58 protein-coding genes (2 of these 58 running past the window's edge) are annotated in these 55,546 nt (G+C 51.1%); 31 read left to right on the top strand and 27 right to left on the bottom strand.

From position 1 onward, the window contains the following. The 6 genes from DZC79_RS09870 to DZC79_RS09845 form a co-directional block, all read left to right on the top strand. Window positions 1–1,027: the 3' portion of a SusD/RagB family nutrient-binding outer membrane lipoprotein gene (locus DZC79_RS09870; protein ID WP_118951387.1), read on the top strand. The gene continues 596 nt to the left of window position 1, outside the view; only the last 1,027 of its 1,623 coding nucleotides appear in the window; the start codon falls outside the window, past its left edge; its stop codon occupies window positions 1,025–1,027. Between the two features lie 32 nt (window positions 1,028–1,059). Continuing rightward, complete coding sequence (locus tag DZC79_RS21175; protein ID WP_157977046.1) at window positions 1,060–1,698, top strand: DUF5011/hyalin repeat domain-containing protein; 639 nt, start codon at window positions 1,060–1,062, stop codon at window positions 1,696–1,698. A gap of 326 nt (window positions 1,699–2,024) precedes the next feature. Next, the gene (locus tag DZC79_RS09860) at window positions 2,025–5,090 is read left to right on the top strand and encodes a SusC/RagA family TonB-linked outer membrane protein (RefSeq protein WP_118951385.1); all 3,066 of its coding nucleotides are present in this window, start codon (window positions 2,025–2,027) and stop codon (window positions 5,088–5,090) included. Between the two features lie 13 nt (window positions 5,091–5,103). After that, the gene (locus DZC79_RS09855; protein ID WP_198666839.1) at window positions 5,104–6,564 is read left to right on the top strand and encodes a RagB/SusD family nutrient uptake outer membrane protein; all 1,461 of its coding nucleotides are present in this window, start codon (window positions 5,104–5,106) and stop codon (window positions 6,562–6,564) included. Window positions 6,565–6,582: 18 nt separating this feature from the next. Continuing rightward, window positions 6,583–6,804 (top strand): hypothetical protein, encoded by a 222-nt coding sequence (locus tag DZC79_RS09850; protein WP_157977045.1) that lies wholly within the window; start codon window positions 6,583–6,585, stop codon window positions 6,802–6,804. A 131-nt stretch (window positions 6,805–6,935) separates the two neighbouring features. After that, window positions 6,936–8,033 (top strand): ABC transporter permease, encoded by a 1,098-nt coding sequence (locus tag DZC79_RS09845; protein WP_118951382.1) that lies wholly within the window; start codon window positions 6,936–6,938, stop codon window positions 8,031–8,033. A gap of 113 nt (window positions 8,034–8,146) precedes the next feature. Here DZC79_RS09845 and queA read toward each other — a convergent pair whose 3' ends face one another. Further along, window positions 8,147–9,196, bottom strand: coding sequence for a tRNA preQ1(34) S-adenosylmethionine ribosyltransferase-isomerase QueA (gene queA / locus DZC79_RS09840; RefSeq protein ID WP_118951381.1), 1,050 nt, complete (start codon window positions 9,194–9,196; stop codon window positions 8,147–8,149). 451 nt (window positions 9,197–9,647) lie between these two features. Here queA and DZC79_RS09830 point away from each other — a divergent pair, with 451 nt between their 5' ends. From DZC79_RS09830 to DZC79_RS09820, 3 genes are all read left to right on the top strand, one after another. After that, on the top strand, window positions 9,648–10,691 hold the full coding sequence (locus DZC79_RS09830) for a glycosyltransferase family 2 protein (RefSeq protein WP_118951379.1): 1,044 nt from the start codon (window positions 9,648–9,650) through the stop codon (window positions 10,689–10,691). A gap of 92 nt (window positions 10,692–10,783) precedes the next feature. Then, window positions 10,784–11,893, top strand: a complete 1,110-nt coding sequence (gene mnmA, locus DZC79_RS09825) for a tRNA 2-thiouridine(34) synthase MnmA (RefSeq protein WP_118951378.1) — start codon at window positions 10,784–10,786, stop codon at window positions 11,891–11,893. Between the two features lie 126 nt (window positions 11,894–12,019). Beyond that, on the top strand, window positions 12,020–12,766 hold the full coding sequence (locus DZC79_RS09820) for a hypothetical protein (RefSeq protein WP_157977044.1): 747 nt from the start codon (window positions 12,020–12,022) through the stop codon (window positions 12,764–12,766). A gap of 51 nt (window positions 12,767–12,817) precedes the next feature. Here DZC79_RS09820 and DZC79_RS09815 read toward each other — a convergent pair whose 3' ends face one another. Both DZC79_RS09815 and tsaD read right to left on the bottom strand, forming a co-directional pair. Next, window positions 12,818–13,552: a tRNA1(Val) (adenine(37)-N6)-methyltransferase gene (locus tag DZC79_RS09815; RefSeq protein WP_118951376.1), complete on the bottom strand. Its 735-nt coding sequence runs from the start codon at window positions 13,550–13,552 to the stop codon at window positions 12,818–12,820. After that, window positions 13,553–14,569 (bottom strand): tRNA (adenosine(37)-N6)-threonylcarbamoyltransferase complex transferase subunit TsaD, encoded by a 1,017-nt coding sequence (tsaD, locus tag DZC79_RS09810; RefSeq protein ID WP_118951375.1) that lies wholly within the window; start codon window positions 14,567–14,569, stop codon window positions 13,553–13,555. Between the two features lie 102 nt (window positions 14,570–14,671). On the opposite strand from tsaD, the gene rpsU reads away from it, so the two are divergent. From rpsU to DZC79_RS09790, 4 genes are all read left to right on the top strand, one after another. Further along, window positions 14,672–14,869, top strand: coding sequence for a 30S ribosomal protein S21 (gene rpsU, locus DZC79_RS09805; RefSeq protein WP_118951374.1), 198 nt, complete (start codon window positions 14,672–14,674; stop codon window positions 14,867–14,869). Window positions 14,870–15,020: 151 nt separating this feature from the next. Then, a complete protein-coding gene (locus tag DZC79_RS09800; protein ID WP_232831804.1) occupies window positions 15,021–15,914 on the top strand; it encodes a tyrosine-type recombinase/integrase in 894 nt (297 codons plus the stop codon). A 106-nt stretch (window positions 15,915–16,020) separates the two neighbouring features. Further along, entirely contained in the window at window positions 16,021–16,320 is a 300-nt protein-coding gene (hpf, locus tag DZC79_RS09795; RefSeq protein WP_118951373.1) for a ribosome hibernation-promoting factor, HPF/YfiA family, read from the top strand. Window positions 16,321–16,390: 70 nt separating this feature from the next. Continuing rightward, complete coding sequence (locus DZC79_RS09790; RefSeq protein ID WP_118951504.1) at window positions 16,391–17,122, top strand: SAM-dependent methyltransferase; 732 nt, start codon at window positions 16,391–16,393, stop codon at window positions 17,120–17,122. Window positions 17,123–17,143: 21 nt separating this feature from the next. Here DZC79_RS09790 and DZC79_RS09785 read toward each other — a convergent pair whose 3' ends face one another. Then, window positions 17,144–18,196 (bottom strand): flavin reductase family protein, encoded by a 1,053-nt coding sequence (locus tag DZC79_RS09785; protein WP_118951372.1) that lies wholly within the window; start codon window positions 18,194–18,196, stop codon window positions 17,144–17,146. Between the two features lie 108 nt (window positions 18,197–18,304). Between DZC79_RS09785 and DZC79_RS09780 the strand changes: the two genes are divergently transcribed. Further along, window positions 18,305–19,663: a M20/M25/M40 family metallo-hydrolase gene (locus DZC79_RS09780; RefSeq protein WP_118951371.1), complete on the top strand. Its 1,359-nt coding sequence runs from the start codon at window positions 18,305–18,307 to the stop codon at window positions 19,661–19,663. An 11-nt stretch (window positions 19,664–19,674) separates the two neighbouring features. Here the strand turns inward: DZC79_RS09780 and DZC79_RS09775 are convergent, their stop codons facing one another. The 11 genes from DZC79_RS09775 to thrS all read right to left on the bottom strand — a co-directional run bounded on the left by DZC79_RS09775 (window position 19,675) and on the right by thrS (window position 29,870). Beyond that, window positions 19,675–20,895: a hypothetical protein gene (locus DZC79_RS09775; protein WP_118951370.1), complete on the bottom strand. Its 1,221-nt coding sequence runs from the start codon at window positions 20,893–20,895 to the stop codon at window positions 19,675–19,677. A 76-nt stretch (window positions 20,896–20,971) separates the two neighbouring features. Beyond that, the gene (locus DZC79_RS09770; RefSeq protein ID WP_118951369.1) at window positions 20,972–21,934 is read right to left on the bottom strand and encodes a FecR family protein; all 963 of its coding nucleotides are present in this window, start codon (window positions 21,932–21,934) and stop codon (window positions 20,972–20,974) included. Then, window positions 21,931–22,470 carry an RNA polymerase sigma-70 factor gene (locus tag DZC79_RS09765; RefSeq protein ID WP_232831812.1) on the bottom strand — a complete coding sequence of 180 codons (540 nt, stop codon included), beginning with the start codon at window positions 22,468–22,470 and terminating at the stop codon, window positions 21,931–21,933. Before DZC79_RS09765 ends, DZC79_RS09770 begins: the two co-directional genes overlap by 4 nt. 160 nt (window positions 22,471–22,630) lie before the next feature. Further along, a complete protein-coding gene (locus DZC79_RS09760; protein ID WP_118951367.1) occupies window positions 22,631–23,245 on the bottom strand; it encodes a redoxin family protein in 615 nt (204 codons plus the stop codon). A gap of 74 nt (window positions 23,246–23,319) precedes the next feature. Continuing rightward, the gene (locus DZC79_RS09755; RefSeq protein WP_157977042.1) at window positions 23,320–24,267 is read right to left on the bottom strand and encodes a YihY/virulence factor BrkB family protein; all 948 of its coding nucleotides are present in this window, start codon (window positions 24,265–24,267) and stop codon (window positions 23,320–23,322) included. Between the two features lie 44 nt (window positions 24,268–24,311). Next, window positions 24,312–25,058 carry an ABC transporter ATP-binding protein gene (locus tag DZC79_RS09750; protein ID WP_118951365.1) on the bottom strand — a complete coding sequence of 249 codons (747 nt, stop codon included), beginning with the start codon at window positions 25,056–25,058 and terminating at the stop codon, window positions 24,312–24,314. 187 nt (window positions 25,059–25,245) lie between these two features. After that, on the bottom strand, window positions 25,246–25,644 hold the full coding sequence (locus tag DZC79_RS09745) for a gliding motility-associated C-terminal domain-containing protein (protein WP_118951364.1): 399 nt from the start codon (window positions 25,642–25,644) through the stop codon (window positions 25,246–25,248). Between the two features lie 110 nt (window positions 25,645–25,754). Beyond that, window positions 25,755–26,396, bottom strand: a complete 642-nt coding sequence (gene rsmG, locus DZC79_RS09740) for a 16S rRNA (guanine(527)-N(7))-methyltransferase RsmG (RefSeq protein WP_232831803.1) — start codon at window positions 26,394–26,396, stop codon at window positions 25,755–25,757. Further along, window positions 26,369–27,541 (bottom strand): glycosyltransferase, encoded by a 1,173-nt coding sequence (locus DZC79_RS09735; RefSeq protein ID WP_118951363.1) that lies wholly within the window; start codon window positions 27,539–27,541, stop codon window positions 26,369–26,371. Before DZC79_RS09735 ends, rsmG begins: the two co-directional genes overlap by 28 nt. Before the next feature lie 59 nt (window positions 27,542–27,600). After that, complete coding sequence (locus DZC79_RS09730) at window positions 27,601–27,855, bottom strand: DUF6922 domain-containing protein (protein WP_118951362.1); 255 nt, start codon at window positions 27,853–27,855, stop codon at window positions 27,601–27,603. Between the two features lie 77 nt (window positions 27,856–27,932). Next, window positions 27,933–29,870, bottom strand: coding sequence for a threonine--tRNA ligase (gene thrS / locus DZC79_RS09725; RefSeq protein ID WP_118951361.1), 1,938 nt, complete (start codon window positions 29,868–29,870; stop codon window positions 27,933–27,935). A 147-nt stretch (window positions 29,871–30,017) separates the two neighbouring features. Here thrS and DZC79_RS09720 point away from each other — a divergent pair, with 147 nt between their 5' ends. The 9 genes from DZC79_RS09720 to DZC79_RS09680 all read left to right on the top strand — a co-directional run bounded on the left by DZC79_RS09720 (window position 30,018) and on the right by DZC79_RS09680 (window position 36,815). Further along, window positions 30,018–30,581, top strand: coding sequence for a hypothetical protein (locus DZC79_RS09720; RefSeq protein ID WP_118951360.1), 564 nt, complete (start codon window positions 30,018–30,020; stop codon window positions 30,579–30,581). Between the two features lie 102 nt (window positions 30,582–30,683). Beyond that, window positions 30,684–31,604 carry a phosphoribosylaminoimidazolesuccinocarboxamide synthase gene (locus DZC79_RS09715; RefSeq protein ID WP_118951359.1) on the top strand — a complete coding sequence of 307 codons (921 nt, stop codon included), beginning with the start codon at window positions 30,684–30,686 and terminating at the stop codon, window positions 31,602–31,604. A gap of 40 nt (window positions 31,605–31,644) precedes the next feature. Next, the gene (locus DZC79_RS21845; protein ID WP_118951358.1) at window positions 31,645–31,902 is read left to right on the top strand and encodes a four helix bundle protein; all 258 of its coding nucleotides are present in this window, start codon (window positions 31,645–31,647) and stop codon (window positions 31,900–31,902) included. A gap of 270 nt (window positions 31,903–32,172) precedes the next feature. After that, window positions 32,173–32,676, top strand: coding sequence for an asparaginase domain-containing protein (locus DZC79_RS09705; protein ID WP_118951357.1), 504 nt, complete (start codon window positions 32,173–32,175; stop codon window positions 32,674–32,676). A gap of 31 nt (window positions 32,677–32,707) precedes the next feature. Continuing rightward, window positions 32,708–33,202 (top strand): YkgJ family cysteine cluster protein, encoded by a 495-nt coding sequence (locus DZC79_RS09700; RefSeq protein WP_118951356.1) that lies wholly within the window; start codon window positions 32,708–32,710, stop codon window positions 33,200–33,202. A gap of 217 nt (window positions 33,203–33,419) precedes the next feature. Then, window positions 33,420–34,445, top strand: coding sequence for a DHH family phosphoesterase (locus DZC79_RS09695; RefSeq protein ID WP_118951355.1), 1,026 nt, complete (start codon window positions 33,420–33,422; stop codon window positions 34,443–34,445). Between the two features lie 28 nt (window positions 34,446–34,473). Further along, entirely contained in the window at window positions 34,474–35,439 is a 966-nt protein-coding gene (locus DZC79_RS09690) for an FKBP-type peptidyl-prolyl cis-trans isomerase (protein WP_118951354.1), read from the top strand. Window positions 35,440–35,522: 83 nt separating this feature from the next. Then, a complete protein-coding gene (locus tag DZC79_RS09685; RefSeq protein WP_118951353.1) occupies window positions 35,523–36,503 on the top strand; it encodes an FKBP-type peptidyl-prolyl cis-trans isomerase in 981 nt (326 codons plus the stop codon). A gap of 66 nt (window positions 36,504–36,569) precedes the next feature. After that, window positions 36,570–36,815 carry a hypothetical protein gene (locus DZC79_RS09680; RefSeq protein WP_118951352.1) on the top strand — a complete coding sequence of 82 codons (246 nt, stop codon included), beginning with the start codon at window positions 36,570–36,572 and terminating at the stop codon, window positions 36,813–36,815. A 220-nt stretch (window positions 36,816–37,035) separates the two neighbouring features. On the opposite strand, the gene DZC79_RS09675 is transcribed toward DZC79_RS09680, so the two are convergent. Continuing rightward, window positions 37,036–37,641, bottom strand: a complete 606-nt coding sequence (locus tag DZC79_RS09675) for an SGNH/GDSL hydrolase family protein (RefSeq protein ID WP_118951351.1) — start codon at window positions 37,639–37,641, stop codon at window positions 37,036–37,038. Window positions 37,642–37,699: 58 nt separating this feature from the next. Beyond that, window positions 37,700–39,073: an NAD-dependent succinate-semialdehyde dehydrogenase gene (locus DZC79_RS09670; RefSeq protein ID WP_118951350.1), complete on the bottom strand. Its 1,374-nt coding sequence runs from the start codon at window positions 39,071–39,073 to the stop codon at window positions 37,700–37,702. A gap of 191 nt (window positions 39,074–39,264) precedes the next feature. Here DZC79_RS09670 and DZC79_RS09665 point away from each other — a divergent pair, with 191 nt between their 5' ends. Together DZC79_RS09665 and DZC79_RS09660 are read left to right on the top strand one after the other, a co-directional pair. After that, complete coding sequence (locus DZC79_RS09665) at window positions 39,265–39,579, top strand: DUF6686 family protein (RefSeq protein WP_118951349.1); 315 nt, start codon at window positions 39,265–39,267, stop codon at window positions 39,577–39,579. A 61-nt stretch (window positions 39,580–39,640) separates the two neighbouring features. Continuing rightward, entirely contained in the window at window positions 39,641–42,265 is a 2,625-nt protein-coding gene (locus tag DZC79_RS09660) for a transglutaminase-like domain-containing protein (protein WP_118951348.1), read from the top strand. A gap of 180 nt (window positions 42,266–42,445) precedes the next feature. Here DZC79_RS09660 and DZC79_RS09655 read toward each other — a convergent pair whose 3' ends face one another. Beyond that, window positions 42,446–43,618 carry a serine hydrolase domain-containing protein gene (locus DZC79_RS09655; protein WP_118951347.1) on the bottom strand — a complete coding sequence of 391 codons (1,173 nt, stop codon included), beginning with the start codon at window positions 43,616–43,618 and terminating at the stop codon, window positions 42,446–42,448. Continuing rightward, complete coding sequence (locus tag DZC79_RS09650) at window positions 43,608–44,237, bottom strand: hypothetical protein (RefSeq protein ID WP_118951346.1); 630 nt, start codon at window positions 44,235–44,237, stop codon at window positions 43,608–43,610. The genes DZC79_RS09655 and DZC79_RS09650 overlap by 11 nt, the downstream gene beginning before the upstream one ends. Window positions 44,238–44,374: 137 nt before the next feature. Here DZC79_RS09650 and DZC79_RS09645 point away from each other — a divergent pair, with 137 nt between their 5' ends. Genes DZC79_RS09645 through DZC79_RS09635 form a run of 3 tightly spaced genes read left to right on the top strand, consistent with a single transcriptional unit; the run spans window position 44,375 to window position 46,247 of the window. Continuing rightward, window positions 44,375–45,049 (top strand): protein-L-isoaspartate(D-aspartate) O-methyltransferase, encoded by a 675-nt coding sequence (locus tag DZC79_RS09645; protein WP_118951345.1) that lies wholly within the window; start codon window positions 44,375–44,377, stop codon window positions 45,047–45,049. Window positions 45,050–45,056: 7 nt separating this feature from the next. Continuing rightward, window positions 45,057–45,596 (top strand): TlpA family protein disulfide reductase, encoded by a 540-nt coding sequence (locus DZC79_RS09640; RefSeq protein WP_118951344.1) that lies wholly within the window; start codon window positions 45,057–45,059, stop codon window positions 45,594–45,596. Between the two features lie 6 nt (window positions 45,597–45,602). After that, a complete protein-coding gene (locus DZC79_RS09635; protein WP_118951343.1) occupies window positions 45,603–46,247 on the top strand; it encodes an ATP-binding cassette domain-containing protein in 645 nt (214 codons plus the stop codon). Between the two features lie 56 nt (window positions 46,248–46,303). Here the strand turns inward: DZC79_RS09635 and DZC79_RS09630 are convergent, their stop codons facing one another. From DZC79_RS09630 to DZC79_RS09615, 4 genes are all read right to left on the bottom strand, one after another. Further along, window positions 46,304–47,035: a LytR/AlgR family response regulator transcription factor gene (locus DZC79_RS09630; protein ID WP_232831801.1), complete on the bottom strand. Its 732-nt coding sequence runs from the start codon at window positions 47,033–47,035 to the stop codon at window positions 46,304–46,306. Further along, the gene (locus tag DZC79_RS09625; protein WP_118951341.1) at window positions 47,032–48,144 is read right to left on the bottom strand and encodes a sensor histidine kinase; all 1,113 of its coding nucleotides are present in this window, start codon (window positions 48,142–48,144) and stop codon (window positions 47,032–47,034) included. Before DZC79_RS09625 ends, DZC79_RS09630 begins: the two co-directional genes overlap by 4 nt. Before the next feature lie 54 nt (window positions 48,145–48,198). Then, window positions 48,199–48,930, bottom strand: a complete 732-nt coding sequence (locus DZC79_RS09620) for a LiaF transmembrane domain-containing protein (protein WP_157977041.1) — start codon at window positions 48,928–48,930, stop codon at window positions 48,199–48,201. A 197-nt stretch (window positions 48,931–49,127) separates the two neighbouring features. Then, window positions 49,128–50,105 (bottom strand): GDP-mannose 4,6-dehydratase, encoded by a 978-nt coding sequence (locus DZC79_RS09615; protein ID WP_118951339.1) that lies wholly within the window; start codon window positions 50,103–50,105, stop codon window positions 49,128–49,130. A gap of 25 nt (window positions 50,106–50,130) precedes the next feature. On the opposite strand from DZC79_RS09615, the gene DZC79_RS09610 reads away from it, so the two are divergent. Beyond that, on the top strand, window positions 50,131–51,294 hold the full coding sequence (locus DZC79_RS09610; protein ID WP_118951338.1) for a glycosyltransferase: 1,164 nt from the start codon (window positions 50,131–50,133) through the stop codon (window positions 51,292–51,294). 3 nt (window positions 51,295–51,297) lie between these two features. Here the strand turns inward: DZC79_RS09610 and DZC79_RS09605 are convergent, their stop codons facing one another. From DZC79_RS09605 to DZC79_RS09595, 3 genes are read right to left on the bottom strand one after another with little or no spacing between them, the layout of a single operon-like run. Next, the gene (locus DZC79_RS09605) at window positions 51,298–51,996 is read right to left on the bottom strand and encodes a YjjG family noncanonical pyrimidine nucleotidase (RefSeq protein WP_118951337.1); all 699 of its coding nucleotides are present in this window, start codon (window positions 51,994–51,996) and stop codon (window positions 51,298–51,300) included. Window positions 51,997–52,007: 11 nt separating this feature from the next. Beyond that, window positions 52,008–52,313 carry a DUF4286 family protein gene (locus DZC79_RS09600; RefSeq protein ID WP_118951336.1) on the bottom strand — a complete coding sequence of 102 codons (306 nt, stop codon included), beginning with the start codon at window positions 52,311–52,313 and terminating at the stop codon, window positions 52,008–52,010. A gap of 25 nt (window positions 52,314–52,338) precedes the next feature. After that, the gene (locus DZC79_RS09595) at window positions 52,339–52,743 is read right to left on the bottom strand and encodes a DoxX family protein (protein WP_118951335.1); all 405 of its coding nucleotides are present in this window, start codon (window positions 52,741–52,743) and stop codon (window positions 52,339–52,341) included. 108 nt (window positions 52,744–52,851) lie between these two features. Between DZC79_RS09595 and DZC79_RS09590 the strand changes: the two genes are divergently transcribed. After that, window positions 52,852–53,511 (top strand): DUF2461 domain-containing protein, encoded by a 660-nt coding sequence (locus tag DZC79_RS09590; protein ID WP_118951334.1) that lies wholly within the window; start codon window positions 52,852–52,854, stop codon window positions 53,509–53,511. Between the two features lie 64 nt (window positions 53,512–53,575). On the opposite strand, the gene DZC79_RS09585 is transcribed toward DZC79_RS09590, so the two are convergent. Next, a complete protein-coding gene (locus DZC79_RS09585) occupies window positions 53,576–54,271 on the bottom strand; it encodes an outer membrane beta-barrel protein (protein ID WP_157977040.1) in 696 nt (231 codons plus the stop codon). Between the two features lie 198 nt (window positions 54,272–54,469). On the opposite strand from DZC79_RS09585, the gene lon reads away from it, so the two are divergent. After that, window positions 54,470–55,546, top strand: the 5' portion of a protein-coding gene (gene lon, locus DZC79_RS09580) for an endopeptidase La (RefSeq protein ID WP_118951502.1). The gene runs 1,338 nt beyond the window's last position; only the first 1,077 of its 2,415 coding nucleotides appear in the window; its start codon is at window positions 54,470–54,472; the stop codon falls past the right edge of the window.

Raw genomic sequence — 55,546 nt, 5'->3', positions numbered from 1 at the left:
GGATGCCTGGATGAAATTTGGCAATACGCTGCTGCTGCGAGTGTACATGCGTCTTTCTGAACGTGCGCCTGCAATGGCCCAGGCCGGCATTGCCGAACTGTATGCCAATGGCGTCGGCTTTATTGAAGAAGGTGGTACTGCCAAAATCGCTTATTCCAGCGATCCCGGCAACTATAACCCCATGTATTCCGAGATCAACAATGCGGTGATCGCGAACCGGCTGAACATTATCGCCAGCTCTACAGCTATGGATAGCTTCCTGGCCAACAACGATCCCAGGGTAGCTGCCTTCTATTTTGCCAATGGCGCCTTTAAAGGCAACAAGCAGGGCGCTTATGAAGGCGCTTCCGGTACTTTCTCTATGCCCGGTTCTGCTGTAGGTGGTAATATTACAGACGTAGACGGATCAGCGGCAGCCCCTGTGATCTTCCTGTCCGACTATGAAAGCCTGTTCCTCCAGGCTGAGGCTGCAGTAAGGGGTTGGGGTACCGGTAATGATGCCGAACTGTTCCAGCGTGCTGTTGCGGCTAACTTTACTGCGTATGGTGCAGCCATAATGGACGCCGTGGGATCTGTATTTTCGCCGGTAATAGCGGACTCCGTATCTACACCCACCGGCGGCTTCCCCGTCAATATTCCCTTTTCGCTGAACTATGCCATCACCACTTATCTTGAAGGCGATGGTTCTATCCTCAACGAGGGTGATTATTTCCTGGAGGGCGAGCCTGTTTCCATTACGCCGCCATCCAACTGGGGTAGCTATCCCACAGGTGGTTCTAACGCTGATAAACTGAAGTATATCAGCACTCAGAAATGGTTCTCTATGTGTGGTAACCAAAGCATAGAAGCCTGGACAGAGTGGAGAAGAACTGGTTATCCTAATTTCTTCGTCGTTTCTGTAGCCTCCAGGATTGCACCTGGCGCTTTCCCCCGCCGGTTCCTTTACCCTGACAGAGAAGCGACAAACAACCTGAATTTCCCGGGACAGTCGGCGATCACCAAATCCGTATGGTGGGATATGCATTAACAACCGGTATTAAATCCAAAACGTAACTAATTATGAAACGAATAATTCTGTTTTCAATAGCTCTGGCAGCGCTTCTCACCGGCTGTAAAAAGAGAGACTCCTATGATGTCTCTACGGTTGAAACCGTTTCCTACCCATCATTTACCTTTACGGGGAGCAGGTTTGTCAGTATCCCGACAGGTGGCACAGTTCCCCCGATCTCTGTTACTGCCTACGACTCTTTCTACAATGAGTCCTGTACTGTTACTGTTGGCGAAAGCACAGTAGACAATACAACGCCCGGTTTGTATACTCAGGAGTTTGTGGCGAAAAACAGCCGGGGCTTCAAGGCTTCTACTATCGCTTATGTAGCTGTTACCGATATCGATGCCAGCCAGGATCTGTCCGGCGTCTACAAATGCGTGGGCCGTAATGGTCTTGCCCATGTAACCGAGCTGGCTAACGGCCTTTACGAAACTGATAATGTAGGTGGTAACCCCACTGGTCCTGTTGCGGTTTATTTTGTTCAGGTAGACGATACAACGCTTATCTTCCCCTCGCAGCCCACTACTGCCGGTGATATGAGCTTTGATAACGTAGCGTTTGATCCTACTCCGCCGGCTACCTACCAGTACAGTGTAATTAATCCTACCTACGGTGCCGCGCCCCGCGTGTTCGTAAAGCAGGAGTAAGGATTTTCTTATCTGAGTAAAATACTTTTAAGCTATAGGGTTGTCCAACACATGGACAACCCTATTTATTGTTAGTGTAGAGTGTTTTTTATGATTAAAATGCATATTTTTTGTATTTCGAACAATAAAATGCATTCAAAAGCTTAGTTAGGTAGCAGTATCTTTTACACATTATGGCGTCGCAGTTATAGCGGCGCCATTTTTTTTGTGAATTATTGCATTTTTATGCAAAAGATGTTGTTTTGAATTTTTAATGCTTTATATTACATTTAATATCCTAAAATATTCATTTTTTATTTCAAACTGATCATTAAAGTTCAACGCTTATGAACAAAAAGTTGCTGCTTACTTTGAGCTTGCTGTTGATTTCAGGTTTGCATTTTGCTATGGCGCAGGGTATTTCCGTAAAAGGGCAGGTACTCGATGAGCACAGTGAAGGTATTCCTGGGGCAAGCGTACAAGTAAAAGGAGAAAAAACAGGCACCATCACGGATGCAGATGGAAATTTTGAAATTGAAGTTTCAGCTGATAATGCGATGCTGATCATTAATGCCCTCGGCTTCACGCAGCAGGAAGTGCCTGCCGGCAATGGAGGGGCTGTAAAAGTAAACATGAAGGCAGGGGGTGAGCAGGCCTTAGAGGAAACTGTAGTCGTCGGCTACGGATCAGAAACACGCAAAACGCTCATTGGCGGCAGTTCGATAATTAAGGAGAAAGCATTTAAAGATATCCCTATGGGTAACTTTACGAACATGCTTCAGGGTAAAGCAACCGGTGTGCAGATTACCGGGCAAAACGGTGCGCCCGGCGCACCTGCCTACATCCGTATACGTGGTGTCGGTTCTATTACGGCAGGGCAGGAGCCGTTGATCGTTATTGATGGCGTACCGGCTACACTGGAGGCCTATTCCGCTTTGAACCCCAACGATATTGCCGATGTTTCTGTGCTGAAGGACGCTTCGACCACGGCTATCTACGGCTCCAGGGGCAGCAACGGTGTTATTATGGTTTCCACTAAAAAAGGAGGGCGGAAAAACGCTCCTCCGCAGATTGCCTATGGCTTTCAGTATGGCTTCAGAAGCAAGACACCGGACAACTATAAGATGATGAATTTTGGGGAGAAGCTGGGATATGAGCGGGCACTTGGCTATACAAACAATTACCTGAAGCCGCTGCTTACCGCCGATGGTCTGACGAGCATTGAAGAGGCACCCGATCCCGGTAAATACTGGAATCAGCTCAAGCCTTATGAGACCAACTGGCTGGATAAGATATTGCGTACCGGGCGGCTGTCTCAGCACGACCTGAGCGTTTCGGGCAGCTCGGAAAGAATCGATTATTTTCTTTCGCTGCAAAGTTATAGCGATGATGGTATCAGCCTGGCTTCAAGTTTCAAAAGGAAGACGGGATACATGAGTGTGGATTATAAGGCTACCGACTGGTTGAAAATAGGGCAAAGCATAAGGATAACCAATACGGCAACGAATAACCTGAGGGATATCTATAATGCTCAGAATCCCTTCTCGGCCATGTATCTGTACAATCCCTATGAATCACCCTACGACTTTACGGCCGGGGGCAACAATAAGAACGGGTACAATCTCACATCCCAGGGGTTTAATGTAATAGAGGCCCTGATGAACAATCCGGCTTCCGCCAACACTATCTATGGCTTGTCGGCTACTTATCTGGAGCTTACACCAGTGAAATGCCTTACCGTGAGAACTCAATTGGGCCTGCAATATTCGGCGCTAAGCAGCGAGTCCTTTGTCAGGCCGGGTTCTATACTCGATATGTATACCGGTTCTGCTGCGACACCAGGTACCAAAACGGATGCAGGTAACTCCCGTTTTAATTACGTATGGACCAATACGGCGGAGTACAAAAGAACTTTCGCTCAGGTGCATACGATGAAAATACTGGTGGGTACAGAATTTACGAAAGAAAAGCTCAAGACCTACAGCCTGCGCTCAGTAGGCTATCCTTTTAACCCGGATCTGAACACACAGGATAACGGTGCTACGCCCAACGGCACAACGACCAGCAAAGCTGGCTGGACTTTGTTCTCCATGTTTGCCCGCGCCGAATATAACTACGCCGGTAAGTATCTTGCCAATGTTTCCATTCGCAGAGACGGCTCTTCCCGCTTCGGTAAAGACAGCCGCTACGGTAATTTCGTTTCCGGAGGTCTGGCATGGAACCTTACCGAAGAGGATTTTCTTAAAGAATATTCCCGCGCAGTGAATAATCTGAAACTCTGGGGATCTGTGGGTACTTCCGGTAATTATCAGATCGGTAACTATGATGCCTTGCCGCTATACCGTTCCGGCGGCTACAACGGGCAGGTCAGTTTCTTTCCCAACCCTGCCGGGCCCGGCAATGCCAATCTGACCTGGGAGAAAAATACGGTCTATTCAGTAGGTCTGGATTTCGGGTTCTTTGGCAATCGTATCAGCGGCAGTGTGGACTATTACAACCGGTACACCCATGCCCTGCTGCTGGACCGTCCGCTCTCCGCTACCACCGGTTATACCTCCCAGCTCTCCAATATAGGGAGCATGCGTAACAGTGGCGTGGAGCTGTCGCTGAATCTCGATGTGGTGCGGTTGGCGGATGTTACCTGGTCTGTTGGTGGTAATATTACCTTGAATAAAAACCGGATCGTGAAGCTGGTGGATGGTAAAGATATTCCCAACGGCAATACCGGTAATACCTACTTTTCTGTGGATAAACCCCTGGATGTCTATTATATGCAGCGGTATGCCGGCGTCGATCCCGAGAATGGCAATGAGCTGTGGTATAAGTCGGACGGTGTAACAACAACCAGTAACTACAGCGAGGCAGGCCGGTTTATCCTGGATAACAAATCGCCCGATCCTAAATATTACGGCGGATTCAACACCGCTTTAGCTTATAAAGGAATACAACTGAGCGTCGACTTCTATTATTCAGGAGGCAATTATGTTTATAATGGCGTATGGCGGCAGGCAATGTCTCCTGAAAATGTCGCAGCCAACATGGCGTCCGATGCGCTGGATTATTGGACGCCTCAAAATAAAGGAGCATCGAATCCCCGTCCCGATTACAACATACCCTCTTACGCCAGCGACCGCTGGCTGCAAAAGGGCAATTTTATCCGGTTGCGGAATGTAACCTTGTCTTATAACCTTCCCTCTTCGCTGATCAGTAAAGTGAAGATGCAGTCGCTAAAGATCTATGTACAGGGTCAGAACCTGTGGTATTCAGCGCCCGGTTTCAAGGGCGATCCGGAAGTCGGTATTGGCAGCACAGAATCTATACCGGCCGGGGCAGTCGTAAGGCCGGGTGCTTTGTCGCTGTATAGCTATCCTACCTCACGGACGATAACTTTTGGTGTTAATGTCGTTTTTTAAAATGAAACTGATTATGAAAACAAGCATAAAAATAGTCGGCGCCTTTATCGCGATTGGCATGCTGGCATGCTCCTGCAACAAGCAGTTTGAGCAGAATCCTTCCAATGCCGTACCTGGTGGTGGGGCATTCAATACCGTTAAGGATTTCAACGTAGCCTGCCTCGGTATGTATTATGAGATGACCCATACAGAATACTATCTTGCCGGGAGCGATGACCCTGTATCCTGGATATCGACTATGGACCTTATGGCGGATAACCTCATCTCACAACAGACCGGCCGCGGCTCTCAGCGCAGTTTCGGCAACTGGCAGTATAATGCATCCAACACAACTGGAATGTTTGCCGATGCGTACAGCATTATCAGGGCAGCCAACAGTATATTGGAAAATATCGGAAACGTCGGCGACGCACCCGAGCGCGCCAATTTTGAAGGCGAGGCGCTTACTGTAAGAGCAATGGTCCATTTCGACCTGCTGCGGATCTATTCCAGGCCGGTAAGTGGCCCGCAGGCGGCTCCCAACGGGTTAGGCGTTCCTTATGTAACCACCACCGATATCAATGATGCTCCAGGCCGCGGTACCGTTAAGGATGCCTATGATAAGGTTGTAGCGGATCTGGTCAGGGCTGTCGATCTGATCAACGCCAGCAATGGAAGCGGCCGGTTGAATAAAGCTGCTACCTATGCGCTGCTTTCAAGAGTATATCTTTATGGCGGAGAATGGCAGAAATGTGTTGATGCCTCTTCAGCTTGCCTGGCTATAAAAAATGATCCCGGCTCTATAACCACCTTCCCGGGCATATGGACCGACCAGTCTGAAGCAGGCGTTATTTTTAAGCTGATGATCAAAACCCAGGACAGGTTAGGTGGTCAACCGATCCTTATAGGAAATGGTTACAGCCAGTCTATTTCAGGCTCGATCAAATCGGAGTGGGTGGCCGCACATTCCCTGGCCCTGATGTATGACACCCTCAAAGACGTTCGGGCCAAAGCTTATCTTGTCAACGCCACTTTCGGCGGACAGAAATATAGAGCCATTGCCAAACATCTCGGCCGTCCCGGTGGTACGCCGCGCATGGTGGACCTAAAATACCTCAGGGTTGCCGAAGTGATCCTGAACCGGGCAGAAGCCTACACACAGCTCAACAGCGATGCAACTGCCCTGGAGGACCTGGACCTGTTGCGGAAAAACCGTTATACACCATTCACCGCCGGGGCGGAGACCGGTGAAGCACTGAAAAAGGCAATCGCAAAAGAGCGCAGGCTGGAAATGGCTTTCGAAGGAGACCGTTGGTTTGATCTGAAAAGAAAAGGGCTGCCTGTAGCAAGAGACCAATTCGGCGACTATGCCGACGGAACAGGTACTCCTTATTTTGTAAAAGACCTTCCAGCGGGAGACCCGCGGTGGCAGCTGCCGCTAGGGCAGAGGTATATCAATGCCAATGCGAACCTGGAGCAAAACCCCGGCTATTAATACTTAAAACGAATTATTATGAACAGAACATCATTATTGGTATTATGCTGCTTGCTGGGAATATTACTGGTTTCTTCCTGCAAAAAGGACTATACCTGTACCTGTACCGTTGAGCGTACCAAGTATATATATGAATATCCCAACCAAATGAAAAGTGAAGCCAAAGAATCCTGCGATCAGCAGGACGCTGCCGCAAGAATGACCGATCCGAACGGCAATTGTACCTTGGCGAAGGACTAGGCCGCCGCTCCCGGATTTTTCCCGGACTTTGGCGCTTTCCGCCGGCTTTAAAAAAACTGCAGGAACCATACCTGCAGTTTTTTATTTACAGCAAAGCGTTACAGTATATCTTTGCACCTTATTCACCTGCAATGCTACAGTCCTACAGTCAGTTCCGAGCCTTTGCCGCCATTGTTAAAGCGGCACTGCGGTCCATCGCCAAAAGCCCCTCTTCAGTTGTGTTCACTATTGCCTTCCCGCTGGTGTTCATCCTGGTTTTCGGCTTCCTGGGCGAAGGCAGCAAATACAACATTAAGGTAGGCATAGCGCCGGCTTCCGATACGCTGAATCCCTTTTATATGGGACTGAAGCATTTGGATATGGTCAGGATCGCCGCTTCGCGGAATGAGCAGGATTTACGGAAGCAGCTGGAGAAAGGAGATATCAGCGTATTGCTGCATATGGGCAAAGCGCCTCAGGAGGCTCGTTATAAGATTGCGATGGAAGTCAATGCTGCCGACCAGGATAAAGCCCGCCAGCTGCGGTCTGCGCTGGAACGCATTGCGATGGCTGCCGATCCGCAAACCGTGGCGCGGCTGAGCAGCCTCTTACAGGTTGAAGAAACCGTAGTACGCAGCCGCAAGTTCAGGACCATAGATTTTATACTGCCGGGCCAACTGGGTTTCTCACTACTGGCCGCCAGTGTTTTCGGCACGGCATTTGTTTTTTTTAATCTCAGGCAGGCGCTGGTATTGAAGCGCTTTTTCGCCACGCCGATAAGGCGTGAATTCATCATCCTGGGCGAGGGTGTGGCACGTATGATCTTTCAGCTGGCAGGAGCTTTGTTCATTATCCTGGTCGGGCATTTCGCCTTTGGCTATACCCTGGTGCAAGGTGTGCTTACGGTGATCAATATGCTTGCAGTCTGTGCGATCGGCTTATTGGTATTCATGAGCTTCGGCTTTATCATCAGCGGGCTGGCGCGCAGCGAAGCAACGATCCCGCCTTTATCCAATATCATTACCTTGCCCCAGTTCCTGCTCGCCGGAACTTTCTTTTCTATCGAAGCTTTCCCGGCCTGGATGCAGCCCGTTTCCCGCGCCCTGCCACTGACTTATCTTAATGATGCCTTGCGGCAGGTCGCCTTTGAAGGCGCCTCCTTATGGGCGGTAAAAGCAGATATCGGTATACTGCTGCTGTGGGGCGTCATCGGCTATTTCGTTGCTGCAAGAGTATTTAAATGGGAATAGCTGTTCAGTTAGTAGTTTGCAATTCGCAGTTTTTGCAATTATCAATACCCAATACTCAATAAAAAAAACGCCGCTCCTTCCGGAACAGCGCTTTCTTGTAGAAAGTAATATAATTACACTACCAGCATGGCATCGCCGTAGCTGAAGAAATGATATTTTTCTTTGATCGCCGTCTGGTAAGCTTCCATAGCCAGGTCGTAGCCGGCGAAGGCTGCCACCATGATCAGCAGGCTGGTCTTGGGCAGATGCAGGTTCGTGATCAGTGAGTTGGCAATGGAAAAGTTGAACGGCGGATGGATGAAGAGATTGGTCCAGCCGGCTTCAGGCTTCAGCAGACCCCTCGCGGTTACAGAGCTTTCCAGCGCCCGCAATGTTGTGGTACCCACAGAGCAGATCTTTCTTTTTTCCTGTATGCCTTTATTCACAATATCGCAGGCATATTCGTCGACATTGAAATATTCCGCGTCCATTTTGTGCTTGCTCAGGTCTTCTACCTCTATAGGCCGGAAAGTACCCAGGCCGGTATGTAAGGTCACCTCCGCAAATTTCACGCCCTTGATCTCCATGCGCTTGATCAGCTCACGGCTGAAGTGCAGGCCGGCAGTAGGTGCAGCCACAGCGCCTTCATACTTGGCATACACTGTCTGATAGCGCTCTCGATCCTCTTCATCAGGCTTGCGCTTGATGTATTTCGGCAGCGGCGTTTCGCCCATGCTGTCCAGCACTGTTTTAAACTCCTGTTCGTTGCCGTCGAAAAGAAAGCGGATAGTACGGCCGCGGGAGGTCGTGTTGTCGATCACTTCTGCTACCAGCTCATCGTTGTCGCCGAAGTAAAGCTTATTGCCCACCCTTATCTTTCTGGCAGGATCTACGATTACGTCCCAGAGGCGATTGGGCTTGCTCAGCTCGCGCAGCAGGAACACCTCGATGCGTGCGCCGGTCTTTTCCTTACGTCCGTACAGGCGCGCAGGAAACACCTTCGTGTTGTTCACGATGATCACATCCTTATCGTCGAAATAGGTCATCACGTCCTTAAAGATCTTGTGCTCTATTTTTCCGGTATCTTTGTGTACCACCATCAGGCGGCTTTCATCACGTTGTTTGGAGGGGTGCTGGGCGATCAGGTTAATCGGAAGATCAAACTTAAATTGGGATAATTTCATATCTTACAGGATATGGATAGTTTAATTTATGAGAAAAAAAGTGTGCAAAGATACGGAAAAGATATAAACCCCGATTTATTTTTTATTTAAGCCTTACCAGCCAGCGATGTAACGACATTCAGGTGATGATTTTGTTGGGACAAAGACAAAAAATATTTAGGCTTTTTGCCAAATTCTATTACTTTTGTGACCTTATTCGCAATGCAGTTTTAAATGGAAAATCAAAACAACCAATTTATTGAGGACGATCTGGACATCAAAACATCCAAAACCTCTACTTCCCGGTTTTTCTTCCTTTTGAGCTTTTTCGGTTTCTTCATCTTTGCATGGGCCGGATGCTACAGTCTGTGGACACACTCCTTTAAGCCTGCCGACGATGTACCTGTGAACAAAAGCTCACTGTACAATCCTGAATATCAGACTAATCCGTAAGTATCTCCTAAGGAATACCATGATCGTTGCCCTGCAGGATACTGCCGTTGTCATTCTGAGCTACAACAGCCGAAAATGGCATGAATTGTTCCTGCCCGGGATTGTGGCGCAAGCGAAGCAGGGCTACGATGTGTTTGTGGTCGACCACGCCTCTCCCGACGATACTTCCGAATATATACGACATCATTTTCCCTATGTACAGCTGATCCGGCTGGACGAGAACCATGGCTTTGCCTGGGGCTATGCCGAAGCGCTGAAGCAGATACAGGCAAAATACTATATCCTGCTCAGTTCCGACTTCGAGGTTACCGACAACTGGTTTGCTCCTATCCACCGCGCTATGGAAGCCGATGGGAATATGGCAGCCTGCCAGCCCAAGATCCGCTATTACCGCGACCGCGACTATTTTGAATATGCCGGCGCCGCAGGAGGCTTCAAAGATAAATGGGGTTATCTTTTTTGCCGCGGCCGTATTTTTTCCACGCTTGAAAAGGATGATGGGCAGTATGATACACCGGCCGAGCTGTTTTGGGCTTCGGGCGGCTGCTTTGTGGTGCGCGCTGAAGTGTATCACCATCTGGGCGGTCTCGACCCTGATCTGTTTGCCCATATGGAAGAAGTAGATGTCTGCTGGCGTATGAAGAATGCCGGTTATAAGATCGGTTACGTACCCGAAAGCACGGTATTTCATGTCGGCGGCAGCATTATCTCTTACGGCAGCCCGCAAAAGACTTATTACAACTTCCGCAACAACCTGGTGTTGCTGCTGAAGAATGAAAAAGGTAGCAAGCTGCTCTGGCTGCTACCTTTGCGGCTGCTGCTTGACGGGCTGGCTGCCCTGCAATTGCTGGCCGCCGGTCAGCTGAAGAACATCCTGGCTATCATCAAAGCGCATTGGAGCTTTTTCTTTTCTTTCGGCAAATGGTACCGGAAACGGCTTGCTGTAAAAAACCTGGTAACCACCCGGAATGAAAAAGGCATTTACCGCAAGAGCATTATTCTGCAATATTTTGCCAGGGGGAAAAAGAAATTTTCCCAGCTCGACCCCGCCGATTTTCAATAGATGCTTACAGATAAGTATTTTGAATGGGGGCATAAAGCCACCTTCTTTCGCATTTTCGTACCTTTGCCATCGTTTTTTATAAAAGATAAGTTATGAGCCGTAACGGAAAAGTTTTGGTCGCGATGAGCGGTGGTATCGACAGTACGGTTACCGCCCTGATGCTGCATCAGCAAGGCTATGAAGTAGTGGGCATCACGATGAAAACCTGGGATTATGCCACGGCAGGCGGTAGCCGCAAGGAAACCGGCTGCTGCAACCTGGACTCCTTCAACGATGCACGGCAGGCAGCCGTGCAGCACGGGTTTCCCCATTATGTGCTGGATATCCGGGAAGAATTCGGCGGCGCCGTAATCGAGAATTTTATCGATGAGTACATTGCCGGTCGCACGCCCAATCCCTGCGTGCTGTGCAATACCCATATCAAATGGTCGGCCCTGCTGAAACGTGCCGACGCGCTGGATTGCGACTTTATCGCTACCGGGCATTATGTGAAAGTACGGGAAGAGAACAGCCGCTTTGTACTGTCTAAGGCGAAAGACCTGACCAAAGACCAAAGCTATGTGCTGTGGGGATTGGGACAGGATTGCCTCAGCAGGAGCATCTACCCCCTGGGCGACTATCTCAAAACAGAAGTGCGCCAGATCGCCCTGGATATGGGCTATCCCGAGCTGTCGAAAAAGGCGGAGAGCTATGAGATCTGCTTTGTACCCGATAACGATTACCGCGGCTTCCTGAAACGCAATGTGGAAGGGCTCGAAGAAAGAGTCGACGGCGGCAATTTTGTGCTGGCCGACGGCAGTATTGTTGGCAAGCATAAGGGCTACCCTTTCTATACGATCGGCCAGCGCAAAGGCCTGGACATTGCTCTGGGCCGCCCGGTCTTCGTAACGCGTATCATTCCCGAGACCAATACGGTGGTACTGGGCGACGCGCATGAACTGGAGCAGAATATTATGGCCGTCGGCGGTCTCAATATGGTGAAATACGACAGCATTCCGGAAGGCATGGAAGCCATCGCCAAGATCCGCTACAAAGACCCCGGAACGCTGAGCCACCTGCATCCCTCAGGTGATACCGTAGGTGTACACTTTTATGAAGACGTTAAAGGGATTGCACCCGGTCAGTCGGCAGTATTCTACGAAGGCGACGATGTGATCGCAGGCGGTATTATCCGCTCCGGCCAGCGCAGCATCGACCTTTGACACAAGCTTTTATTTTCCCGCGGACGTAGGACAAAAAATGTTTTTGAATGAAAAAATATTTTTTATCTTACGTCCGTTTTCGTTGTGTCGCTTGTCGTTAGCAGCATCTTAATTCTGAACTCAGCTATGCGTAAAATTTTATTACCACTCCTCTTGCTCTCCGTAGGCTTATATTCCTGTAAAAAAGAAAATGAGGACCTTTCCGAGATTGCGAAAGGCAATAAATTCTTCCCTACCGAGATCGGTAAATACATCGTTTACGATTACGATTCCACCGTTTGGAACGACCAGCTGGGTACCGCTCTTCCCTTTACCGGGCAGTTGCGCTATACGGTAGTCGATACTTTCCGCGACGCCGCCGGAAGGCTCAGCTATCGCATCAATGTAGAACGCCGTAAAAACGATACCGATCCCTACGTACCCAATGATGTGCTGTCGGTAACCCCTACAGAGGACAGGGTGGAGCTGATGCAGCGCGGCCTTACCTTTATCAAGATGGTTTTCCCGGTGAGCAACAACAAAAGCTGGAACGGAAATGCGCTGATCGCATTAGGCGATAAGGATAACGCCGAGTACGACAATGATAAGTGGAAATACACTTACGCTAATTTCGATACGGAATTCGATCCCGGTAATAACCTTTATGAGCATACAGTGACTGTGAACCAGATCGACGACCAGCTTAATGATCCCGATGTGGATTCCACGGCTTATGCTTACCGCAATTACAGCCAGGAGATCTATGCCTACAATGTGGGGATGGTGTATCGCCAGCGGATTTATTGGGAGTTTCAACCTAAAGTTGGTGGCAGTGGCGGTAGTGGCTACCGCAAGGGATACAGCGTGATCCTGCGTGCTGTGGAAAATAACTAATCGCTGAAAAATAATCAGCGGGCTGTCCGGATTCCGGGCAGCCCGCTTCTTTTATAAGGCCAGGTAGTAAGGTCGCAGCAATTCACGGAAAGAAGCGCTGTAGCTTCCTTTGCTTTCATAGGTCACCAGCGTATTTGTAGCGCTGGTTTTCGCTTCCCCGCTAAACAGGCCGATCATGCGATTGGCCGCTGCACCGGCTCCGGGCTGCACCATCAATACCCTCGCCGGATATAAGCCATGCCGGTCCGCGGTTTTCAGCCAATCGTTCCATTCGCTTAAAGGATACATGATGCAGCAATAGCCTTCCTTGTCCAATAGTGCGCTTATCGCCTGCGCCAGGGTCTCCTTGTCCAGCGCTGTGCTGTGCCGGGCATCGTGGCGGGCCTGCTGCTCCGAGCCCAGCTGGTTGTGAAAGAAAGGAGGATTGCAGATAATGAAGTCATAAGTGCCTCCCTGGCCGGTATGAGCCGACAGGGATATATGCCGTGCTGTGAGCCGGCTGCTCCAGGAGCTGGCATGGAAATTTTCTGCAGCCTGCAGCGCAGCCTCTTCGTTCAGCTCAATCGCATCGATAAACACATTGTCTTTTTCCTGTGCCAGCATCAGGCTCAGCAGCCCTGTGCCCGTACCGATGTCCAGCAGGCGCACCGGAGCATCGCCGGGAAAAAGGTGCTGCATTTGCCGGGCAGCCCATGCGCCCTGGATGCAGGCATCGGTCGATACCTTCATGGCGCAGCGATCCTGCTCGATACGGAATTGCTTGAACTGGAACCAGGAATTGGGCATTTATATCCATTGGGCCCTGGCCGAAGGCACGGCGCTCAGGTCGGTGAACTGTTGCTGCTGCAGCTTGTACCATGCGGCGATGCCGATCATGGCGGCATTATCGGTGCAGTATTCAAATTTAGGCAGGTAAACCTTCCAGCCATTGCGGCGGCCATAGTCTTCCAGGGCCTGGCGCAGCCCGCTGTTGGCCGATACGCCGCCGGCGATGCCGATCTCTTTGATGCCCCGTTGCCGGGCGGCCTTTTCCAGCTTCTGCAGCAGCGCTTTGACAATCGTATGCTGAACGGAAGCGCAAATATCGTCGAGATGGTTGGCTACGAAGCCAGGATCGTCCTTTTGCTGTTTTTGCAGGAAATACAGCACGGCAGTCTTGATCCCGCTGAAGCTGAAATCGAGGCCTTTGATCTCGGGTATGGGAAAGGAGAACCGATCCGGATCGCCTTTTTGCGCATGCTTGTCTACCAGCGGCCCGCCGGGATAGGGGAGCTGCAGCATTTTAGCCACCTTGTCGAAAGCTTCGCCTGCTGCATCGTCCAGGGTTTCGCCCAGCACTTCCATTTCCAGGTGGGAACGACAAAGCACAATCTGGGTATGGCCGCCGGATACGGTAAGGCAGAGGAACGGAAAAGACGGCTTCGGCTCGTCGATAAAATGGGCGAGCACATGGGCCTGCATATGGTGTACCGCGATGAGAGGAATATTCAGCGCCTGGGCAAAGCCTTTGGCAAAGCAGGCCCCCACCAGCAGGGAGCCGATCAGGCCCGGGGCCTGGGTAAAGGCAACGGCTGTAATGTCGCTTTTGACAATGCCCGCCTGTCTTATCGCGGTGTCGACGACCGGAACAATCTGCTGCAGATGTGCCCTGGAGGCCAGTTCGGGTACCACGCCACCATATTGCTCGTGTACTTTTTGTGTGGCTATTATATTGCTCGCTACCTTGCCGTCAACCAGGATAGCAGCAGCCGTTTCGTCACAGGAAGATTCTATCGCCAGGATTACGGATGCGGAACGTTGCATAAGGAAACTGCAAAATTATAGGAAAATCCACAGCTGATTTGTTGAATTTAAAAAATATATTTACCTTTGCTGTCCCAAAGGAAAAAAAGGGGGTATATTACTATGCTTATTTTAGATGCTAAAGATTGCGAAAACATAGACAAGGCGCTCAAAAAATACAAAAAGAAGTTTGAGAAGTCCCGCACACTGAACCAACTGCGTACCCGCCAGGCTTTCACCAAGCCTTCCGTGCAACGTCGAAAAGAGATTCTGAAGGCGGCTTACCGTCAGCAGATTCTTTCCGGTAAAGTGGAGCTGTAAGCTTTTGCATGAATATCCATAAACCGGCTGTTGCCTTCCTCTATACAGGGGCGGATGCCGGGTTATAATAATTTTTTTGGCGGACTGTAAATGTGTATATTTACAGTCCGCTTTATTTTTTTCGGGCGGCAAAGATCCTAAATATTTGCTCTTGCTTACTGAAGCTGCAATACCCGAATTCCTCCGCTATATACGCTTCGAAAAGCGCATGTCGGAACATACATTTACGGCTTACCGTAATGATCTCAATCAATTCCTTCATTTCCTGGATACGCAGTTCGGCCTCGCGGAGGTGGGACAGATCCGTCATATCCATATCCGCTCCTGGCTGGCGCAGCTCAAAGAAGAGGATAAGGGAGAGCGGACCCTGCAGCGCAAAATGTCGGCAGTAAAATCTTTTTTTAAATATTTATTGCGCCTGGGACTGGTGGACCAGAATCCTACACGACAGGTGAGCACGCCCAAAGCGCCAAAGCGCCTGCCCTCCTTCCTGGAAGAGCAGCAAACCAGCCTGATCGATGAGGTAGCGCAATATCCTGAAGGCTTTGAAGGCGATACCGAAAGGCTGATTATAGAGCTGCTGTACCAGACCGGTATGCGCCGGGCCGAGCTGGTAGGGCTTAAGGAGTCGGACATTGAATTTGCCCGTCAGCAGGTCAGAGTGCTGGGCAAGCGCAACAAAGAACGATTGATCCCTGTAAGCGAAACCTTACTGATCGATCTGCAACAATATATGGCCGAAAAGCGGAAGCTGTTCAACCAAGCCGGTCCGGCTTTGTTATGTCTTAAGGACGGAAAGCCGGTTTATCCTCAGTATGTGTACCGCGTCGTCCGCAAGCATCTTCAATCGGTAACGACCTTGAACAAGAAGAGCCCACACGTACTAAGGCACACTTTTGCCACACAGCTTTCCAATAAAGGGGCAGAGCTGAATGCCATTAAGGAGCTGCTGGGGCACAGCAGCCTGGCAGCGACGCAGATCTACACGCACAGCAACATCGAGCGGCTGAAAGAGGTGTACCGCAAGTCACATCCTAAAAGTTAGATAAAGGCTCTCCTGAAGTTAATCCGTCATTATATTTTTTATACCTTTCCGTTATGAAGCACACCTACCCGATTTTTTTTATTGTTTAACTTTAAAATGAAGAACTATGAATGTACAAATTCAGACCGTTCATTTTGACGCAGACCAGAAGCTGCTGGAACATGTGCAAAAAAGGCTTGATAAACTGAAAACCTTCCATGATAAAATAACGGGTGTCGAAGTCTATCTTCGCCTCGAAAATCTCTCTCAGAAAGTAAGGGATAAGGTGGCGGAAATTAAAGTGTCGGTGCCCCGGCGCTCGCTCTTTGCCAAGCATGAGTCTAAAGTGTTTGAAGAGTCCTTCGACCAAGCCTATGATTCGCTGGTCGCCCAAATCAAAAAAACCAAGGAGAAGATGTACGCTTAGCGTAGCTCCCCGATCATATTCAGGGCCGTACGATTTTGTACGGCCTTTTTTCATGCTTACCTTTACCGCTATGGCACAAGCTGAAACGAAAGAAAGCGCGGGTACAGGTGGTAAGCTGTATATGCTCCCGGTACCCCTGGCCGAAAACGCCCTGCATACGATACCCGAATCCGTAAAGCTGCTGAGCTGCAGGCTTAAGTTTTATTTCGTCGAGAACATCCGTACGGCGCGACGTTATCTCAAAAGCATCGATCGTGAAGTAGACATTGATGCCATTCACTTTGTCGAGATCAATAACCAGACGGAGCCCGACCTGGCTTTGCTGAGGCAATGGCTGAAGGCCGGTCATGAAGTGGGTATGATGAGCGAAGCCGGTTGCCCCGGCATGGCCGATCCCGGCAGTGTGCTGGCAGCGCTGGCCCAGGAAATGGGCGTGCTGGTTATTCCCCAGACGGGTCCCAGCTCGGTATTGCTGGCGCTTATGGCTTCGGGGTTTAATGGCCAGGGTTTTCGATTTACAGGCTACCTTCCGGTGAAGGACCCACAGAGAGGTAAAGCAATCAAGGAGCTGGAGCAGCTTTCAGTGCAGCGCAACGAGACGCAGATCTTTATCGAAACGCCTTACCGCAACAACCAGCTGCTGCAGGAGCTGCTGCGCCTGTGCAAGCATAGTACAAGGCTGTGCATCGCCGCCGATATTACTGGTGAAGGGGAATGGATCCGTACGCAGACAATCGGTGCCTGGACACAAGCGCCGCCCGACCTGCATAAACGTCCCGTAGTCTTTCTCCTGATGGGATAATAGCCGACTGGTGTTATTTGCTTATTCGTATTCCAGTTCAATATCGCCGCCGATGGGAAAGCCCTGGCAGGTGAGCACCAGGCCTTCGTCCAGCTCTTTATCGGTGAGCACCTCGTTATAGGCGATCCATACCCTTCCGCGGGTGCAGCGTGCAGCACAGCTGCCGCATTGTCCCGATTCGCAGCTGTAGGGCAAGGCAATGCCTTCTTTTTGCGCCTGGTGCAGGATCGATACCGGGAACTGTACCGTGAAGGCGGCCGTATGGTCTTTGAGCTTAATGCTGACCCTATGCGGTTCCGTATCGGGTGGCAGCTCGGTCAGCTCAGGCACATAGCTCACGAAGCTTTCCTTCTTAATGTTGCTCCTTGGTATGCCTTCGGTGAGTAAGGTAATGCTGACCGTATCCATATAATCCACCGGCCCGCAGGTATAGCAGAGTATCTCTTCGGGCCGGGCCTGTCCATATTCGCTCAGAAGCGCCGCCAGCAAGCTGTTGTTGAGCCGTGATTTAAGAATGTTGTTGGAAGAGCTGAAGAGGAAATCTATGATCAGCCTTCCCTGGCTGTGCTGTGCCAGCTCGATTAGCGCGTCGTAAAAGATAGTGTCCTGTGCACTGCGGTTGCTGTAGAGCAGCACAATCGACAAATGGACATGCTTGTGAAGGATCGTTTTGATCAGCGAAAAGGCAGGTGTGATGCCGCTGCCGGCTATGATAAAGAAAAGCTGCCGGTAAGCGGCGATGTCTTCGGGCAGGACAAAAAGCCCGCCAATGCCAGCGCTCAGCAGCCGGTCGCCCTCCCGGGCATGATCGATAAAGTAACGCGAGAACTCGCCATTCTCTATTCGCTTCACGGTAATCGCGAGGGCGTCGTCGAGGCCGGGAGCCGAGGAAAGCGAGTAGGAACGACGTTGCTCACCGGTAGGCCGTGGGAACACAAGGGTCAGGAACTGACCGGCTTTGTAGGTATAAGGTATGCCCGAAACCTGTTGCAATACAAAGGTTCTGGCATCGGGTGTTTCGGTAATGATTTTTTGGATGATCAGCTGTTCGTATGGCAATTCCTGTTCCGGCATCTGGCATGTAAGTAAGGGTCAAACTTACGAAAATTCAGGGCAAGCGTTGCCGCAAAGCAAAAGCGCTGCGGGTAACCTACCTTAGCTTCTTTGTCTTATTTTTACTGCATGAAAAGATTAGCCGCTTTTGTCGGGCTGCTGGCTACAGCTATGACTTCTTTTGCACAAAATGCCGACTCTCTTGCCTTGCGTCGCCTCTCTGATGATATTATGTGGAACAGCACCTGCTACGATAACCTGAGGGTGCTGACCAAAACGATAGGCCATCGGCTTAGCGGATCGCCGGAAGCAGATAAAGCGGTGGCCTGGGGCAAAGCAGCCATGGAAGCTGCCGGCGCCGACCGCGTGTGGCTGCAGCCGGTGGATGTACCGCTTTGGGTGAGAGGGAAAGAAACGCTTAAAGTACAGCTGGATGGCCGTTTTCAGCAAATACCCATGTTGTCGCTGGGCAATACGGAAGGTACGGGGGGCAAACTGCTGGAGCGTGAGCTGGTCTGCGTAGCCGACCTTGCTGCTTTTGAACAATTGTCAGCGGAGCAGGTAAAAGACAAGATCATTTTCTTTAATTATAAGTTCCGGCAAGACCTGGTCAATACTTTCGAAGGTTATGGCGATGCGGTAAAGTACCGTTGGGTTGCCTTGAATAAAGCAGCGGAGAAGCTGGCCGCTGGCGTGATCATCCGTTCGGTAGGTACCGGCGCCGACGATGCGCCGCATACCGGCGCCAGCCGTTACTACGATGGCTTGCCGCATATTCCCGCCGTAGCTATCGGCAACATTTCGGCCGACAGGCTGGCTGCCGCCTGCAGCCGGAGCAAGTGTAAAGCGCAGCTGGTCTCCAATTGCTCCATGAAGGGGGTAAAGCGGTCCTATAATGTGATCGGCGAGCTGAAAGGCGCCGAACGTCCCGATGAATTTATTGTCGTGGGCGGACACCTTGACTCCTGGGATGTGGGCGAGGGCGCTCACGACGACGGCGCAGGTTGTGTGCAATCGATAGAAGTGCTTCGCGCCCTGAAGGCTTCGGGTGAAAAGCCCCGCCGTAGTATAAGAGCCGTTCTGTTTATGAATGAAGAGAATGGTGTGAAAGGTGGCTACGCCTATGCCGATTCTGTAAAAGCAACCGGCGAAAAACATATATGGGCTATGGAAAGCGACGCAGGTGGTTTTTCTCCGCGCGGAGTAGGCCTGGAAATGACTGCAACGCTGAAGCAGAAAGTGCGGTCCTGGGCCCCCTTGCTCGAACCTTATGGCGTTTACGACTTCAGCCAGGAAGAAGGCGGTACCGATATTGGTCCGTTAAAAAAGCTGGGTGTGCCGCTGGCCGGGCTTTTACCCGATTCTCAACGGTATTTCGATCTGCACCATAGCGCTAATGATGTGTTTGAGACAGTAAGCCACAGGGAGCTCAAGCTGGGCGCCTTTACCCTTACCGCTATGGTCTGGCTTGCCGATCAATACCTGTAACCTCCGGCCCTTTACTGATCGAAGAAACGAATCCTGTAGATCAGGCTGAGCTGTATACCCAGCCATATCTTGGTATTAGACGTACTGTTGGCCGAATAGCTGTTGCCCAGCAGGTAGGGCGGGTCGATCGTTCTGTATTTCTTGTCGGCATCGATACCCACAGGCAAGATATCCCTGAGGGCTATGGCATTACCATTGCTGGAATAAGTGGTGTGCAGCCGGTTAAGGATCAGGGCGCCGCCTAAATAAAAGTTCCCTGTCACATTCCATTCTGCGCCCAGCACGAATCGTGTCAGCCTGGATTGAACCAGCAACGGCGTGTTGCGCTCATTGATCACCAGTTGAACCTGCCCCGAGTCGATGGGTATCCTGGTGGTATCAAAAACCCGGATGTTATAGGGTGATTGCAGCGGTCCGCCCGAATTGACCTCCAGGCGCAGGTTCCAGCGGTCGCCGATATTCAGAGCGCTGCCGAGGCCATAGCGCCAGTGGGCGAAAGAGCCTGTACTATAAGCTATCGTTCCATGCAGAAAGCTGAATCCTATTCTTAGGGTCGGGTTGATATAATACAGATCATCGGCCGAAAGGCCTCCGGATACCAGGACACTCTGTTTGATAAAACGTACTGTGGCACTTTGGCCGAGTGGCGTGTAGAAGCCACCCTTGCCTTGCTGCCGGCGGGTTTTACGATCTGTTCCATACATTGCCTCCTCATCATCGTCCTCTTCTTCGGCCTGCGTTGTTTCAGGATATTTAGGCGCTATATTTCCGCCGTAAGCGCCACCGCTGCCACTGCCCCCCGAGAGATAGTAGCTCATGGCCAGCGAAGAATCGCCTACAATAACCAGCGATTGCAACGCTTCCGGTTCCGGTACAGCCGGTGGTTGTACCCCGGCTCTGGAGGCCGGCGCAGGTTTTTGCGACTGTGCTACTCCCATCCTTTTCCCGGTGTGGTCTTTTTTTGCCTTAGGCTTTCTTCCGGCTGTCGCCGGCGTGTAGATAATATGTGATTGGTTAACGATCTTATAGCCGACGCCGGTCTTTTTGCCCAGCAGCCCCAGCAGCTCTTTCACCGTGATCCTGTCCAGCCGTTTGCTGATCCCTACTTTTTGTGCAGGATTGATGCGTGCCGCATTGTAGGAAAACGTAATGCCGCTCTGCCGCTGGATCTCCCGCGTGAGCGAATGTAGGGTATAAGGCTTATGCAGCAGTAATATCTCCTTATAAAACATTGGATTTGTCTTCTGGGCAAAGAGAGGAAAGGCAGAAAACAAAAGGAGGATAAGAGACAGGCATAACCTTGAGCGTTTATTTGCAGGCTGCGCCATTAATGTCGATATAAGGTTTTTTAACAGAATAGCTAAGGCCGAAGGTTTCGGTAATGTCTTTCAGGATATCTTCCAGGGTCTGCTGGTCAAATCCGGCGCTCAGCGTACAATGGTTTAAGCGGGCATTTGTCAGGCGTATCTGCACGCCGAAATGCCTGCTTAAAGTGGTCACTACCTCGCTCAGCGGTGTATTGTTGAAGTGGAAAGTGCCTGTGAGGGGTGGTTCCGGAGCTTCCAGCGAGAATCTTTTCCCTTTCCAGGTGTACCTGCCGGTAGCGCCGGTAGCGATCCGCAGCGTGTCTTTCTTGTTGTAGAACGTTACCTCGCCTCCTCCCGTAACCTGTACACTCAGGTACTTGTCTTCCCTGTTTACAGCAAAGGAGGTGCCGGCTGTGCTGACATGGAGCTCACCCAGGTGAACGATGAAAGGCTGCTGCGGCCGTGGCGCTACGTTGAAAACGCCGCTGCCGACAAGGGTTACTTCCCTGCTGTCTTTTCTGAAACGGACCGGGTAGACCAGCTCTCCGCCGGGGTTCACGGTCATGCGGCTGCCATCGGTCAGCCGCACCTCTTCAGGCTTGTTCTTAGCGACGGCGATCAGTGTGGGCTCGTTCTGGTTCTTGCTGTTGAAGAGGTAAAATCCTGCGGCGCCCACTGCTACAATGGCCACTGCCGCGGCTGCCCTTCCCAGCCACAAACGAGTGGGGGATTGCGGCTTTATGGGTTGCACCGCGGGGCGGGTCTTTTCCCTGAAGGCCTCCCATTCCCGTTGGACATCGGGCACCTGGTAGGTTTCGGGCCCCTGTTCCAGCCAGCTTTGATGCAGGGAGTGGAAGAATGCACGATGCTCTTCTGAAGCCGATACCCATTCTTCAACGTGCATCGCTTCTTCCGGCGCCGCTTTACCGGCCATATACTTTATGACTACATCAAAATCGATCATAATCGTGGCAGATCATTGTAAAGACAAAACAGCAGGATAAAAACCCTTAGTACCTGCCGGATTAATTTAAGGGCTTTGCTCATATGTGCTTCCACTGTTTTAACGGCGATGCCCAGCTCGCTGGCGATTTCGCTGTATTTCTTCTGTTCGGCCCTGCTTTTCACAAATACCTCGCGGCATTGCGGCGGCAGCTCCTGCAGCACTTTATCAATTTTTTCCCGGATAAAAAGCGCTTCCTCCGATGCGAAGGGCTGCTGCTGGCTGTCTTCCTGGCCGGCAACGGCATGCGCATGGTGTTTCTTCAGCACGTCCTGCTTCCGTATATAGTTCAGGCTCTCGTGGTAAACGCTGCGGAACAGGTAGGCTTTGGGCGAAGTGTTGATCTGTATGTGCTCCCTTTTCTCCCAAAGGTTCAGGAATACGCTCTGGACCGCATCTTTGGCCTCATCCTCATCCCTTAGCAGGGTAAAGGCATAGCGGTGCAGCGACTCGTAATAGTCGGAAAACAATTGCGCTATTTCGGCCTCGTTGATCACCAGCAGCAAATATGCGTTAAAATTACAGAAAAGAAAAAAGCGGTTCTGAAAGTGGCATTCCGTCGCCAAATATAACAGGAAGGAAGACTGCAGCAGAGGCTTATGCAAAAGGGGCTGCCCGGTTTGTAGGACAACCCCTTCTGTATATAGCTAAACGGCTTCAGGACTTCCTGAGCCTTTTGATGCTGCAGCCTACTGATTTGGTTTCGGCAGGGTCGATCGCTTTGCCAGCTATCATATTGTCGATGGCATTCTTCAGATACATCACTTTCGCACTGCCGGGATCAGAAGGGTTGTCGTCCATAGCGCCTTTGTAGACGAGCTTATCTGTTTTGCCGTCAAAAAGGAATACTTCGGGCGTATGAGAAGCGCCGAAACTGTTGGCCAGCTCGGAATTCTTATCCACAAAGTAATTGGTATAGCCTTCTTTCTTGCCGTAGGCCATCATTTGCTCCGGTGAATCGGCATCGCTCCTTTGTGCTTCATTGGAGTTGATAAGCGCTACGGCCAGTCCCCTGGCTTTGGCCAGCGCAAGAATGTCTTTGGTGCGCGCCGCATTTTTCAGAACAAAGGGGCAGGTATTGCAGGTAAAAATGACCAGGAGGCCTTTGCTGCTTTTCAGGTCTTTAAGCGAAGAAGGTGTTTGCCCCGAAAAAATATCGGACAGGTGTGTGGGCTGGGCAGGATAGCTGCTGCCGATTGCCAGGGAGCCCGATTGGGCAAATGAAGTGCTCATAAGGGCGGTGCCCAGAAGCAAGCCAAATAACTTTTTCATAGTATACGTGTGTTATGTGTTATTGTTCAAAAAGGAAAGTTACGGAATTATCGCCATGCAGTCATGCATAAAGCTTACTGCTTGCTTCTTTTGGCGCCTTCAGGTAGCGCTTCAGGCGATATTTTCCCGGTATGCAGCAAAATCGCGAGGTTGATCTCGTAGCCGATGAGGATCACGAGGCCCGTAATGAACATCCAGGCCATAAACATCAGCAGGGTGCCGATAGAGCCATAAACCTTATTGTAATTGATGAAATGGTTGGCGATAAAAAAGAAACCGTAAGTAATGACGATAAACAGTACAGTAGCGATAAATGCCCCTGTTGAAAAAAAACGGAAGCGGTGCTCCAGCGAAGGGCCGTATTTGTACAGGATGCAGATGGTAATGTAAATGATGCCTACCAGTGTGATCCAGCTGAAAAGCTTAATGATCATCGTGCTGCCTACGAGATCGACAAGATAACGGTCGAGCAGGCTCGTCTGAATAATGATCAGCGCAATGGAAATAAGGAAGACCAGCATAAGGCCGAGCGTGAGCCGGATGGCTTTCCAGCGGCGTACCATGCCTGTGCGCCGGATATGGCCGGGCGAGTCGCGGTCGAAGCTGCGCAGGATGCCCATTACCCCATTGGAGGAAAGGAAAATAGTGAACAGGAACCCGAACGAGAGCAGCTCCCTGCGCTTGTTATTCATGAAGTCGGTAATGATGCTCTCTACGGTAGCAAACAGGCGCGGATTGGGCGACAGCAGGCGGATGGAGCTGAGTATAGTATCCTGTGCCGTTTCCAGCGGTAGGAAGGGGACGAGCGATACCAGGAAGATGAGCGAAGGCGGTATGGCCATCAGGAAGTTGAACGATATGGCTGCCGCCCTTTCGGCAAGCCGTATATTCTTGATGCTCCTGAAAAAGGCCGCACCGATGTCGTATACATTAGCGCCCTGCGCTCCGGGGATACGCACTCTTTTCAGCCGGGAGAAAACGGCCACCGGCGCCCGCTTGACAATTTTTTTGGTGCTGCTCAATAGTAATGCAGTGTTTTTATGTAAATCGGGGGTAAGATCAGGCTTTATTCTCTTACGGTACGGCCGGTATAATACAGGAATACATCCTCCAGGTTGTCGCAGCCCGCCGCGCCGGCGATCAGCTGCCGCGGTGTATCCTGCGCGATCAGTTTCCCCGAATCGATGATTGCTACCTCATGACATATCCTTTCGGCCTCTTCCAGCAAATGCGAAGTATAGATGATCGTTTTTCCTTCCTCGTTATAGTGCTTCAGGAAATCCAGGATCATATTCCGCGACTGTACATCCACACCCGCGGTCGGCTCGTCGAGGATCAGGATCTCCGGTTCGTGCAGCAGGCCGGCGATAATATTGGTACGCCGCTTCATGCCGCCGCTGTATTGGTGAATGCGCTTGTGGGAATGGCTGTCGAGTCCGAAACGCTCCAGCATAAAGGCAATTTTATCCTTCAGTATGCGGGAAGGAATATGGTACAGCCTGCCGATATATTCAAGGTTCTCCTGCGCCGACAGCTGCGGGTACAGGGCAATCTGCTGCGGCACCACGCCGATCTTGCTCTTGATGGCCACGATGTCATGACGGCTGTCGAGCCCCAGCACTTGGGCGCTGCCCGAATCGGGGTGCACCAGGCCGCAGATAATGGAGATCGTCGTTGTCTTACCTGCTCCGTTAGGGCCCAGCAACCCGGCAATAATCCCTTTCCGGAAGTTCAGGCTCAGCCCCTGCAGCGCTACATTTTCGGCGCCGGGATAATGTTTGCGCAGCGCTTCTATCTGTATGGAATAAGGCATATACTTAAGAAATGGTCATGGCACATCGCGCACCCTCTGCGAATGAAAACGGAAGCGGCTTAAGACCGGCTTCCGCAAAATGTCTTCAAAAGTAGCAAATTTTGAGAAATGGCCGGTGAATGAAGAAAGGACAAACAAAGACAGCAGCCCGGAGGCTGCATCTTATGCTATAAAAAAAATAAGAGGATTAGCGGACGAGGGTTACGTAGCCTGTTGTTGTTTTCTCCTTCCCATCGGTGTCGAATACCTGCAGGTGGTAAGAGTAGGTCGCGGACGGAGCAGGCTGGCCCTGAATGGTACCATCCCAGCCATCAGTGCCCTTACCTGCGCTGAAGACTTCCTGTCCCGAGCGGCTGAATACCTTGAAGCTGCCGAGCGTATATTGTTTCTTGCCGGATAAAACCGGGACCAGCTTGTCGTTCAGACCGTCGCCGTTGGGACTGAAAGCGTTCGGAACAAGCAGTTCGGTATCTGTAGCAGCCGGATCGGCGGTGATGCCGGTGCTGATCGATTGTGCATGGCAACTGCCGCCAACCGATAAGGTGATGGCCAGGGCCGCAGTCACAGATAAGGCTAATTTCTTCATGTCTAAAATGGATTCCGGCACATGGCCTCTGTTTGAAGGCAAGACACCATCGTTGTAAAGAGGTACTAAGATAACTTTTCTTTACAGAAGAAAAAATAGCGGGCCGAAATTTATTTCCCGGCCCATACCACATACTTGTCGGCGAAATGCGGCTCGGGAAAGATCTGGTCTACAGGCCACAGCGAAGGCCGCAGACCTGATTCGCTGATCTCCTGGGCCAGGTCGCCGCCCTTCAGGCAGATAAGACCATTGGCCAGCTCAGTAGATTTTCTTTTCTTAATATAGGGACGACACCAGCGCCAGAGATCCTTCAGGGGCGCAACAGCACGCGATACGGCAAAGTCAAATTCCTGCTGCGGCAGCTCTTCCATGCGCGAATGCAGCACCTTCACATTCCTGAGGCCTATGCTTTCGGCCACGCCCTGTACCACTTTCAGCTTTTTACCAATGGAATCGACCAGGAGGAAATCGACCCCGGGATAGAAGATCGCCAGCGGTATGCCGGGAAAGCCGCCACCGGTGCCGATATCCACAATGCGCATACCCGGGTTGAACGGGCATACGGCCGCAATGCTGAGCGAATGCAGCACGTGACGCACATACAGCTCGTCGATATCTTTCCGGGAGATCACATTGATCTGCTCGTTCCAGTGTTGGTATAGCTCCGGCAGCTGCTTCAGCTGATCAATCTGCTGTGCGCTGAAGTCGTCGAAATAATTAAGGATTACTTCCAGGCCTGCTTGTTTTTCCATAAGATATAAGGCGACAAAATTACATTATACAGCGCCCATCCCAAGTCGCCGAAGGGGTAGAACAGGAATATTTTTTTTTCGTTCAGTTGCCGGTACCAGCATGCCGCATTGATCCAGTACAGTGCAAGGCGCAGCACGAAGGCTATCCAGGCGATTATCATCATCGGGTCCGGTACCGCAAGGCAGCCGTCCAGCCGCCAAAGCGAAAAAGATGCACCGGGCGGCCTGCACAAGCTTAAAGGCAGTACCGGCAGCGCCAGCAGCCAGAACAAGCCATGACTAAGCCCATAAAGGCTGAGCAGCCGTTTCGCCGCCGGGGGATAGAATTTACCGGTGCTGACATGCCTCGTTTTCTGCCGCCACCACGCCTTCCAGCTGCTTTGCGGCAGGGAAACCGTATGGGCAGAGGGTTCCAGGCAGATAGCCGGTTTGTTATGGGTAGCTATGGCGGATATCAGCAGATCGTCGTCACCGGAAGGAGTATGCCGGTAAACTTCCTGGAAAGCAGCGTCCTGTTCCAGCAGAGCCAGCAAAGACTTGTTGTAGCACAGGTTGCGGCCGACACCCATATAAGCTTTACCAGCTAAGGCATAGGCTGCATATTGCATACAGGTATGTGCTGTTTCCCAGCGGATAAAGCGGTTGAGCAGGCCAGGCTGCTGCTCATAGGCGCCGTATCCGAGTACGATAGTGGCTTCCGGGGCGGTCATGTCGCGTAGCCAGGTAGCGGAGGCCGGGCGGCAGTCGGCATCGGTCAGCAGCAGGCGCTCATGCTGTGCCGCAGCAATACCGGCGCGCAGCGCATACTTTTTGCCCGGCAGATCTTTTACGGTATCTGCAGGCAGGGTGATCACCTTAAGGTATGGATATTGCTGCTGTAAGGCGGCCAGCAGGATAGCGCTGCCATCCGTAGAGCCGTCGTTGACGACGATCACTTCGAACAGGCCGGCGGGATAATCCTGTTGCAGCACCTGGGGCAAAAAGCGTTCCAGGTTGGCAGCCTCATTGCGTGCGCAAATGATGACCGAAACGGGGGGTAAATTGTTTACGCTTGAAGGTGCAACTTGGCGCCACCGAAGTAAAAAAAGAAAGCCCAGTTGGATTACTGTGGCAAAAAGAAAAAGTGATATAAATGGGAAAAACATCAAATGATAACAGGTCGGAATTTTTTATGAGAATGAAGAACAGCAGTATTAAGGGATCTTTATGCAGCATCAAGAAAATCTGATTTTAGGAAGAAACGGGAAAAAGCCTTATCTCGTTCATCGAGCTGTTTGCTCCATTCTATAGTTTCCAATATTTTCTCTGCCCCATAATAATGGAATATGGCTCTCCATTCTTCCAGGTTACCCCGCTCCAGAACCCTTTCAATGACAATTTTATACGATTTGTCGAAGTTGAAAGTGGTGAGATCATACTCCGATAATAAGTGTTGTGGTATATGAGGTGCCTTTTCCATTTTTAATACTCATCAGCAAATTTACGAAAAAAGCCCGGCAAGTATTTGCCGGGCCTTTGGATAGCGTGCTCTATAGTTTAGTGACCTGTGCGGGCTGTTACTTCCTCCTGCACGGCGCGGGCAAAATCGGCGATAGATTGTGTGCCGAGATCGCCTTTGCCGTGGCGGCGTACCGCCACAGCACGGTCGTTCATTTCCTTTTCGCCGATGATGAGCATGTAAGGTACTTTTTCCAGCTCGGTATCGCGGATCAGCTTGCCGATCTTTTCGTTGCGCTCATCCACCTCGGCGCGGATCTGCTGCGCTTTCAGCTCGCGGGCTACTTCCTGTGCATAAGGCAGGAACTTTTCGGAGATCGGCAATACTTTTACCTGGGTCGGCGCCAGCCACAGCGGCAGGTTGCCGGCGCAGTGCTCCAGCAGCACGGCGATGAAACGTTCCATGGAGCCGAAAGGTGCGCGGTGGATCATTACCGGGCGTTTGCGGGTATTGTCGCTGTCTACATATTCCAGCTCGAAACGTTCGGGCAGGTTATAGTCCACCTGGATGGTACCCAGCTGCCAGCTACGGCCCAGGGCATCCTTCACCATGAAGTCCAGCTTAGGGCCATAGAAGGCCGCCTCGCCGTATTCTTCAATAGTGGGCAAACCTTTCTCTGCCGCAGCCTCGCGGATAGCGTTCTCGGCAATCTCCCAGTTTTCATCAGAACCGATGTATTTGCTGCGATCCTCTTTATCCCGGAGCGACACCTGTGCGGTGAAGTCGTGGAAGTCGAGGGAGGTGAATACATACATCACCAGGTCGATCACTTTCTTGAACTCTTCCTTCACCTGGTCGGGGCGACAAAACAAGTGCGCATCGTCCTGGGTAAAGCCACGCACGCGGGTAAGGCCGTGCAGTTCGCCGCTTTGCTCATAACGATACACGGTTCCGAACTCGGCCAGGCGCAGAGGCAGGTCGCGGTACGAACGGGGCGACGATTTATAGATCTCGCAATGGTGCGGGCAGTTCATGGGCTTCAGCATGAACTCCTCACCTTCCTGGGGCGTGGTGATGGGGCGGAACGAATCCTTGCCATACTTCTCCCAGTGGCCGGAAGTTACGTACAGCTGCTTGGAACCGATATGCGGCGTAATCACCGGCAGGTAGCCGGTTTCCAGCTGTGCCGCTTGCAGGAAGTCCTGCAGGCGTTGGCGCAGCATAGCTCCTTTGGGCAGCCATAAGGGCAGGCCGCTGCCTACTTTTTCGGAGAAGGCGAACAGCTCCAGCTCTTTGCCCAGCTTGCGGTGGTCGCGTTTCTTGGCTTCTTCCAGCAGGGCCAGGTACTCGTCCAGCTCTTTCTGCGCCGGGAAGGTAACACCGTAGATGCGGGTCAGCATTTTGTTCTTCTCATTGCCCCGCCAGTAAGCGCCGGCAATATTGGTCAGCTTCACCGCTTTGATAAAGCCGGTGTTGGGAATATGTGGTCCGCGGCAGAGATCGGTAAAGTTACCCTGCTGGTAAAAGCTGATCTTTCCGTCTTCCAGCCCGTCGATCAGCTCCAGCTTGTACTGGTCGCCCTTCTCGGTGAAATATTGTATGGCGTCGGCTTTAGATACCTCGCTGCGTTTGTATTGTTCTTTTTTTGAAGCCAGCTCCTTGAATTTCTTCTCGATCTTGAGCAGGTCCTCCTCTTCGATCTTACGGTCGCCCAGGTCGATGTCGTAATAAAAACCCGTTTCAATAGCCGGACCGATACCGAATTTGGTGCCGGGGAATATATCTTCTATCGCTTCGGCCATCAGGTGGGCCGAGCTGTGCCAAAACGTCGATTTGCCGCCTTTGTCGTCCCAGGTCAGCAGCTTCAGAGAAGCATCCTGGTTAATGGGGCGGAAGGCATCCACCACTTCGCCGTTGATCTCGGCGGCGAGCACCTTGCGTGCCAATCCTTCGCTGATGGATTTTGCTACATCCAGCGCGGACACGCCGGCTTCGTAATCGCGTACGGAGCCATCGGGTAGGGTAATGTGTATCATCGGGTTAAAAAATTACTTTTTTTAAGGAACGCAAAGTTAGGATATTTATCGATGCCGGATGGTCGTGCTTGGAAGCCGTTCGAAGCAAGAGAAATTTCGTGTTTGTATGCTGTAGGTTATCCCGTAAACCCTCATTATTTTTGCCGGATGTATCTTTTCCTTTTCCCTGTTGTGGGAGCGTTGCTGGGCTGGCTGGCCAATCTTCTTTTTGTCAATTACCTGTTCCGTAAGCTGATTCCGGCCAAAGCGCCGGCCCTGGCTGCCGCTGCCGGCCGTTATGCTTCTGCGCAGGTGCTGCATGTCGATACACTGGCCGCCCGCCTTGCCGATCCGGAGAAGCTTAAAGTGCTCAGCCCCATAATTGAAGCCCATATCGATGTTTTTCTCAAAGAGAAGCTGAAGGAAAAAATGCCGGCAATCGCTATGTTTATCGGTGATAAGACCATCGACATGATGAAGAAAAGCCTGATGGACGAGATCGACCTGCTGCTGCCGAACCTGCTGGGGCGTTATGTAGGCGGGCTAACGGAGCAGCTCGATATTGAAAAAGCCCTGGTAGCCAGGCTGGAAGCCCTGCCAGAAGGGAAAATCGAGGCGCTGCTGCATGAGCATCTGGGGCGCGAAAAGCAAAAGTTCCAGATGCTGGGCGCGTTAAGCGGCCTGGTCATCGGCCTGGTGCTGATGGTGCTGGCGCTGCTGGCCGGCCAATAGCGCTGCCGGAGATGCTTTGGTAGCAGTTCTAAACACAATCATGGTATTTGTCCGTCATTCTGTAATTTTGCCGCTTAATTTAAACAATCACTGCTTCATATTATGTTACAACTGCCTCATCAAACCGCATTCTACAAAGGAAAAGTACGCGATGTCTATACCATCGGCGACAAGCACCTGGCCATGGTGGTCAGCGATCGTATTTCTGCTTTCGACGTGGTTTTACCCCGGCCCATTCCTTTCAAGGGCCAGGTATTGAACCAGATCGCAGCCTACTTCCTGGATGCGACCAAAGATATCGTACCGAACTGGGTGCTGGATGGCACAAGCCTGCCCAATGCTACCATTGGTCTGAAATGTGAGACTTTCCCCGTGGAAATGGTGATCCGCGGCAACCTTACAGGCCATGCCTGGCGTACGTACAAGACCGGCGCCCGTGAGCTGTGTGGCGTTCTCCTGCCCGAAGGCCTGAAGGAGAACGATTATTTCCCTGAGCCGATCATCACCCCTACAACCAAAGCGCATGAAGGTCATGACGAGGATATTTCCCGTGAAGAGATCATCAAGCAAGGCCTGGTATCGGAAAAAGATTACGAGCAGCTGGAAAAGTATACCCGCGCCCTCTTTGAGCGCGGCCGCCAGATGGCCAACGAACGCGGCCTGATCCTGGTAGATACCAAATACGAATTCGGTAAGATCGGCGATACCATTTACCTTATCGACGAGATCCATACGCCCGACTCTTCCCGCTATTTCTACAAAGACGGGTTTGAGGACCGCCAGGCGAAAGGTGAAGACCAGCGTCAGCTGTCCAAGGAATTTGTACGGGAATGGCTGATGGCCAACGGCTTCCAGGGCAAAGAAGGGCAGCAGGTCCCCGAAATGACCGACGAATTCGTGAACAGTGTTACCGACCGTTACGCCGAACTGTACAATTATATTACCGGTAAGGAATTCGTGAAACAACCCATCACCGAAGCGGAGCTGCAGCAAGGCATCACCGCAGTGCTGGAGAAATTGTGAGGAGAATTCGTAATTTGAAATTGTTATATTTGAAATTACGATGTCATACATACCGGTGTATCAGTTGAATATTTATTGCCTGGCAGAAGACCTTTCTGATATTGTCTGGAAGGCATATGATCAATGGAATAATAAAGCGAGACTCACGTTGGGGATTCAATTGATTAGGGCGGCGAATAGTATTGCTGCAAATCTGGCAGAAGGCTATGGAAGGTTTTCGGCAGCAGACAGAAAACGATTCTATATCATTGCCAGAGGTTCATTGGAGGAAACCAAAGCGCGGTTAAGGAAGGCATAAAAAGAAATATTCTGTCGGAAGAACAAACGCAGGAGATCACAACGATCATTAATAAGTTAGGCCCTAAGTTGAACTTGTTCATCAAAAAACAAAATGTAGCATAAGGAAGCCGGAAATAGGAAGATCTGTTCCTGTTTTCGGCTTTCAATTTCAAAAATCCAAATTCTAATTTCCAAAGTCAGAATACTAATTTCAAAATCTACGCATCAATTTCTAATTTCCAATTCCCACACCATACCCATCTAATATCTAATATCTAACGTTTAACACATGTCCATACGCATACTGATTACCGGCGGTACTTTCGACAAGGAGTACGATATGATCAACGGCAAGCTCGACTTTGAGGAAACGCATGTACCCGAAATGCTGAAGCTGGGCCGCTGTACAGTAGAGGCCGAGATCCGTACGCTGATGATGGTGGACAGCCTTGAGATGACGGATAATGACCGGGAGCTGATCCTGCATAATTGCCGGTCGGCGCCGGAGGAGCGCATCCTCCTTACTCATGGCACGGATACCATGCAGGTAACAGCCGAGTACCTGGCAAAGGCCGGCCTGGACAAAACCATTGTGATCACCGGGGCCATGATCCCTTACAAGTTTGGCAGCTCCGACGGCTTCTTCAACCTGGGGGCAGCGCTGGCCTTCCTGCAAACCCTGCCGCATGGCGTCTATGTGGCTATGAACGGGCGTTACTACAACTGGGATAATGTAAGGAAGAACAAAAAGACCGGCTATTTTGAAGAGATAAAAGGCTCGTTCGCCTCGTAGCGAAGCCATTCCCGAAAAGGAGGCATGAATTATGAAGAAGGATATGGGAACGGTCAACCTGGACCAATACACACAAACTGCGAAGGAGCACGCGAAAGCCTACAAGGATTTCCTGAAGCGCGCACCTAAGAATAAAGTGCTGGAACAGCTGCCGGAGCTACATGAAGAAGCCTTCAGCAAGATCGATTGCCTCAGCTGCGCCAATTGCTGCCGTAACTATTCTCCGCGTTTCAAGATGCCCGATATTAAACGCATCGCACGGCGGTTGCGCATGAAGGAATCTGCTTTTATCGCCACTTATCTGCGTATGGATGAAGACGGCGATTATGTCGTTACCAGTCCGCCCTGCCCTTTCCTTGGCGCCGACAACTATTGCGGCATTTATGAAGACCGGCCCCGGGATTGCGCCCGGTATCCGTATACCGGCGAAGATGTGCTGATCAAACAGCCGGGCCTTACCCTGAAGAACTCGGAATCCTGTCCTGCCGTCTTCTATGTGATGGAACGGCTGCTCCAATCCAGGTAAGGCCAGCCCTATTCCTGAAATAACGATTAAATAGGATAAGCACCACCGCCGACCCGCGCAAATGCGGGTTTTTGTATTACATTTGCGCGTATCCCGTGGCCATGGGGCGACAGCTTATAGCCTCAGCTGCTGAAGGAAAACGATTATTTCTAAGCTTAAGCACAATACTTGGGTGTTTGGCTGTCCCTGAAAGACAGATGATAACTCCCGGATCGATATGAACAATATTACAGACGTATTACCTTTACTGCAGGAGCCGAAAAAGATATGGATCACCACCCATCACAAGCCGGATGGCGATGCCCTGGGCTCTACGCTCGGCCTGTATCATTACCTGCGGCAAAAGGGGCATGAGCCGGTAGTGGTTTCCCCTTCCGAAGTGCCCGATTTCCTGCTCTGGCTGCCGGGTATTGACACCGTGCTGAATTTTGAATCGGAGCCGAAAGCTTGCCTGAAACAGTTGCAGGAGGCCGATCTTATCTTTTGCCTGGATTTCAGCAGGCTCGATCGCATCAAAACAATGGAAGAGCCTTTGCGGCAGGCCACCCAGCCTAAAGTGCTGATCGACCATCACCTGAATCCGGATGTCGCTGCTTTTGACTACCGCATGAGCGAACCCGAAAAAAGTTCGACCTGCGAAATGGTGTACGATTTTATCCGGCTTGCGGGAGACGACACGCTTATCAATAACGACGTGGCCCAATGCCTGTACACCGGGGTCATGACCGATACCGGCTCTTTCCGCTTTCCCATTACCACGGCGGCCGTACATGAAATGCTGGCCGATCTGAAACGCCGCGGCCTCGACCATGCGGTCATCCACCAGCATATCTACGACAGCTGGAGTGCTGAGCGGATGCGCTTCCTGGGCTATGTCCTGTACCAGAAAATGGAGATTTATCCCCGGCAGCATGTCGGTATCATTGCTCTCTCGCAGAGCGACCAGCAGCAGTTCCGGATTGCAACGGGCGATACCGAAGGCGTGGTCAACTACCCGCTCAGCATCGAAGCTGTAAATATGGCCGTGCTGCTTACGGAAAAGAAGGACGAGATCAGGATGTCTTTCCGCAGCAAAGGCGATATCGATGTCAGCACCTTTGCCGCACAGCACTTCAATGGCGGCGGGCATTTTAATGCTGCCGGCGGACGCTCTCAGCTCTCTCTTGAAGAGACCGTAAAGAAACTGAAAACCTTATTGAATATACTGCCGGCAACCAGCAAGGAAGTTCCGGTAAGCAAATAACCTGAAAATTATATTAACGCTTAAGAAAATGAAGTACTCATCGCTTATCATCGCCGGCTGTGCATTGGTTATTTCCACTAACAGCTGTAGTGCCAAGAAAACGGATGCGGGTTCTGCCAAAGCCACAGCTCAGCAGGCCGTTGCCCAGGAAACACAGCAGCCACGGCCCTCTATCGCAGACGACAAAGACTTTATCAAGGACCCCGATGGGCTGGATTATAAAATTGTTACCCGGGGTAATGGTACCGTAGTGCCCAAGCCCGGCGATCTCGGCGAGATGCATGTACGGTTCCGGATCGGCGATACTATCATGATCAATACTATGGAGATGAACCAGGGACAGCCTGTACCGCAGCCTTTCGCCGCGCCCACGATGAAAGGTGATCTGATGGGCGGCCTGCTGAAGATGAAGGCCGGTGATAGTGTTGTATTCCGTATGCTGATGGATACACTGGCCGTCAGGGCGCATCAGCCCAAGCCAGCCTGGGTAAGATCGGGCGACTATGCCGTATGGGAGATCAAAATGGTGAGCATTAAAACCAAGGAGCAGGTAGCTGCAGAGACTGCTGCAAAGGAAAGCAAGCAGAAAAGCATCGATGATAAGCTGATCCAGGATTATCTTAAAGCTAAGGGTATCAAAAATGCGAAAAAAGGCCCTTCAGGATTTTACTATGTGATCCACACACCGGGTACAGGTCCCAGCCCCAAAGCCGGCCAGACGGTAAGCGTCAGCTACACCGGGCAGAATCTTAAAGGAGAGAAATTCGATTCCAATGTAGATCCTGCCTTTCACCATGTAGAGCCGTTCAGCTTTCAGCTGGGCAAGCATGGCGTGATCCAGGGCTGGGACGATGGCGTAGCCATTATGAAGAAAGGAACCAAGGCCACTTTCTATCTGCCTTCGAATCTGGGTTATGGCGATCATGGCGCGGGCGACAAAATACCACCGAATGCGGTGCTGATCTTTGACATTGAGCTGCTGAGCTTCAAATAAGGACCGGCCAACACTTCCCGCAGGAAAGCTGTCTGACAAGCATACACAATTAACTTTAAATACCCAAAGCAAAACAGAAGTACATGAAATACACCTCATTATTACTGGCTGCAGGCGCGCTGTTCTGTGCGACGGCCACAAATGCCCAGGTAAAAAAGAAGCCCGTGGCAAAAAAAACTGCTACTACAGGCGCGAGAAAATCATTTAAAGCCGTACCGATTACCGGTGGGTTCACTATGGGACCCGATAACCTGGAATACAAAACAATTACCCGCGGGAAAGGCCTCCTGAACCCCAAAGAAGGTGATGTGGTCGAGTTGACCATTAAGCAACGGATCGACGATAGCCTGATGGTAAACAGCGATATGGCCAATATGGGCAAGCCGGTGCCGATCCCGGTTCAGCAATCGGCCGTCAAAGGCGATCTTATGAGCGGTATCCGCCTGATGAAGGAAGGCGACAGCACTGTATTCAGGATCCGCCTCGATACCATTGCCGCCAGGGCGCATCAGCCTAAGCCGGAATGGACTGCCAAGAATGCCTATGTGTACTGGGAGGTAAAGATGGTGAAGATCAAGAGCAAAGCTGAAGTGCAGGCCGAAAACGCCAAAGCCCAGGAAATGCAGGCTGCAAAAGTAGCGGAGCAGGCGGCAACCGATGATAAGCTGATCCGGGAATACCTGACAAAGAAGGGTGTAACCAATGCAAAGAAAACCTCCTCAGGGCTATACTACGTGATCCATAAAGAAGGCACCGGTCCGCTGGCTGCTGCAGGCAAGACTGTGGCCGTTAACTATACCGGTGTGAATATGGACGGGGAGACGTTTGATTCAAGCGTCGATTCCGCTTTCAACCACGTAGCGCCCATCGAATTCCCGCTGGGACAGCACAATGTGATCGCCGGCTGGGACGAAGGTATCGCTTTATTGAACAAAGGAGGAAAAGCGACGTTATATATTCCGTCGGGTCTCGCTTATGGCCCGCAGGCCAGGGGGCCGAAGATACCGGCAAATGCGATCCTCATTTTTGACGTGGAGCTGGTGGATATAAAAGATGCCCAATAATTAATGTACTCCGGACTGTAATTTCGTTACCTTTATTCTTTTTTTCTCTTGTAAAATACCCTTTCGATGAAAAAAAATAAAGTACAACCAAGATTGACATTAAAGAAAAATGTGATCATCACGCTGGATAAAGAAAGCAGAGATGCTGTAAATGGAGGAGAGTCGAATATGACGCCGTGCATGACAAGCCGCACGCGCCCGGAAGATACCACCGGTCCTATTACACAAATGAAGTGCCTGTCCTACTATTACATATGTGGTTACCAGACCTGGATTAATTGCGACAATGTGATTGACATAGACGTGAACTAAGAATGTGTCAGGGAATATGAGCAAGGGCTGCCTGGTTTTCCGGGCAGCCCTTGCTGTTTCTGCTGCAACCGCATCGTCGAAGCCGTATTATTGCGCTCCTGGCTGGGCTGAGACCGATAAGGAAACGGGGAATGTTGTCTGTCATGCGCCGGCTGCAACATTCCCCGTTCGGTAAAATGATGATTGCAATTTTCTTTGGCGGTATCACTGACGGAACAGCTCAGCTTTTCAGCGCTGCGGCCACAGCCGGCGCCAATTTCAGCGCCCAGTCATGGTATTCTTTGCCGGAGTAATGCAGCTTATCCGGTGTAAGGTATTGTTCATCTGTTCCGTGCTGGCGGGTGCCGGCCGTGATGTCGATGTAATGGCATTTATAGGCCAGCGCAATAGAGCGGTTGGCAATATTAAACGCATTGATCTCGTCTGCAATTGCTTTGCGGTCGCGGCCTTCAGCGAAGGGGGTTACGCCCCAGTCGGGAATGGACAGGACAAATACTCTGCCCGTGCGGCCATTGGCAAAGAGAATGGCTTTGTTGAGCAGCTGTGCAAATTCCTTTTTATAATTCTCGATATCGCGACCCCGGTATTGGTTATTCACACCGATCAACAAGGTGACCACATCGAAGGTCTCCCGTAAGCCCGCTTCCTTGATCGCTGCAGCCAGCTCGTCGGTCGTCCAGCCGGTTACAGCAATAATATGAGGATCGGCTATCTGCGTTACATATTCTCTCCGGAGCAGCATGGCCGTCTGGTTGGGAAAATTATCTGTAGCCGGCACCTGTTCACCAATCGTATAAGAATCTCCCAGCGCGAGGTAAGTAAACATAGCTTATGTGGTTTGAATAAGGCCTAAAGTTACAGAGTAATTGCTTTATAAACCGGGACTAGCGTACAAAAATCGACTTGATATTGACGAATTCACGGAGGCCGTAATAGCTGAGTTCACGGCCATAGCCGCTTTGCTTGATACCTCCGAAGGGCATGCGGGCGTCGGAGCGCACAAAATCGTTGACAAATACACTGCCGGCCTGGAGCTCTTCTTCCGCAATTCTTTCCGCTCTTTTGATGTCCCTGGAAAATACTGCTCCGCCGAGGCCGAAGATGGAATCGTTGCCGATGCGGATCGCCTCTTCTTCGTCCTTTGCCGCGATAATGGCGGCCACAGGGCCGAAAAGCTCTTCGTCATAGGCAGGCATCCCTTTCTTTACCCCGGTCAGTACCGTTGGCGGGTAAAAGGCGCCGGGCTCATCGGGAATAAAGCCGCCGCAGAGAATCTTAGCGCCTTTCTCCACGCTGTCCAGCACCTGCTTGTGCAATTGGTCGCGGAGGTCGTGGCGGGCCATAGGACCCAGCTGCATGGAGGTATTCATTGGGTCGCCGTATTTCTTTTCCTGCATCAGCGCCACCATCTGGCTTTCAAAGGTTGCCCGCACTTTTTCGTGCACCACGAACCGTTTGGCGGAGATACAGCTTTGGCCGGTATTGTTCAGCCTGGAAGTAACGCATACCTCTACAGCTCTTTTCAGGTCGGCATCTTCCAGTACCAGGTAAGCGTCGCTTCCGCCCAGCTCCAGCACCTGCTTTTTCAGGTACTTGCCGGCGATCTCCGCTATTTTGCTGCCGCCACCGTTGCTGCCGGTAAAGGTTACCGCATTAATGTATTTATGCGCGATCACGGGTTCCATTTCGGAAGAAGAAAGAATCAGCGTCTGGAAAAGATATTCAGGAAGGCCCGCTTCCTGCAGCGCTTTTTCGATAGCCAGCGCACAACCGGTCACATTGGAGGCATGTTTCAGCACCATAGCATTGCCGGCCATCAGTATTGGCCCCATGGCCCGGAAAACCTGCCAGTACGGAAAGTTCCAAGGCATAATGGCCAGCACGGTACCCAGCGGCTGGAAGCTTACATAGCTGGTTTGGGCATCGGTCTCTACCGGTTCCGGCTCGAGGAAGCGGGGACCGTTGTCAGAATAATAAGTAAGGGTCGTAGCACTTTTTTCAATCTCGGTAACGCTTTGCACATAAGGCTTGCCCATCTCCAGCGTAGCCAGCTCGGCCATGCTCTTTTTATTCTTTTGCAGATAGTCGGCCAGTGCTTTCAGGTACGCTGCGCGCTGCCTTACGGAAACCTTGCTCCATTTCCCGAAGGCCTTATGCGATTGCTCCAGCTTATGTTTGATGATTGTAGGGGTATCGGTATTGTAGTGAGTGATCTCTTTGCCCGTAAACGGATTGACGGAAACCAGCTTGTTGCTCATCAGTAAATTGATTTTTAAATGGTAGGGTAAAGATACAACAGCCGTTCAGTATAAAGGTTGGCGTTAGCATTGCCTTTGCAATAAGCCTATCAATAAAGCCGATTGTCAGGTAGCCGTCATTTTACGAGCAGGCAGCAAAGGTTTTCCCGATTTTGAAAGCAATGGCAAGCCGCTTTAGATATTTTTGTCCTATGTGTAATACCCAAACGCTTGCCCGGTCAGCCGATGGCTATATTATCCGCTGTACGGAATGCAGCCGTATCCAACTGGCTTTTGGTGTAGTGGCCGTAACGCTCAGACCCCACCAGTTTCAACGGTTGAAGGAATATGCAGATATGGAGCAGGAGTATCGTTCAGAGGTATTTCCAGGCCCCGGCCAGAAATGTGTTTCCCTGCCAGTCAATCGTACCCTGACGCTGTGCCTTACCCTGGCAGAGCTGCAGTCGCTTACCGATCTGCTCGACCAGGCAGCCGGCCTGATCGCTGTGTATGAGCTGTTGGCCTGATGCTCTTGTCAAATGAGGTTTCACTTTTTTGCAAGGTGGGAACTTCTTACATTTGACTATTATGCGTATCCAGAGAGCAACCCCGGTCAATGAACTGCTGGCGAAGGCCATTTTTTTACTCTTGCCCACGCTGCTGGTCTGCTATTTCCTGTTATGGAATGCCAACCAGTACTATGTTGTGCTCAACAATCAGACCTGGCAGCAGACCTTATATGTAGCTGCAGGTATGGGCAGCGCAGCGCTGCTGTATTCGTTCCGTTTCCGCTTCCTGCCGCCCTTTCTCATCCTGGCTGTCGTCTTGTATCTCGTTTACAAAGGGATTGACGCGACCGCGATAGGAGAGTTCGACACCTTCTTCCTGTCCATCCGTTTTCGTGTCTTTTCCATCACTTTCCTTGCCGGCTGGCTGATCGGCTGGGGCTTTATCCGGCTGCGTTTTTTTTCGATCGTCATTTCGGCTTTGTTCCTCAGCACCTGTATCCTGCTTATCGCCAAGCGGAGCGAGCTGTTCTTCAACGACAGGGGTTATGATGTTTTGCTGCAATACGGCCTCATTATCGGGCCGGTCATTATTTACTCCCTGTACATTGTGTTTACGGCAGAGCTGATCCGTAACTATAAAGACAAAGGGCAAAAATTCTGGTGGTTCATTACCCGGCGCCTGGTGCTGTTTGCCGGTCTGGCGGTGCTGCTGCTCTCCGGAGTGATCTACTTTAACCGCGGAGAGATCAAGGAGACCATTGCCGAATTCGGCGGTGGCGGCGAAGAGGGAAAGAACAGCATGCTGAAAAAGAATAAGGACAACACCTTCGACCTGCAACGCTATACCCAGCTGAGGGGAAGCCTGGGCCGCAGCAACGAGCTGCTTTTTGCCGCGCATATTGATAATTTTTTTCCCAACTCGGAAATTCCCAACCCGCTATACCTGACTGCCTTTTATTATTCCCGTTTCGATACGCTGACCGAGACCTTCGAGCAGGATTCCTTGCTGCCGGCAAGCGATCTCTTCGAGCCGGATCCTTCGAAGCTGCCGCTGTTCTTTCCCAAGCACGATTCATCGGTGCTGGCCTATGCACTGACAGAGAAGCTGCGTCGCACCGTCGACATAGAAGTGTATAAAAAGCAATTGTCCGCTTCGACCTTTATTGCGCCCAGCACCTCTTTCTTTGTACAGCCGATCACGATTGAAAAAGATTTTCAAGGCGAATTCAAATCGGCTTACCGGGCCAAGAGCATGATCTCCGAGCTCAATAGCGCCTACTTTGTATACAATGCACCCGATCCCCAGATACAACGGTTCCAGGAACAGCGCTTCGAAATACTACGCAAGGTAAAAGGCTATGAAGGAGTAGATCCCAGGCTGATGAAATATTATACTTTCATGCCCTCGGATGCGAAGTTTAACCGCATCCGTCAGCTGGCGGTTGAGGTGACCAAAGGAAAGACCACACCGGTAGATAAAATGCTGGCGATCCGGGACTACTTCTTATCCAAAGATGAGAACGGCGAACCGCTGTTCAGCTATACCGACAATCCCGGCGTGCCGGATATCCCGGATGCTTCCAAGCTGCAATACTTCCTGTTTGAGAATCATAAGGGCTACTGTGCTTACTATGCCGGGGCCACTTTGTTCATGCTGCGATCGCTCGGTATTCCTTCGCGCATTACCGTAGGGTTTATGACGGTGGACCGTAGCAATAAGAATAAAGGCTGGTATTGGTATTACGCCGATCAGGCGCATGCCTGGGTGCAGCTTTATTTCCCGGGCTACGGCTGGCTGGACTTTGACACTACGGTGGGCAATGAGGAGGCGCAGCAAAGCCCTGCGCCCGATGGCACGCCGCCGATGCAGCCGCCCAAGGCTTACCTTGCCGGCGATGGCACGGTAGAAACGGTCGATACGGCCAATAGGATCATTAGCCTGAACCTGCTGCGCATGGTGTATCATGACCGGGAATACAAGCTGTCGACGCCGGTTAAAGTCAAACTCGATATGGGTATTGCCGTTATTACCAGGGACAGTATCGATGTGTCGATCGGTGATGTCCGCCCCGGCGATAGTGCAACAGCGGTCTCCTACGCAGAGGCTTTCAAAAACCTGATGCCGCAAAACAATGAGCAAGCAGAGGCATTGATCAAGCGTTTCCCTGATCCCGAGCCGATCGACGAGCTGCACCTGAAGCTGACGACCAAAGCCAAACAGCAGCAGCAAGCCCAGAAGGAAGAGCGGGAGAAGCCAACCAACTGGAAGGCGATCCTTATCGGAGCCGGTATCAGCATCGGCTTCACCCTGTTGGTGTTCCTCTTCCTGCCGCGTTTGATCTATGCTTATTTCCGTATGCGTTATCGTTCGGCTGGCAGCACCGGGCAGAAAGCTTACTGGTCGTACAGAGCTTCGGGTTTCTACCTGCACCAGCTGGGCTATTTCAAAGGCAGCCGTACAGCGCTGCAGCAGGCGCAGTGGGTGGATGAGCAATTGCACACCAACTATACCGCATTCATTTTACCTTACCTGAAATTGAAATATGCGAAGCAGGAACTGAACGCATCCGAAGCTGCAATGGTAAGCCGGTTCCTGACAGGGTTTATACAGAAGGTGAAAGCAGCGATACCGGCCGGACGCAGAACGAAAGATTTCTTCAGGGTGTTTCGGGCGATTGCCTTTTTTGGGACTGCCGAGGAATAGCGGAGCTGCTGTGCATATGCTACTTATACAAGCGTGAACCGGTCAGGGCATTGTAAACCCCTGGCCGGTTTTGTTTCTTCTGCCTGCCGGTAGGGGGACGTGCAGCGGTTCCTGCGGCTTGCGCCGCTTTGCCGTTGTGAGCAAGAAATTCATGTGTGAAAATCAATAGTAGCTACTGCATCATTGCATCATCGCGTCGATAACCGCTGTGCGCAAATCATAAAAGGTTGGCCTGAGGCGGCTATCGCCATCAGTGCCATAGTTGACGATCAACACCATTACCTGGTCTTTCTCCGGGAAATAGAACAGGTCGGCGCTATAGGCCAGGTCCCTGCCACGGTGCCCGTAGGCGTATTCATTATTGCTGCGGTGGATGAAATCCTTCATGACTCCAGGCCCCAGCAGGCGGTCGCTGTCTTCCTCCTCTTTAGGATTAAAGGTAAGCATCTGCTGCAGTGAAGCAGGGCTCACCAGCGTTTTGCTGATGAGCAGGGCGTCAATAAAAGTGAGCAGGTCGAATACATTGGAATAAAGACCGGTGTAGCCATTGCCGCTGCCTGTATTGTAGCTGGACAGGTTCTCGATATTGCCGTTATTGTAGAGATCGTAATAACCCTGGGCTACTTTGTCTTCCGGTAAAGCATCGTGGTAATAATAGTAAGTGTTTTTCAGCTGCAGCCGGTCGATCACTTCATCGTGCAGGAGCTGCTGGTGCGGCTTGCCGCCTATTTTGTCGATGATCATGCTCAGCAGCAGGGTATTGGTGTTGGAGTATCCAGGTCCTTCTCCCGGCGCAAAAGCGGCTTCCTTGCCCCTAACAAACCTGAGGATATCTTCCTGGTTACGATGTCGCGGCGGATTGTTCAGCACATCAAGATAAAAGCTATTATCCTCGATCACATCGTAAATGCCGGTAGTGTGGTTCAGCAATTGCCGTACAGTCACCTGGTCGGCGTTGGCAATGTTCTTCAGCTGATCTGCATCCAGATAGCTTTTTACCGGGGCGTCGATATCCAGCTTACCTTGTTCGGCCAGGCGGAAAGCCAGTGTCGCTATAAAGATCTTGGTGATGCTGGCTACTTTGGAAATATGGCAGGGCTGCATCAGTATTCCCTTTTCGATGTCGGCCATACCCGAAGCACCTGCCCAGGTGCCTTGCCCGTCCCTTACCAGCAGCGCAATGCCTGGCAAACCCTTTTGGGTATAGGTATCGAGCACGTCCTGGAACCGGCTGGCTTTGGGATGCGCAGGGTAGGCCGGTGCAGTACAGACCTGGGTTGCTTCGATCTTTTTTTTACTACAAGAAGAAAGCAGTATGGCCAGGAGGCCGAAGAGGATATAATTATATTTCATGATCCGGTAGTGCTGTTTGTTTATGCCACCTTAAAGAATAGATCGCGCCAAGATGCAAAGCAGTATTGGGCAGCAGCGGTACATATTTGTTCACAAAGGGTGTTTGCAGCCAGAACTGGTATTGCAGGAAGAACTTCAGGGGCAAGCCGCAATGAGGCTTAAGGTCATAGCCCAGGGCCAGCGAGAGGGTAGCCATCAGCTGCGGCCGGCCCCAGTTCTTTTTCTTTACATACCGGCCGTTTTCCAGGCGGAATTGCTGCACATCGGCAAAAGAATGCAGGTAGCCGGCGCCTAGCAGACCTTCACCATAGAAGCCGCTGCCCGTAAGGTAGCGGTAGCCTAGCTCGGAATACAGCTGCAGGCCATGCTGGTTGTATTGATGGTAGAAATAGCCCAGCTTAAGCGTCTGGAAGAGTTCGGAGTGTATCCCTTTACGATACAGGTGTGCAGTGCCCAGGCTGATACCGGGATGTATCGTCTTGCTGAAGACGCCGGCATAGCCGCGGCCCGGCAGCGAAGTGCCATTATTGAAAATGCTTAACGAGAGCGGCAGGTCTTTGTTCTGTGCTGCAGCCGATACCGTGGCGAACAAAAGGAGGAAGGTGTATTTCAAACGCATAGGCGACGCCGGTTTCAAGCTTCAATATAAGCTAATATCCCGGTTTACGGCAGTACAAGGGGCGCGATCGTGTCAAGACATTGACAAAACTTTTACACATCATCGCTCCGGTCAATTGCTTCGAGTATCTTTGCAGTATGTTACACCGATTGGAGAAAGAGGAGAGTTTTATGCATAAAGGCTTGCGTAAGCAACTGATAGCAGAGCTGCGTGAAAAGGGGATCAAAGATGAAAAAGTGCTGGAAGCTATGGGGCGTATTCCCCGCCATTATTTCCTGGATCCGGCTTTTGAACGGATCGCCTACGAAGACCGCGCCTTCCCCATCCTGGCCGGACAAACTATTTCCCAACCGTATACTGTCGCCTATCAGAGCCAGTTCCTGGAGGTGAAACGTTTTGATAAAATACTGGAGATCGGTACCGGCAGCGCTTACCAGGCTTGTGTGCTGGCCGAAATGGGCGCCTGGGTCTATACGATCGAGCGCCAAAGGCAATTATTTGAGCACAACAACGATTTCTTTTACCTGAAGCGATACCCGCACCTGAAGCGCTTTTACGGCGATGGCTTTGAAGGGCTGCCTTCCTTTGCACCTTTCGATAAAGTGATCATTACCGCCGCCGCGCCTTTTGTACCACCGAAGCTGATCGAGCAAATGAAAACGGGCGGTATCATGATCATTCCGGTGGATGCAGACGATGAGGGCAGTGTGCAGCTGATGAAGCGGATTACGAAAACAGCCTCCGGCTACGAAGAAGAAACCCTCGATCATTTCAGCTTTGTACCCATGCTGGGCGGGAAAGGCCGTAACTAGAGCGCTTATGAATAAATTTCTTTTTTACGCCGGGTATATTCTGCTTTTCGTGCTTGCAGGGCATGAAGCTGCAGGCCAGCAGAAGAAGCTGTCCTGGAACGATCAGTTTATCCTGGATAAATCGGGGAAGGCATTTCCGGTGCAGGAGTCATTTGCCACGCTGAACGGCAAGGCGTATGATTTTAAAGCGGCCCGGCGGCCGGCTTTTGTCTATATCAGCTCCGAATCCTGCCTGCCCTGCAAGTTTGAGCTGCCTTTGTACCTCGAAGCCTGCGACCGCTATAAAGATTTTGATTTTGTCTACTTCACTACCGACCCCGATACCGCGGCGGTGAGACATAAATTTGACGGCCACATGGACCGTCCTAACCTGTACATCATTCTGAGACCTTACGATTATTTTTACGAGCACCAGCTTTTCCTGGGCTTCCCGACGAAGTATTATGTCGGAAGCGATCATAAGGTGGAAACTGTTCAGCTGGGCGGCTGGATGGACAAGAAAAAAGTATGGGGCGAATGGTTGCCTGCGTTAACTCATCTTCAATAGCTGCCGATGCAATTACAGATCAACAGCCTTGTGCCCGAGCCTTTGAAAAGCCGTTTGGGACAACAGCATTCCGATATCTGGGGACAGGTCCAGACGATACAGCCGGGTGAGAAAGTGTTTTTCCGCGCGCCTTCGGGTAAAGGAAAGTCTACCTTCATGCATATCCTCTACGGCTTGCGCGACGACTATACCGGCACAGCAGCCTGGGAAGGAAAAGATATTCGCCGGCAGGATGACAACCAGCTGGCGGCCTTGCGCAGCGGGGCGATCAGCATCGTCTTCCAGGACCTGAGGCTTTTTGGCGATCTTACTGTAGCCGAAAACATTAATATCAAGAGAAGCCTTACGAATGCTGTGAGCGAAGATGAAGCGCGGGAATGGCTCCAACAGCTGGGCCTTGAAGGGAAATGGGAGCAAAAAGCCGAAACCCTTTCCTATGGTGAGCGGCAGCGGGTGGCTATTGTCAGGAGCTTGCTACAGCCGTTTCAGTGGCTGCTGCTTGACGAGCCCTTCAGCCATCTGGATGACGGCAATACGGGAAAGGCCGCGAAGCTCATTTACAGCAGGGTAGAAGCCAATAAGGCAGGGATGCTGGTGGTCGACCTGGAAGACAACGACTGGTTCCCGTACACGCGGAAGCTGCTGCTATAGCTTCCGGAACGATAGAGAAGTCAAGTTTTTCAAAACTTGACTTCTCTATCGTTTGCTTAAATGCCGAGCACCGTCTTTAATTTAGCGTAGCCGCTGCGGCTCACCGGTATTTTCGCATTGTTGCGCAGGATCACGCAATAATTTTCCTTTTCATAAAGTTCCACTTTATGGATGTGCTGTACATTCACGATGTAGGAACGGTGCACCCTTACGAACTGATGTGCCGGTAGCTGCGCCTCAAAATGCGCCATGCGCTGGTGCTTCAGGTAGTATTTGTCGGTCGTGGTTACCTTCACGTAATCATCTGCCGCTTCGATGTACAGCACTTCGGGCAATGGGATGATCTTGATATGGCCGCCGTCTTTCACTACGATCCGCTGCGACTGCTCGGGCAGCTGCAGGGCGCTCATGTCTTTGGGTGTATCTGTCTCCGGTTGCCTGATCTGGGTCCGTACCTTTTCCAATGCCTTCTGCAACCGGTCGATGCTCACCGGCTTGAGCAGGTAGTCGAGCGCATTCACTTCAAAAGCCTTAAGCGCATACTCGTCGTAAGCGGTGGTAAAGATCACCTTGGGCGGGTTATCGAGCAGCTCCAGCAGCTCGAAGCCGGTGATCTTGGGCATCTGGATATCCAGGAAAATAAGATCCGGCTGGTGCTCCTGGATGGCCTTCATGCCTTCAAAGCCATCGTTGCAGGACGCGACGATCTCGATATCTTTTTCATCTTCCAGCAGTTCGGCGAGCAGGGACCTTGCCAGGGGCTCGTCATCAATCAGTATCGTTTTCATAATGCTTGTTCGTTGGGAAGCGTTGCAGGTTGTTCTTTATCCGGCAGCATAACCGGTATGCTGATGGTCGCTGTAAAGGAATGGTGGGCATTGTCGGGGTCGCTGCCGGGCGCCGGGGGACGGCTGTCCACAGTGAGCAGGTCGTTCCGGGCAAAGAGCAGGTACAGCCTGCGCCGTACCGATTCGAGGCCGAAGCCCGTCCCTTTTGTCGTAACCGCATCAGGGTCATAAGGATTGACAATGCTGAACAGGAACTGCTCCTGGGTCAGCGTTCCTTTAAGGTATATGGTTACCGGGCCGGTAGTACCGTACAGGCCGTATTTGATCGCATTTTCGACCAGGGGCTGCAGCAGGAAAGGCGGTATACGCGCTTCCATGCAATCGGTGTGAATATGTTCTTCTATAGTGAGCCTGTGGCCGAAGCGCACCTGCTCAATGCTGAGGTAGATGCGGAGGTCGTCCAGCTCTTCCTGTATGGTGATCAGATCATTGTCTTCTTTTTTAAGTGTGTGTCTCAGGAATTCCGACAGCTGCTGTACCATGGTACGTGCATGCTTGGGCTCTTTGCCGATGAGGGCGTTGATCGAATTGAGGCTGTTGAAGAGGAAGTGCGGATGCAGCTGCTGGCGCAGCTTGAAGAGCTCGGCTTCCTTACGCAGCTGCAGGCTGTGCTGCTCCTGCTCGCTCACCGACTCCTGGTTGGACAGGTGACGAACGAAATAATTAATAAGATTATAGTCGCAGATCAGGATCCAGCCGATAAGTCCGCGTATATAAAAGGTCTCTTTCCAGAAATCGGCATAGGCTTTATTGTCGAACGAATTTTTCAGCGTCCACTGGCAAAGGAACAGCCAGGCAGCGCTGAAGCCGAAGCTTTGTGCAGCGATAATGCCATAGCGGGCAATAGGTGGTACATAATGGCTGAAGCCATATTCAAGAAAGAGGAAGATACCGTACAGCAGCAGGTTGCTGCCCAGGGCGTCGGCCAGGGCCACGTCGACCGGGAAACCCTTGAAAGCGCAAAGCCAGTAGAACTGGGCCGTGCTGATGGTCAGCAGGATGATGGCTGCACTGAGCTTTACGTTTAGGGTGTTGAAGTATGAAGGCATTCCTGTTTATTTTGAATGGGTGTTGGTAAGCCCTGGCATGTCGGTGCTGTCTCCTTAGAAGCTCTTGATCTCCACCCCGCCGAAGGTGATATTGCCTTTCAGGATCAGGGTCTTGCCCGATTCGTGCGCTGTGCTGGACATCACCCTGCGGTCTTCGATGCCGCCGAAGATCACGGAAAGCTCGTTCTTCAGGTTCCAGTTGGCCGGGATAATGATGTCCACACCGCCGAACATCACCGATACATCTACTACCGCACTGCCCTGGAAATCGGCCTGGGTAAAATTGACCTGGCAGCCACCGAACACACTGGATATATTGCCCCCTCTGAAATTCTTGGAAAAGACATTACGTTCCACATTGCCGAAAGTCGAGTTGATGCTGACCACGTCGTCAGAAATATCGTTGGCCTGATCAGTGTCGCCGGCTTCCGGTGCCCAGGGATGTTTGCCGAAACGTCCGTGCCGGTGGCGATGGCAGCGGTCATAATGATGCTTGTGAAAGCGATTCTTTTTTACCAGTACGATTATACCCAATAAGATAAGGCCGGCCGGTAAGGCGTAGGGGCGCAGGTTGAGGGAAATGAGATTGTTTTCGTAGAGCAGAAAATAACAGCCGATGGCAATAAAAATAAGCCAGGCAATATGGCGGAATCCATTCTTAACGCCAGTAAAGATACCGATGGCGATCAGGATCATAGGCCAGGTAAAGAACCAGTGGGGAAAAAGGCCCGCGGTTTGCGGGATCCTGTTGAGCAGGAATAATATACCAACCGCTATCAGGACCAATCCCCCCAATTTATGATTAGGCTCAGGGCGCTTACGTACGTAAGGCTTTGTCGCTTCGTTTTCCATTTTAAGATCAATTAATATACCACAAAAGTATATGTACGCTGAGGTCTTTTAAACACCGTTTCGATAAACGTGGACAAATTTTCGGTAAATGGAGGTTTCGACGGTACAGAAACGTCAAAATACCTGAAATACTATAAAATTGCCCGCCAGTATGCGATCATATCGGTTAAGGTCTGCTCGAGAGGAATACGTTGCTGCCAGCCGGTAGCGCTGATTATCCTGCCAGAATCACCATAGATTACCGGTTCATCGGTGCTCCGGATGAGGGTCGGATCAACGCGGTGGGGTAGCGGCCGGCCGATGATCTTTTCGATCATGGTCAGTACGTCGGCTATCCGGTAGCTTTTGCTGCCGCACACATTGTATACCTCACCCGCTACTCCTTTTTCAGCCAGGAGCACCAGAGCCTGTACCAGGTCCCTGACATCGGTAATGGCCCGCTCCGTAGTGAGCGTACCAGTGGCTATAGAATCGATCGCTCCTTTCTCAAACAGCACCGCTCGTTTGGTGAAATCAGAAGCGACATCATTTGTTTTCCGTGGGCCTGTTGTATTGAATATCCGTACCCTGATGCTACGGATATGATCGTTGGCAAAATACTGGAAACCCAGCAGGTCCTGAGCTACCTTGCTTACGCCGTAGGGATGCAGGGGGAGCAAGGCTGTATCTTCTGTCACCGGGACATTTTCGGGTTTCAGGCTGGCTCCGTATTCTGCGCTGGAGCAGGCGATCAGGATCACCGGGTCGTAAGCAGGGTCTTTCTTTCTCAGGCTTTTTACCGCTTCAAATACGTTAATGGTTCCGCCCGAATTGATATCCATTGTTTCAGAAGGCTTCTCCCACGAAACAGTCGGGTAGCTTTGCGCGGCCAGGTGATAAATAATCAAGGGTTTATATTGCGTAATGATATCGGTCACCATTTTGCTGTCCCTTACATCGCAGGGAACATAATTGGCTTTGTCCAGCACTTCTTCCAGTCGTATCGTCGGATGTGTATAATAGGTAGCAACAACACGCTGCCCCTGTTCCGCATAATAATCAGCGAGGTGAGAGCCTACCATGCCGCATCCTCCCGTGATTAATATCGGAGCATCTTTCAGATTATTCATAGTTTTGCACAATTTCTTGAAATAGATGACAAAGAAAGCAAAAATAATCATAATAGGGCCAGGAAGTCCTTACCGGAACGGGCAATCCATCTTCCTGGCACATTTGTGTAATAAGCTGGAGCAGGACTTCGAAGTTGAGCTGATCAATTTTACAATGCTCTATCCCGGATTCCTTTTCCCGGGCAAAACGCAATATGATACCAGCAGCGATAAAAAGCTTTCTTACCCCAATAAAAGGATGGTGCATAGCCTCAACCCGTTTAACTGGATGAAGGTAGCGCGCTATATCAACCGCCGGCAGCCCGATCTGATCGCCATCGACTGGTGGCATCCTTTTTTCGGACCCTGTATGCGCGGCATTACCGGCGGGCTAAGCCGGAAGCTCAGGCAAAAGGTAATGTTCATCACTGAGAATGTCATCTCTCATGAAGCCAACGGCATTGATAAGATGCTGACCCGCTACGGTCTCAGGCATGCACGCTGCTTTCTGGCCCTTTCCAGATCAGTAGAGGAGTACCTGGAGCAGATGTTTCATCGGAAGATATTTCGTTCAGCGCTACCGATCTATGATTTTTATAGAGCTGATACCGGCGTTCCTGATCTGTCCCTGAGAAAAGAATTTGGCTTTGAAGCAGAAGATACTGTGCTGCTGTTCTTCGGGCTGGTACGTAAATACAAAGGATTGGATCTGCTGCTGGAAGCCTTTGCGGATTTGCTGAAGCGCAATGGCCGGCTAAAGCTGTTGGTCGTCGGCGAATTCTACGAAGACGACAAACCCTATTTCGATCTTGTACAGCAATTAAACATCGGGGAGCAGGTACATATGGAAAACCGGTATGTACCGAATGAAGAGGTCGATCGCTATTTTACGGCATCGGACTGTGTGGTGCTGCCTTACCGTTCAGCCACGCAAAGCGGTATCCTCAGCATGGCTTACGGCTTCCGCAAGCCGGTGGTGGTGGCACCTGTAGGCGGGCTAGGCGCCCTCGTGCGCGAAGGAAAGACCGGCTATGTTGCTGCTGGCACCGGGCAGGCGGATATCGGGCAAAGCATACAGCAATACCTCGACCACAAGGATACGATACCCTTTGCCCGAAACATTGAAGACTACCTGCGCGAAGGTGATCTGTTTGAGCAGATCAATACCGTATTCGATGAGGCCCTGGCCTACGTATCCGCTAAAGCATAGCGACTACAGCATCTGCTTCAATTGACTCAGGCAATCGATCTCGTAAGTCGGCTTTTCTGAATGAGGCGCCCGGGCAGGATTATAATAAACCTGGTCCATGCCGTAGCCTTGAGCGCCCAGGATATCGGCCTCCAGCGCATCGCCGATCATCAGGCTCTCGCCAACCGAGGCGCCTGCAGCTTCGACCGCATAGGCAAATATGGCCGGCATGGGCTTCATGCTGTTGCTGCTTTCGGAGGTGATTACCTTGTTGAAATAATGATCGATGCCCGAAGTGCGCATCTTTTCCCATTGGGTCAATTCAAAGCCGTTTGTGATCATGTGCAGCTGGTAGTTCCCGGCCACGCAGTAGTCCAGCACTTCAAGGGCATAAGGCATCAGCTTGCCTTGCCGTGGCAGTTGTTCCAGGTATACTTCGCTCAGGCGGTGCGCCAGGTTGTTGTCAGCGATCTTGAAATCGAGCAGCGTATGCCACATCCTTTTCCAGCGCAGCTCATCGCGGTGGATATGCCCTTTGCGAAAGCGTTCCCAGAACCGTTCATTGTGCCGTTCATAGGTGGCCCTGAAATCCTCGAATACCGTAATGCCACGTTCTTCCAGCCTGAACTCGCTGTACAGCTGCTCCAACGTAGCTCCCGAATTGCGTTCAAAATCCCAGAGGGTATGGTCGAGGTCAAAAAATAAATGTTTGTACTCTGGCATTGTCGTAAAATCTAATTAATCACTTCCATTACCGTACGGAATGCCGCAAAATGGTTGCCGAACTTATCTAAGGTCTTTTTGCGCATACGCGGCGCATGTTCCTGCAAATAGGTCTGGTAGTTCTCTATGCTGTCGCAGTGGTATTGGATCACGAAGGTCACGCCTTCGCTTTCATCCTGCTCCATAAGGCGGCAGAGGCGGTAATCGCTGAACAGACCGGTATTCATCATCTCGTCCAGGTGCTCTTCTTTCAGCCAGCGCATCCATTTGTCGGCGACGCCCGCATCCACTTTAGCGGTTATATTGTATATGATCATCTTTTGTCTGATAAGATTAGCTTGGTTATTTCCTGCTAATACGCGCATCCAGGCTGTATTTGCCGGGACCGAACAGCAGCAGCGCCAGGTAAATGGCCGCGAACGCCGGCACCACCTCATGCTTCATCACATCCCAGCCGTTTACCTTCAGGATCATAAAAACGGTGACCAGGAGGGGGATCGTTGCCAGGCGGGTAAACAAACCCAGGATCAGCAGCGCCGAGCAAAAAAACTCTGCAAAGGTAGCCAAGCCCAGCGAAACAGAAGGGCTTAATCCCATAAACGAAATGAATTTGCTTTTATAGTCGGCAAAATGGGAAAGCTTATCCCAGCCATGGGTGATCATCAGGCCGCCGGAAACAAGACGCAATACAAGGGCGCCCAGGTTGAAGGCCGCCGGCGAATAGCTGTGGTAGAATAATTTTTTCAAAGGCCTGTTATTTTTTTTAAACTGATGAAAGGAGCTTCACTTTTTGCTGCTCCGGTAAAAGAACAAAAATATTACTTTTGACTACAATCATTCGCTCAAACCCTTTTTATGATCGCACAAACGACCCTGCAGTTCCTGAAGCAGCTGAAGCAAAACAACAATAAAGAATGGATGGATGCGCACCGGAAGGAATACGAGGCTGCAAAGGCCGACTACGAGCGCTTTGTAGCCGATATTCTCGAAGGTCTCAGCGCGTTTGAGCCGCTGTTCCGGGATATCCCGGCAAAGCAATGTATGTTCCGTATCAACCGGGATATCCGTTTTTCTGAAGATAAGTCGCCCTATAAAACCAATTTCGGCGCCCACTTTACCATCGGCGGGAAAAAATCGCCGCATGCCGGTTTTTATTTTCATCTGGAGCCGGGATCGGCTTTCGTTGGCGGCGGATCCTGGATGCCGCCGGCCGATATGCTGAAAAACATAAGGCAGGAGATTGACTATGACTTAGCGGCTTTTGAAAAGATCATTCATCAAAAGGATTTCAAAAAGCTGTATCCCCGGATTGACGGTGAGCAGCTGAAAAAGGCGCCCCAGGGCTACGATCCGGATAATCCGGCCATAGAATACCTGCGGTACAAGAGCTTTACGGTGGGGCATCCGCTAAGCGATAAAGAGCTCTCGGACAAGAACCTGGCCAGGCAAACGATCCAGTCGTTCAGGACCATGAAGCCCTTTATCGATTTCCTGAACCGTGCAGTGCCGCAATAAATACGTACTAAGCAAAAGCGCTGTCTCCGCCCGGAGACAGCGCTTTTGCTTAGTGTAATCCTGCTCAGTTTTTGGGCCGGAAAGGAATGTCAATGCCCGCCGTCAGCAGGAGAAGGCGCACATCGTGATCGCTGTAAGGAAAGCCCAGCCGGCCCCCTACAGTTGTGCCGAAGCCATCATTCATAAAGTTAAGCGGGTAATATTGCAGCTTAAAGCTGAGCAGGGGACGCAGGTGAACACCCACAAATATATAAGGCATGGCTTTTGGTGTCCGGTCGCTGAACCACTCATTGAACTTGGTCTTGTCTCCACGACGTACAAATCCCTTTTCACGATAATTGAAGGGGAAATCGACGCCTCCGCCAACAAGCAGGTAGCTGCCGTACTTCACATTGCCCAGCTTAAGCCCCAGCGGTACGCCGAGAGTATAGACACGGCGCTTAACAGTGGAGTCGGGATTACTGTATTTCTCTATGAAGCCGATATTTTTTATGTTTAAGCCCGTGTACAAACCGGCATGGGGGCTGAAATCGTAATTGACATGGACGCCCATATTGACAAAGCCGGTAAAACGAGGCGTGGACAGGCCGATATCGTCATTTTGCCGTTGCTTTAGCGTCGTGCTCAGGATATAGCCTTCCATGCCTGAGCTTAAATAGCATTTTTTCGAAGGGCGGCCCATCCGGGATTGAGCTTCCAGGGTGAAGGGAAGCGCAAGCAAAAACAATAGGGTTATTTTATAAGTAGATTTCCAAATCATAGTGCTGGTTTTACCGTCAAAAGTAAGGTAAGGCAGCGGATTTCCCGTGAAGATCCGGTAAAAGATGGTCTCCAATGCCCGGGCAGGAAGACTGCTATTATTTCCGAATTGCGTCTTTGGCATGTTAATTGAACAAAGATAATGCACAGTCGACCTTCCTCTGCGAGCAGGACGGTTGCCAAAATGTCTTATACCAACATGAATTTTAGAGAGATTATTTTTAATAATATGAATGAGAACGATATGGAATTCATGCCTATCGTTCCTTTAGGTGAGGTGGAAATGGAAGAGCAGGAGAAAAGTGAATTGCCTACTGATATTCCCGTTATTGCCTTGCGTAATACCGTTCTTTTTCCCAATGTAGTGCTGCCGATCACCGTTTCGCGCGACAAATCGGTAAAGGCCATTGCTGATGGTACCAAAAATGGCGGATTGATCGGCGTTTTGGCACAAAAAGATCAGGGTAATGACGACCCTGAGACCCAGGATATTCACAGGGTAGGTACTATCGCCAAGATCGTAAAGCAGATCAAAATGCCCGATGGCAATACTACCATATTCATTATGGGCCGTATGCGGTTTGCGATCGAAGAATATACCCAGGAGGCGCCTTACCTTAGAGCCCGGGTGAAATACCTCGACGATAAATTTCCAAAGGAAGATAAAGAGTTCGATGCAATGATTTCCTCGGTGAAAGATATGGCCGAGCGCATCATTGCCCTTTCGCCCAATATACCGGTTGAGACCGGTATGATGCTGCGCAATATTGAGAACTACTCTTTCCTGGTGCACTTTATTGCCTCTAATCTGGAAACCAAGCTGCTGGAAAAGCAGGCCCTGCTGGAACAGGACGATATCAAAGCCCGTACCCACCGCCTGATTGAGCTGTTGCAGACCGACTTGCAGATGGCCGAGCTGAAAAATGAGATCACCACTAAGACCCGGGGAGAGATCGACAAGCAGCAGCGCGAATATTTCCTGCAGCAGCAGCTCAAGAGCATCAATGAAGAGCTGGGCGGCGAAGGCAACGAAAGGGAGATCAAGGATCTGCAAAAACGTGCGGAGAGCAAAAAGTGGAGCGAGGCTGCTAAAGAAACTTTCAAAAAGGGACTGGGCAAGCTGGAAAGGATGCATCCCAATTCGCCTGACTATTCCGTGGTCTACAACCACCTGGACCTGATGCTGGACCTGCCCTGGGGCGAGTATACCGAAGATAAGTACGATCTGAAAAAGGCGCTGAAGGTGCTGGATGCCGATCATTACAGCATGGAAAAG

This window comes from Taibaiella helva, from assembly GCF_003545695.1.
Lineage (GTDB): Bacteria > Bacteroidota > Bacteroidia > Chitinophagales > Chitinophagaceae > Taibaiella > Taibaiella helva.
Note: the sequence above shows the minus strand (reverse complement) of the source record. Positions and strands in the feature narration are given on the sequence as shown.

What these genes read in the sequence shown, in the direction of transcription:
- DZC79_RS21175 (WP_157977046.1), top strand. Translation starts at nt 1,060, where the DNA reads ATGAAACGAATAATTCTGTTTTCAATAGCTCTGGCAGCGCTTCTCACC.
- DZC79_RS09860 (WP_118951385.1), top strand. Translation starts at nt 2,025, where the DNA reads ATGAACAAAAAGTTGCTGCTTACTTTGAGCTTGCTGTTGATTTCAGGT.
- DZC79_RS09855 (WP_198666839.1), top strand. Translation starts at nt 5,104, where the DNA reads ATGAAAACAAGCATAAAAATAGTCGGCGCCTTTATCGCGATTGGCATG.
- DZC79_RS09850 (WP_157977045.1), top strand. Translation starts at nt 6,583, where the DNA reads ATGAACAGAACATCATTATTGGTATTATGCTGCTTGCTGGGAATATTA.
- DZC79_RS09845 (WP_118951382.1), top strand. Translation starts at nt 6,936, where the DNA reads ATGCTACAGTCCTACAGTCAGTTCCGAGCCTTTGCCGCCATTGTTAAA.
- queA (WP_118951381.1), bottom strand. Translation starts at nt 9,196, where the DNA reads ATGAAATTATCCCAATTTAAGTTTGATCTTCCGATTAACCTGATCGCC.
- DZC79_RS09830 (WP_118951379.1), top strand. Translation starts at nt 9,648, where the DNA reads ATGATCGTTGCCCTGCAGGATACTGCCGTTGTCATTCTGAGCTACAAC.
- mnmA (WP_118951378.1), top strand. Translation starts at nt 10,784, where the DNA reads ATGAGCCGTAACGGAAAAGTTTTGGTCGCGATGAGCGGTGGTATCGAC.
- DZC79_RS09820 (WP_157977044.1), top strand. Translation starts at nt 12,020, where the DNA reads ATGCGTAAAATTTTATTACCACTCCTCTTGCTCTCCGTAGGCTTATAT.
- DZC79_RS09815 (WP_118951376.1), bottom strand. Translation starts at nt 13,552, where the DNA reads ATGCCCAATTCCTGGTTCCAGTTCAAGCAATTCCGTATCGAGCAGGAT.
- tsaD (WP_118951375.1), bottom strand. Translation starts at nt 14,569, where the DNA reads ATGCAACGTTCCGCATCCGTAATCCTGGCGATAGAATCTTCCTGTGAC.
- rpsU (WP_118951374.1), top strand. Translation starts at nt 14,672, where the DNA reads ATGCTTATTTTAGATGCTAAAGATTGCGAAAACATAGACAAGGCGCTC.
- hpf (WP_118951373.1), top strand. Translation starts at nt 16,021, where the DNA reads ATGAATGTACAAATTCAGACCGTTCATTTTGACGCAGACCAGAAGCTG.
- DZC79_RS09790 (WP_118951504.1), top strand. Translation starts at nt 16,391, where the DNA reads ATGGCACAAGCTGAAACGAAAGAAAGCGCGGGTACAGGTGGTAAGCTG.
- DZC79_RS09785 (WP_118951372.1), bottom strand. Translation starts at nt 18,196, where the DNA reads ATGCCGGAACAGGAATTGCCATACGAACAGCTGATCATCCAAAAAATC.
- DZC79_RS09780 (WP_118951371.1), top strand. Translation starts at nt 18,305, where the DNA reads ATGAAAAGATTAGCCGCTTTTGTCGGGCTGCTGGCTACAGCTATGACT.
- DZC79_RS09775 (WP_118951370.1), bottom strand. Translation starts at nt 20,895, where the DNA reads ATGTTTTATAAGGAGATATTACTGCTGCATAAGCCTTATACCCTACAT.
- DZC79_RS09770 (WP_118951369.1), bottom strand. Translation starts at nt 21,934, where the DNA reads ATGATCGATTTTGATGTAGTCATAAAGTATATGGCCGGTAAAGCGGCG.
- DZC79_RS09760 (WP_118951367.1), bottom strand. Translation starts at nt 23,245, where the DNA reads ATGAAAAAGTTATTTGGCTTGCTTCTGGGCACCGCCCTTATGAGCACT.
- DZC79_RS09750 (WP_118951365.1), bottom strand. Translation starts at nt 25,058, where the DNA reads ATGCCTTATTCCATACAGATAGAAGCGCTGCGCAAACATTATCCCGGC.
- DZC79_RS09745 (WP_118951364.1), bottom strand. Translation starts at nt 25,644, where the DNA reads ATGAAGAAATTAGCCTTATCTGTGACTGCGGCCCTGGCCATCACCTTA.
- rsmG (WP_232831803.1), bottom strand. Translation starts at nt 26,396, where the DNA reads ATGGAAAAACAAGCAGGCCTGGAAGTAATCCTTAATTATTTCGACGAC.
- DZC79_RS09735 (WP_118951363.1), bottom strand. Translation starts at nt 27,541, where the DNA reads ATGTTTTTCCCATTTATATCACTTTTTCTTTTTGCCACAGTAATCCAA.
- DZC79_RS09730 (WP_118951362.1), bottom strand. Translation starts at nt 27,855, where the DNA reads ATGGAAAAGGCACCTCATATACCACAACACTTATTATCGGAGTATGAT.
- thrS (WP_118951361.1), bottom strand. Translation starts at nt 29,870, where the DNA reads ATGATACACATTACCCTACCCGATGGCTCCGTACGCGATTACGAAGCC.
- DZC79_RS09720 (WP_118951360.1), top strand. Translation starts at nt 30,018, where the DNA reads ATGTATCTTTTCCTTTTCCCTGTTGTGGGAGCGTTGCTGGGCTGGCTG.
- DZC79_RS09715 (WP_118951359.1), top strand. Translation starts at nt 30,684, where the DNA reads ATGTTACAACTGCCTCATCAAACCGCATTCTACAAAGGAAAAGTACGC.
- DZC79_RS21845 (WP_118951358.1), top strand. Translation starts at nt 31,645, where the DNA reads ATGTCATACATACCGGTGTATCAGTTGAATATTTATTGCCTGGCAGAA.
- DZC79_RS09705 (WP_118951357.1), top strand. Translation starts at nt 32,173, where the DNA reads ATGTCCATACGCATACTGATTACCGGCGGTACTTTCGACAAGGAGTAC.
- DZC79_RS09700 (WP_118951356.1), top strand. Translation starts at nt 32,708, where the DNA reads ATGAAGAAGGATATGGGAACGGTCAACCTGGACCAATACACACAAACT.
- DZC79_RS09695 (WP_118951355.1), top strand. Translation starts at nt 33,420, where the DNA reads ATGAACAATATTACAGACGTATTACCTTTACTGCAGGAGCCGAAAAAG.
- DZC79_RS09690 (WP_118951354.1), top strand. Translation starts at nt 34,474, where the DNA reads ATGAAGTACTCATCGCTTATCATCGCCGGCTGTGCATTGGTTATTTCC.
- DZC79_RS09685 (WP_118951353.1), top strand. Translation starts at nt 35,523, where the DNA reads ATGAAATACACCTCATTATTACTGGCTGCAGGCGCGCTGTTCTGTGCG.
- DZC79_RS09680 (WP_118951352.1), top strand. Translation starts at nt 36,570, where the DNA reads ATGAAAAAAAATAAAGTACAACCAAGATTGACATTAAAGAAAAATGTG.
- DZC79_RS09675 (WP_118951351.1), bottom strand. Translation starts at nt 37,641, where the DNA reads ATGTTTACTTACCTCGCGCTGGGAGATTCTTATACGATTGGTGAACAG.
- DZC79_RS09670 (WP_118951350.1), bottom strand. Translation starts at nt 39,073, where the DNA reads ATGAGCAACAAGCTGGTTTCCGTCAATCCGTTTACGGGCAAAGAGATC.
- DZC79_RS09665 (WP_118951349.1), top strand. Translation starts at nt 39,265, where the DNA reads ATGTGTAATACCCAAACGCTTGCCCGGTCAGCCGATGGCTATATTATC.
- DZC79_RS09660 (WP_118951348.1), top strand. Translation starts at nt 39,641, where the DNA reads ATGCGTATCCAGAGAGCAACCCCGGTCAATGAACTGCTGGCGAAGGCC.
- DZC79_RS09655 (WP_118951347.1), bottom strand. Translation starts at nt 43,618, where the DNA reads ATGAAATATAATTATATCCTCTTCGGCCTCCTGGCCATACTGCTTTCT.
- DZC79_RS09650 (WP_118951346.1), bottom strand. Translation starts at nt 44,237, where the DNA reads ATGCGTTTGAAATACACCTTCCTCCTTTTGTTCGCCACGGTATCGGCT.
- DZC79_RS09645 (WP_118951345.1), top strand. Translation starts at nt 44,375, where the DNA reads ATGTTACACCGATTGGAGAAAGAGGAGAGTTTTATGCATAAAGGCTTG.
- DZC79_RS09640 (WP_118951344.1), top strand. Translation starts at nt 45,057, where the DNA reads ATGAATAAATTTCTTTTTTACGCCGGGTATATTCTGCTTTTCGTGCTT.
- DZC79_RS09635 (WP_118951343.1), top strand. Translation starts at nt 45,603, where the DNA reads ATGCAATTACAGATCAACAGCCTTGTGCCCGAGCCTTTGAAAAGCCGT.
- DZC79_RS09630 (WP_232831801.1), bottom strand. Translation starts at nt 47,035, where the DNA reads ATGAAAACGATACTGATTGATGACGAGCCCCTGGCAAGGTCCCTGCTC.
- DZC79_RS09625 (WP_118951341.1), bottom strand. Translation starts at nt 48,144, where the DNA reads ATGCCTTCATACTTCAACACCCTAAACGTAAAGCTCAGTGCAGCCATC.
- DZC79_RS09615 (WP_118951339.1), bottom strand. Translation starts at nt 50,105, where the DNA reads ATGAATAATCTGAAAGATGCTCCGATATTAATCACGGGAGGATGCGGC.
- DZC79_RS09610 (WP_118951338.1), top strand. Translation starts at nt 50,131, where the DNA reads ATGACAAAGAAAGCAAAAATAATCATAATAGGGCCAGGAAGTCCTTAC.
- DZC79_RS09605 (WP_118951337.1), bottom strand. Translation starts at nt 51,996, where the DNA reads ATGCCAGAGTACAAACATTTATTTTTTGACCTCGACCATACCCTCTGG.
- DZC79_RS09600 (WP_118951336.1), bottom strand. Translation starts at nt 52,313, where the DNA reads ATGATCATATACAATATAACCGCTAAAGTGGATGCGGGCGTCGCCGAC.
- DZC79_RS09590 (WP_118951334.1), top strand. Translation starts at nt 52,852, where the DNA reads ATGATCGCACAAACGACCCTGCAGTTCCTGAAGCAGCTGAAGCAAAAC.
- DZC79_RS09585 (WP_157977040.1), bottom strand. Translation starts at nt 54,271, where the DNA reads ATGATTTGGAAATCTACTTATAAAATAACCCTATTGTTTTTGCTTGCG.